This window comes from Massilia sp. 9I (genome assembly GCF_902506415.1).
Taxonomy (GTDB): domain Bacteria; phylum Pseudomonadota; class Gammaproteobacteria; order Burkholderiales; family Burkholderiaceae_D; genus Telluria.
The window spans coordinates 1,248,331-1,304,630 of the sequence record NZ_LR733275.1 but is presented as its reverse complement, the minus strand read 5'-3'; the positions used below and the strand labels follow the sequence as shown (position 1 = coordinate 1,304,630).

The following is a 56,300-nucleotide window of genomic DNA, read 5'->3' as shown; positions in this document are numbered from 1 at the left end:
CGACCGCGCCGACGCCGCCGCTGTTCTGGCAGTTGGTGACCTTGGTCGCGAAGTCCACGGTGCCGCGCTGGATCAGGCAGACCTTGCCCGAGACGGCGCTGTTGACCGCGTCGCCGATGCCGAAGTCGGCCAACGGTGCGGTGGCGACCTTGACCGGCGAGCCTTCCATCGCGCCCGGCGCGTAGGTGGTGGCGCCGACGGTCAGGACGGCGTCCTGGCCAGCGCCCATCGGGACGGTCGACAGCACGCCCACGCCCGGACCGGCCAGCTCGACCTTGGTGTTGTACTGCGAGAAGGTCGCCCACTGCTTGTTCTCGTCGACGGCGCCGACCATGATCACGCTGGTGTAGCCGGCCGGGTAGGAAACCACGGTGTTGCCGTCATTGCCGGCAGCGGCGATGCTCAGGACGCCCTTGGAATACAGGCTGTCGAAGGCTTTCTGCTCCGTCATGCTGCGCGCACCGCCACCCAGCGACATGCTGATCACGTTGGCGCCGGCGGCGCCGCACTTGTTGGCGGCCGAGGCGAGGGTCGACGAATAGGCCCAGCCGTCCTTGCCGAACACCTTCACGATGTGCAGCTTGAGCTGCTTGTTGGCGTTCACGCCGACCACGCCGGTGCCGCTGTTGTTGATGGCGGCGATGGTGCCGGCCACGTGGGTGCCGTGGTGGTTCTCGTCGGTGTACCACCAGCCGGTGCCGGCGTCGTATTCGCCGGTCACGTTGTTGGCCGACAGATCCTCATGGTTGCGGTCGTAGCCGGAGTCGATGATGCAGACCTTGCGGTTGGCGGCGGCGCTGTCGGACAGCAGATCGGCCTGCACCTGCTTGATGCCGTAGGGGACCAGCTGGCCCGACAGATAGGGGGTGCCGGTCGATGGGGACGTGAGGGCGAAGGGCTTGCGGATCACGTCCTCTTCGATGTATTCGACGTTCGGGTTGTTCTCCAGTCCCTTCAGCGCGACCGCCGGGACTTCGATGGCCATGGCGTTCATACCGAAGATGTCGTGCTTGACCGCGCCCTTGCTTGCTGCGACCACCGACTTCACCTTGGCGGCCGTGCCCGGCTTGAAGGCGACGATGACGCGGGTGGTGTCGGGTGCTGCGGCCTGTGCGTTACCAAAGGCGCCGGCGGCCACCAGGGCTGCCAGGCAAACGCGGAGGGAAGATGCGCGAGTGTTTTTGTCTACCATTACTATTCTCCGTTTAAAAACAAAGTATTACGCCTTGGCTCTGTAGGCCTCGTGCGCTTATGAATCCGCCTTGTAGGCGGTGAAATTAGTGTATTTCAAACACATCAATATATGCATGCTGAATTCAATTGTGCGTACGAAATTTTGATCAAGCGCAGTTTTCTGACGGCTTTCTGTCACGAGCTAACGGTTTCTTAACGCCGCGGCCTTTTTGGCGTGTTACTTTTTTCCCCAAACACCCTCCGCAAGTCCCCCGGCTCTCTCCCTTTCTTCCCTAATGCAGAAGCGCGCCACACGCAGGCGCACTCCTTGTTATCATTTCAAACTTTATGACGTAGCAAGCATGGCGTAACCTGTCAATACGCCGGCTCCGGTTCAGGAAGGGAACACATGAAGACCAAGGCTGCAGTTGCATGGAAGGCGGGCCATCCGCTCACGATCGAGGAAGTCGAACTCGAAGGCCCGAAGGCCGGCGAGGTTCTGGTCGAAGTCAAGGCCACGGGCATCTGCCACACCGACTACTACACCCTGTCGGGCGCCGATCCGGAAGGCCTGTTCCCGGCCATCCTCGGCCATGAGGGCGCGGGCGTGGTGGTGGACGTCGGCCCTGGTGTGACCAGCCTGCGCAAGGACGACCACGTCATCCCGCTGTACACGCCCGAATGCCGCCAGTGCAAATTCTGCCTGTCGCAGAAGACCAACCTGTGCCAGGCGATCCGCTCGACGCAAGGCCGCGGCCTGATGCCGGATGCGACCAGCCGCTTTTCGCTGGACGGCAAGCCGCTGTACCACTACATGGGCACCTCGACCTTCTCGAACTACATCGTGGTGCCGGAGATCGCGCTGGCCAAGGTGCGCTCGGATGCGCCCTTCGACAAGATCTGCTACATCGGCTGCGGCGTCACCACCGGCATCGGCGCCGTGATCTTCACGGCGAAAGTGGAGGCGGGCGCCAACGTGGTGGTGTTCGGCCTGGGCGGCATCGGCCTGAACGTGATCCAGGCGGCCAAGATGGTCGGCGCCGACAAGATCATCGGCGTGGACCTGAACCCGGAGCGCGAAGCGATGGCGCGCAAGTTCGGCATGACCCACTTCATCAACCCGACCAAGGTCGAAAACGTGGTCGACACCATCGTCCAGCTGACCGACGGCGGCGCCGACTACAGCTTCGAATGCGTGGGCAACGTCACCACCATGCGCCAGGCGCTGGAGTGCTGCCACAAGGGCTGGGGCCAGTCGATCATCATCGGCGTGGCGGCGGCCGGCCAGGAAATCTCGACCCGTCCGTTCCAGCTGGTGACGGGCCGGGTCTGGAAGGGCTCCGCTTTCGGTGGAGCGCGCGGCCGCACCGATGTGCCGAAGATCGTCGACTGGTACATGGAAAACAAGATCAACATCGACGACCTGATCACCCACCACCTGCCGCTCGAGCGCATCAACGACGGCTTCGACTTGATGAAGTCGGGCGAGTCGATCCGCTCTGTCGTCGTCTTCTGATTCTCGAAGCGGGCCGCCATGGTCCGCTCGACTGCATCCTCCACGCGGCCTCGGGCCGCGTTTTTCATTCTGTACCGCCGATTTTGCCGCCTGTCGCACCGCGCTGGCCGGCGCACGCCTGTGCGCTTACTCTGCAAGCTCCCCCGGCCCCGTCCGTCGCAAAGTAGAAAAAAAGTTCTAGACAAATCTATCTAGAACTTTTAATCTAGTTGCCAACGGTGGTGCTGAAGCCAACCGAACGGAGACCTGATGAACGCGTTGCTGGATGTTGCCGCACCGGCCCTGGCCTGGGCACTGATCGATTTCCTGTGGCAGGGACTGCTGGTCGGCTGGGCTTGCGCGCTGCTGCTGGCGCTGATGCGCAAGGCAAGTCCACAGGCGCGCTATGCGGTCGCTTGCGCAGCCCTGTTGCTGTGCGCGGCGCTGCCGCTGGCCGGCACCGTGCAGCGCGTGCTGGATGCCGATACCGGTCCAGTGACCACCATGCTGCCGGTGACGGTGGCGGGGCAGGTGAGCGGCGCGGTCGCTGCGGTGCCGGCAATCGCAATCGATGCCGGCCGCTTCGCCGGCTGGGAAATGGCCCTGGAAGAGCGCCTGCCCCTGGTGGTGCTGTTCTGGTCGCTCGGCGCCGGGCTGCTGGCGCTGCGCATGGTGCTGGGCCTGGCCTGGGTGCGCCGGCGCAGCCGTGCCGGCCAGTACCGGGTCGACCCGGCCTGGCAGGCGCGGCTGGAGCGGATGGCGCAGGGCATGGGCATCGTCCGCCGCGTCACGCTGGGCCTCGTCGACGATTTGACCAGTCCGGTGACGGCCGGCTGGTGGCGTCCGGTGGTGCTGGTGCCGGCCTCGCTGGTGTCGGGCATGCCGCCGCAGCTGCTGGAAGCGCTGCTGGCCCACGAGCTGGCCCATGTACGCCGTTGTGATTACGTAGTGAATTTGATTCAAAGCGCGATCGAGATCCTGCTGTTCTACCACCCGGCCGTATGGTGGCTGTCGAACCGGATCCGCGAAGAGCGCGAACAGATTGCAGATGATGTAGCCGCAAGCACGCTTGGCGAACCGCGGCGCCTGGCACTTGCATTGTCCGAACTGGACCTGTTCCAGTTCACCCCGCAACTTGCCCAAGCAGCACATGGAGGAAAGCTTATGTCCCGCATCAAACGCCTGGTTCGCCCTGAAGCCGAACCGCTGAACTGGAAACTCGCCCTGCCGATTCTCGGACTGGCCACCGCCGCGGCCTTCTATTCCTGGTCCGCGCCGGTCCAGGCCGCCGCCGAGCAGCCGGCGCCGCAGGCCGCGCCTGTCGCACGTCCGGACGCCGAGCCGACGGCGGGGCCTACCGCCGTCCGCCGTGTGGTGCGCAAGGAAGGCAGGGAAGATCCCTACGCCGTCGTCCGCGCCAACGACAAGAACACGACCATGAGCGGCAGCAGCGACGACTGGGCCGAGATCAAGGCAGCCAAGCAGCGCATCGGCGGCGACTTCCTGTGGTTCCGCGAAGGCGGCCAGGCGTATTACATCCAGGACGCCAACGTGCTGGCCAAGGTCGATGCGGCCTGGGCGCCGATGAACAAGCTGGGCGCGCAGATGGACGTCCTTGGCAAGGAAATGGACGTGCACGGCAAGAAGATGGATGCGCTCGGCAAGGAAATGGATACCGCGGCGAAGGGCTTCAAGCCGGACGAGACCAAGCTGCGCGCCATCGAAGGCCGCATGAAGACCCTGGGCGACGAGATGGAATCGCTCGGCAAGCAGCTGGGGGCGACCGACAGCATCAAGGAACGCGACCGTATCCAGCGCCGCATGAGCGAAGTCGGCCAGCAGATGTCGGTGGCGGGTAGCGAGATGGGCGCGGTGCACAACGAGCCGGGCATGCGTCAGGCGCAGAAATCGATGGACCAGATCGGCCGCCGCATGGGCGAGGCCGGCAAGCCGATGGATGCACTTGGCAAGAAGATGGGCGTGCTCGGTAAGGAGATGGAGCGCGAGAGCAAGGAAGCCGATAAGACGGTGCGCGCCCTGATCCGCGATGCGCGTGAGAAAGGTTTGGCGAAGCCGGTGCCGCAGGCGGGCTGAACCCGCCTGCGGGGCAGCCTTGCTGCGCACGCAAGAAAAAAGGCCTGCCGCATCGACTGCGGCAGGCCTTTTTTTACCAAACGGTCAAAAACCGCCCAGCTGCGATATTAATGTTGGGCGATCTGGCCGCGCCATGCTCCGGTTTCCGAGCCACGCTTTTCCAGCAGTTCCTTGAAGTTCTGCAGGTTGCCGCGCAGTTCCATGCGCACGGCGCCGAGTGCGTCGCCCACGGATTCGAGCGCGTTTTCCGGCTCGTAATCCATCTGGACGGTGACGCGGCAGCAGGTGTCCGAGATCTTGTGGAAGTCAGCGACGCCGCCGTTCTTCACGCCGGTGACGCTGCGCCATGCGATGCGCTTGTCCGGGATCTGTTCGGTGATTTCGGCATCCCACTGTTTCTCTTCGCCCGCCACGTTGGCGCGCCAGTGCAGGTGCTTGTCGTCCAGCTGACGGATTTCCTTCACGCTCTTCATGAACTGCGGGAAGTCCTCGAACTGCGTCCACTGGTTGTACGCGGTCTTGACCGGGACGTTGATCTCGATCGTTTCGGTCACGGACGAGCTGGCGCCAAAACCCTGGCGATTTTGTTTCAGTTTTTTGGACAGCATCATGCCGCCGACGGCAAGCGCGGCAACGGTAACTACGCGGTTCAGCATAAGAATTCTCCTTTGGGTAAGAAATCCTTCCACACGCAAAAAGTGTCTGGCCCGAAACGTGGCATGCGGAAGATAAGGCTTCGGTACGATATGGTCCTGCGGGCCACGCGATGTGTCGCGAATCTCTTTTTAAAATAAGCGAAAAGACAATCGGGCGGCGCGCGAAAGGATGGGCCGCTTATACTGTTGAGTCTGTTGTTGGCTGCCAGAAAGGAGACCAAGATGAACTTACAGGGAGGTTGTTTCTGCGGTGCAGTTCGCTACACCGTGACAGGCGAAATTTTCAACAACACCTTGTGCCATTGCACCGACTGCCGCCGGATTTCCGGCGCGCCGGCACTGGCCTGGTTCAGCGCGCGCCGCGCCGACTTTCGCTATACCAAGGGCGAGCCGCAACGCTTCGCTTCAAGCGAGCACGTACTGCGCGGTTTTTGCCCACAATGCGGCACCACGCTCACCTTCGAGGATGCGCGCTGGCCGGAAGAGCTCGACATCACCAGCGCCAGCCTGGACGATCCCGAGCAGGCGCCGCCGGGCGACCACACCTTCGTGCGCAGCCGCCTGCGCTGGATGGACTTGCACGATGGCCTGCCGGAATATCCAACTACCCGGTCGGCAGGCCGCTAGACCTGGGGCAGTCAGCGCCGCATCGCCCCCTGGTCGCTCAGCTGAGCCTGCGTGTGCACCATATTGGCTTCGAAGGACTGCATCTGCAGCCCCACCGATGTCATGTCCACGCCGGAACCGTCGATGCGCGGGAACAGCTCGTTTTCCTCTTCCTGGATGTGCGCCGAGACCGCACTGATCAGTTCGCGCATCAGGGCGTCGCTGTGGGCATCCCCCAGCGACATGCCGTCCAGCGTCGCCAGCAGGTCGTCGACCTTCTGGTGATCCTGCTCGAAATGCTTGATCAGCGCCTCGTCGATGCAGCGCACCGCCGGGTAGAACACGGACTCCTCTAACCGCGAATGCATGTGCAGGGCCTGCAGGATCTGCTTCCCGGCCTGCATCTTCACTTCCTGGCTGTCGCTGTTCAGGTATTTGTCACTGAGTGAGCGCACCATGTCGTGGTCGCGCACCAGGGCCTCGGTTGGCCGGTCGACCGGGAATGCCCCCGGTGCGCCCATGCCTGGATCTTTGCTGCTTGCCATGTCACCCTCCGATTTGTGTTGTGCATGCGGCAACGGCGTCCTGCCGCCACCTGGTCTTCCAGACTAGCGCGGATGCGGCGAAGTGCAATGCCAACTCGGTACGGAAGGTGGCAATTGTTGCATAGCTGGATGGGCATACAGTAATCCCGGCGTTATAATGGCCGCATGCAGAATCTCCTTCATAACCTCAATCCCGAACAGCTCGCCGCCGTCACCCTGCCGTCGCAGAGCGCGCTGATCCTGGCCGGCGCCGGTTCCGGCAAGACGCGCGTGCTGACGACCCGCATCGCCTGGCTGATCCAGACCGGGCAGGTGTCGCCCGCCGGCATCATGGCGGTGACCTTCACCAACAAGGCGGCGAAGGAGATGCTGACCCGCCTGTCTTCCATGCTGCCGATTAATACGCGCGGCATGTGGATCGGCACCTTTCACGGCCTGTGCAACCGCCTGCTGCGCACGCACTATAAAGATGCGGCGCTGCCGCAGGCTTTCCAGATTCTCGATTCGCAGGACCAGCTCTCGCTCATCAAGCGCATGCTGAAGGCGGCCAACGTGGACGACGAGAAGTACCCGGCCAAGGCGCTGATGTACTTCATCAACAATGCGAAAGAGCAGGGCCTGCGCGCCAACCGCCTCGAGCCGAACGATCCGATCGAGCGCCGCATGATCGAGCTCTACGAGCTGTACGAAGGCCAGTGCCAGCGCGAAGGCGTGGTCGATTTCGCCGAGCTGCTACTGCGCTCCTACGAACTGCTGGCGCGCAACCAGCCGCTGCGTCACCACTACCAGATGCGCTTCCGCCACATCCTGGTCGACGAGTTCCAGGATACCAACGACCTGCAGTACAACCTGCTCAAGCTCCTTGCCGGCCACGACGAGGACGGCGGCGGCGCCATCTTCGCGGTGGGCGACGACGACCAGAGCATCTACGCCTTCCGCGGCGCGAACGTCGGTAACATGCAGGCCTTCGAGCGCGAGTTCCGCGTCAAGAACCTGATCAAGCTGGAGCAGAACTACCGCTCCTACGGCCACATCCTGGATTCGGCCAACTACCTGATCGCCAACAATACCAAGCGCTTGGGGAAAAACCTGCGCACGGACGCGGGCCAGGGCGAACAGGTACGCGTGTACGAGGCGGCCAGCGACCTGGAAGAAGCCCAGTGGATCATCGAGGAAGCCAAGAGCCTGATGAAGGACGGCCTGTCGCGCAGCGAGATCGCCATCCTGTACCGCTCCAACGCGCAGAGCCGCGTGATCGAGCACGCGCTGTTCGCGGCCGGGCTGCCCTACACCGTGTACGGCGGCCTGCGCTACTTCCAGCGCGCCGAGGTCAAGCACGCCATCGCTTATTTGCAGCTGATGGACAATCCGCACAACGATTCGGCCTTCCTGCGCGTGGTGAACTTCCCGACCCGCGGCATCGGCGCGCGCTCGATCGAGCAGCTGCAGATGGCGGCCGACTCCTACGGCATCTCGTTATATGCGGCGGTGCCCTATATGACAGGCAAGGCCGGCACCTCGCTGGGCGGCTTCGTCAAACTGGTCGAGTCGGCCCGCTTCGAGACCCAGCAGCTGCCGCTGCCGGAATTGGTGCGCGTGGTGCTGGAGCGCAGTGGCCTGCTGCTGCATTACCAGAACGAGAAAGAAGGCGCCGACCGCATCGAGAACCTGGAGCAGATGGTCAACGCCGCCACCCAATTCGTGCAGGAAGAAGGCTTCGGCCAGGGCGCCCCGGCGCACCTGGGGCCGCAGGCGCTGCCGCAGGCAGGGGAGGCGATCGTCAATCAGGACGGCATCGAGATCCTCGATTCCGATGCGCCGCTGGCGAGCGTGATGTCGCCGCTGTCGGCCTTCCTCACCCACGCCTCGCTGGAGGCGGGCGACGCCCAGGCGCAAGCGGGGCAGGACGCGCTGCAGCTGATGACGGTGCACTCGGCCAAGGGCCTGGAATTCGACGCGGTGTTCATCACCGGCCTGGAAGAAGGCCTGTTCCCGCACGAGAGCAGCGCGCGCGAGCTCGATGGCGTCGACGAAGAGCGGCGCCTGATGTACGTGGCGATCACGCGCGCGCGCAAGCGTTTGTACATGAGCTTTACCCAGCAGCGCATGCTGCACGGCCAGACCCGCTTCAACATGAAGTCGCGCTTCTTCGACGAACTGCCGGACGAGTCGATCAAGTGGCTGTCGCCGCGCGTGCAGACCAACTGGTTCGCCGGCCGCAAGCAGACCACGGCCTGGGACGACGCCAACTTCCGCGAGGGTTCGGACAACCGCATCGCCCAGCAGATCACCCAGAAGTCCGGCAACGGCTCCGGCTGGCGCGTGGGCGAATCGGTGAGCCACGCCAAGTTCGGCGAAGGCGTGATCGTGAATATCGAAGGCGGGGCGGGCGCGGCGCGCGCGCAGATCAACTTCGGTTCGGCGGGGATGAAGGTGCTGGATTTGTCGGTGGCGAAGCTCGAGCGGGTCGGCCGCTGATTGTCGGCCGTCCTATCGGCTAACCAATTCCCTGCGTTAGCCATAAAACCGTCATCCCGGCGAAGGCCGGGATCCAATTTTTGCTCGCGCTATCGAGACGCGAACAAACTTGGATTCCCGCCTTCGCGGGAATGACGGTTTTTAGGCAAACAAAAGAATAGGGTCTTCTTACTTGCCGAGATCGACCTTACCGGTTGCCGTCGCATCCACCGGCTTCCCGAAAATCTGCCTGTACCCCGCATACATCGCGCACTGCAGCAGCAGGATGAACAGGAAGATCAGCCACATCAGCACCACGCGCGTCATGTTCGACGCGCCCAGCAGCATGGTGATCACGCTGGTGATCGCGATGAAGATCGCGAACCAGGCCAGCAACAGCACGATGAACACGCGGGCGCTGCGCACCACGGCGAAGAAGCTGTAGAACACCGCTTTACCCGCGCTCATTTTCTGCCAGTAGGTCAGCGGCGCCGCGAAGCACAGCGACATCAGGATGATCACGTCCAGGCCGAACACGGCCAGCATGCCCAGCACGTCGCCGGCCGCCACCTGCGGCTGGCCGCCTTCGCGGCCCTGGCGCGCCATCTGTTCCCAGAAGCCCGGATCCACCGCGAAGCGCATCAGAAGCGCCATCAGCAGCGACACGCCCAGGTAGATCAGGCCCACCTTGCACAGGTCCGCCAGCACCGGCTTGCGGAAGCCCGTCAGCAGCACGCCGGGCGTCACGCGTTCGCCATTCTCGATCATCAGGCAGGCCTTCATGAAAGCCATCGAGAACGAGGGGATCAGGACCACGGCAACCATCGGCCCAAGGAGGGGCACCGCGCTGATGCCGATGCTGATCAGGATGTTCGCGAACAGCAGCGTGGTCAGCGCGGCCGGTTGTTTGCGGAACAGGCCGGCGCCTTGCTTGAGCCAGTGCCAGCCGGTGATTGCGGGAATAGAGTTCATGTGGGCAGTTCAGGTGCGCCGCGCTCGATGCGCGCGCGCAGGATGCGTTCGAAATGGGTTGGGTCGTGCGGCGTCAGGAGTTCGGCCGCACGCGGAATATGGAGATCGTACAGGCGCGACAGCCAGAAACGCAGCGCGCCGGCGCGCAGCATCGGCAGCCAGGCCGCGTGTTCTTCAAGCGTGAACGGACGCACCGCGTGGTAGGCGGCCAGCAGCGCCTGCACCCGCGCTTCGTCGAGGATACCAGTGGCCAGGTCGACGCACCAGTCGTTGACGGTCACGGCGACGTCGAACAGCCAGGTGTCGACGCCGGCAAAGTAAAAATCGAAGCAACCGGTCAGGCGCTCGCCTTCGAACATCACGTTGTTGCGGAACAGGTCCGCGTGCACCGGGCCACGCGCCAGCGCGGCGTAGGTGGCGGTGCCGGCGAAGTCGCGCTGGAATGCGACCTCGTTGCGCAGCAGCGCCGCTTCGGGTTCCGAAATGAGCGGCATGACTGTCGGCGCGGTGGCCGTGATCCAGTCCAGTCCACGCAGGTTTGGCTGGTTCAGCGCAAAGTCGCGTCCCGCCAGGTGCATGCGCGCCAGCATGGTGCCGACTTCGGCGCAGTGCGCCGGCTGCGGATCCAGCTGCGAAGCGCCGCTCAGGCGGCTGACGATGATGGCTGGCTTGCTGTGCAGGGTGACCACCAGTTCGCCGTCCGCGTTCGGCACCGGCGCCGGCACGGGAATGCCGCGCTGTGCCAGGTGGCGCATCAGCTGCACGTAGAAGGGCAGCTGTTCGAATGCGAGGTTCTCGAAAATGGTCAGCACGAATTCCCCACGTTCGACCGTGAGGAAGAAGTTGCTGTTGTCGATGCCGGAGGAAATGCCTTCAAGCGCGAGAGCGCGGCCGAGGGGGAACTGCTTGATCCACTGGGAAAGGTCGTCCAGCGAGACCGCGGTGAAAACTGCCATGTGCTAGCAACAAAGGTGAGGGTCGGCTGCCGTGGCCATCGCGACGGCAGCGCCAGGATTATTTTTTCTCGACGGGTTCCAGCGGTGGCGGAGGCGGTGCGTCGGCGCGCGCGGGCACGCCTGCCCGGGCGGGTGCCGGCGACGGAGCCGCAGCTGCCTGGTCGGCCGTCTGCTTTTTCGGGTTACCAAAGTCGAATTCCAGGACCTGCCATTGTGGGGCACGGATCGCGCTGCTCTGGGCGTCGCCGGGTTGGGCGTTACCAGGTGCAACATTGGGCTTCATGATGTAGCGGCTCTTGCCGCTTTGCACTTCCACTTCGGTGACCGAACCGTCGTTGGCCCGCTTTTCGGTGATACGGGTGCGTTCTTTCGGCGGAATGGTGGTGGTTGGCACGTCGCTGCCCGGTTCGATACGCTCGAGCTGGGGCGGAGTCTGGGCCGGGCGCTGCTGGGTAGGCTGCGACTGCGCCGCAGCCAGGCCGGCCTGTGCGATCAGGCACAGCGTCAGGAGTTTCAGGCGGGAAGATGTGCGCAACATGATGGTCACCTTGTGTCGTTTAGTTCATTGTAACAAACAGACACGCTTCCCTGTGAAAAGTGTGCAGCCTTTGAACCGCCGCGCCCGCCGTCCTGGGGCGCGACTTCTGCGATAATGCTGGACACTTTGTTTGCCTTATTTGCCTTGTCTCCCTATGGAAAATACCCTGCTGCTCGTTGACGGTTCCAGCTACCTTTACCGCGCCTACCACGCGTTGCCCGACCTGCGCAGCGCGGACGGGTTCCCGACCGGCGCCATGCACGGGATGGTCAACATGCTGCGCCGCCTGCGCGCCGATTATCCGGCGGCCTATATCGCCTGCGTGTTCGACGCCAAGGGCAAGACCTTCCGCGACGACCTTTATCCGGAATACAAGGCCACGCGCGCCTCGATGCCGGAAGACCTGGGCAGGCAGATCGAACCGATCCACGAAGTGGTGCGCCACCTCGGCTGGCCGATCCTGATGGTCGACGGCGTCGAGGCCGACGACGTGATCGGCACCCTCGCGGTGCAGGCGGCCGCGCGCGGCATGAAGACCGTGATCTCGACCGGCGACAAGGACCTGGCCCAGCTGGTCAACGACAAGGTCATGCTCATCAATACCATGACCAACGACAAGCTCGACGAAGCCGGCGTGATCGCCAAGTTCGGCGTGCCGCCGAACCGCATCATCGACTACCTGACCCTGATCGGCGACACCGTCGACAACGTCCCGGGCGTGAACAAGTGCGGTCCGAAGACCGCGGTGAAGTGGCTGACCCTGCACAATTCGCTCGACGGCGTGATCGAGAACGCCCATGCCATCACCGGCGCGGTCGGCGAGAACCTGCGCGCGGCGCTGGAGTGGCTGCCGAAGGGCCGCGAACTGATCACCGTAAAGACCGACTGCGACCTGGTGAACCACGTGGTCTCCTTCGAAGAGACCCTGATCGGCCGTCCGGAAGACGCCGAAGCGCTGCGCGACTTCTTCCAGCGCTACGGCTTCAAGACCATGCTGCGCGACCTGAGCGGCGGCGGCCGTGCCGACGGCGCAGTGGCGCCCGCACGCGGCGCCGGTCCTGGCGGCGCGCCGCTGAATTCCCCGGAAGGCGCGTCGGGCACGCTGCCGGGGATGGCGATCATCAAGGGCGAGTACGAGACCGTCCTCACCGAGGAGCAGCTCGACAAGTGGCTGGCGCTGGTCGACGCGGCCGAACTGACCTCGGTCGACACCGAAACCACCTCGCTCGACCCGATGACGGCCGAGATGGTGGGCATCTCGCTGTCGGTCGAAGCAGGCAAGGGCGCCTACATCCCGCTGGCGCACCGCTACGCCGGCGCGCCCGACCAGCTGAACCGCGAACACGTGCTGGAGAAGATGCGCCCCTGGCTGGAGAGCCCGGCCAAGCCGAAGCTCGGCCAGAACCTGAAATACGACATGCACATCTTCGAGAACCACGGCGTCAAGCTTGCCGGGATCGTGCACGACACCCTGCTGCAGTCCTACGTCTTCGAGTCGCACAAGCCGCACGACATGGACACCATGGCGATGCGCCACCTCGGCTACACCACGATTCCTTTCGTGGACGTGTGCGGCAAGGGCGCCAACATGATTTGCTTCGACCAGGTGGAGCTGGCACGCGCGACCGAGTATGCGGCCGAGGATTCCGACATCACCCTGCGCCTGCACCAGAGCATGCTGCCCCACGTCGAGAGCGACGCCGGCCTCACCCGCATCTACCGCGAAATCGAGATGCCGACCATGGAAGTGCTGCAGAAGATCGAGCGCAACGGCGTCCTGATCGATAGCGCGCTGCTCGAGGTGCAGTCGTCCGAGCTGGGCGCGCGCATGCAGGAGCTGGAACAGCAGGCGTATGAGGCGGCCGGCGGCCCCTTCAACCTGGGTTCGCCCAAGCAGATCGGCGAGATCTTCTTCGGTAAGCTCGGCCTCCCGGTGATCAAGAAGACCGCCACCGGCGCGCCCTCGACCGACGAAGAGGTGCTGCAGAAGCTGGCCGAGGACTATCCGCTGCCGAAGATCCTGCTCGAATACCGCGGCATGTCGAAGCTGAAGTCGACCTACACCGACAAGCTGCCGAAGATGGTGAACCCGAAGACCGGCCGCGTGCACACCAACTACGCGCAGGCGGTGGCGATCACGGGCCGCCTGTCCTCGAACGAACCGAACCTGCAGAACATCCCGGTGAGGACGAGCGAAGGGCGCCGCATCCGCGAAGCCTTCATCGCGCCGCCGGGCAGCGTGATCGTGTCGGCCGACTACTCGCAGATCGAGCTGCGCATCATGGCGCACATCTCGGGCGACCCGGCCATGCTGAAAGCCTTCGCGGAGGGCGAGGACATCCACCGCGCGACCGCCGCCGAGATCTTCGGCATCGCCCCGGAAGAAGTGCAGAGCGAGCAGCGCCGCTATGCGAAGGTGATCAACTTCGGTCTAATCTACGGCATGAGCGCCTTCGGCCTGGCCCAGAACCTGGGCATCGAGCGTTCCGCGGCGTCCAGCTACATCGACCGCTACTTCGCCCGCTTCGCCGGTGTGAAGCAGTACATGGACGAGACGAGGTTACAAGCCAAAGCGCGCGGCTATGTCGAGACCGTGTTCGGTCGCCGCCTGTGGCTCCCGGAGATCAACTCGCCGAACGGCCCGCGCCGCGCCGGCGCCGAACGCGCGGCGATCAATGCGCCGATGCAGGGCACGGCGGCCGACCTGATCAAGCTGGCCATGATCGCGGTGCAGGGCTGGCTGGAGGCCGACAAGCTGGGCACGCGCATGATCATGCAGGTGCACGACGAACTGGTGCTCGAGGTGCCGGAAGCCGAGCTGGAACTGGTGCGCGTCAAGCTGCCCGAATTGATGGCCAGCGTGGCGACGCTGAAGGTGCCCTTGGTGGCCGAGACCGGTGTGGGGCCGAACTGGGAGCAAGCGCACTAATGTAGCGTGGGCGGCAGCGTCACCCGCAGACAGCTGCCCGCTTCGCGTGGCATGCAACGCACGTCGCCGCCGTGGTGGCGCGCGATCTGGCGCACGAGGCTCAGGCCCAGGCCGACGCCACCGGCGCTTTCGCTTGATCCGGCAATGCGGTAGAACGGCTCGAAAATCCGTTCCCGCTCATGTTCAGGAATACCGGGCCCGCCGTCACAGATGTCGAGTACGAGTTGTTCCGCTCCGTTTGCCGCAATGCGCACCTCGACCGTCGAACCCGCCCCGTAACGGACCGCGTTTTCCAGCAGGTTGCGCACCATGCGGCGCAGCAGTTTCGGATCGCCCATGACGCGATACGCATGCGCGTCCAGTTGCGCGCCGACGCGCGCGCATTCCTCCGCCACCAAGCCGGTCAGGTCAACTTCCTCCAGTGTCGGCACGGCGCTCGCCGCCGCATCGAGGCGGCTGGCGAGCAGGAGCTCCTCGATCAATCCATCCAGTTCGCCGACATTGCGCTGCAACTCGGCGCGCAGGGAAGGCGTCGCCCCTTCCGCCATCAGTTCGGCCGCCATGCGGATGCGCGCCAGCGGCGAGCGCAGTTCATGCGAGGCGTTCGCCAGCAGCGATTTTTGCGCAGTGAGCAGCGCCTCGATGCGCGCCGCCGAGCCATTGAAACTCACCGCCAGACGCGCTACTTCATCGTCGCCTTCGACTGCTACCCGCGTCGCCAGCTGTCCCGCTCCCCATGCTTCGACGCTGTCTTGCAGCCGCTCGAGGCGCCCGGTCAGGCGGCGGACCACCGGATAGGCGCAGAGCGCAACCAGCAGCGCGATCACGACCAGCAGCACGACGAATCCCAGGGCACTTCCGTGCCGCCCGAGGATCGCCAGGCCCGCACGGGCGGGATCGAAATGCAGGTGCGCGAAGCCGAACAGGCAGGCGGCCAGGACCAAACTGGCCAGAAGCGCCAGGTAGAACCGCAGGTACAGGCGGCGCCAGGGCGCGAGCGCGCGCGCGTCGGAGTCAGGCATCCTGCACCTTCGCAAACACGTAGCCGGCGCCGCGCACGGTGATGATGCGGCGCGGTTGCTTCACGTCGTCCTCGATCGCGATGCGCAGGCGCCCGATGTGGACATCGATCGAACGGTCGAAAGGATCGAGGCCATGTCCCTTGACCGCCTCGAGGAGCTGGTCGCGCGACAGCACCCGGCCGGCGCGCTCGGCCAGTGTGACCAGCAGGTCGAACTGGTAGGAGGTGAGGGCACGCGCCTGCCCGTCGAGCCGTACTGTGCGCGCCCCGGGATCGATGGCGAGGCGGCCGAAATGCAGCACCTGGTCCGCCGGATCGGACGCCATGGGTGGGCGCCGCAGCACCGCGCGCAGCCGCGCCAGCAGTTCACGCGGCTCGAAGGGCTTGGGGAGGTAATCGTCGGCGCCGATCTCCAGCCCGACGACGCGGTCCAGCGGCTCGCCCTTGGCAGTCAGCATCACGATCGGCACGGCGCACAGCGGCGCCGCAAGCCCCCGGATCCGGCGGCAGACATCGAGACCGTCGGCGTCCGGCAGCATCAGGTCGAGCAGGACCAGGTCGGTGTCCTGCTCGCGCTGCAAGATGGCGATGCCTTCCTGTGCGTTCGCGGCATGCCGGATCGCGAAACCGTGCGGCGCCAGGTAGCTTGCGACCATCCCGGCGAGGCGCGCATCGTCTTCGATCATCAGGACAGTCTGGACCATGAGTCATCTTACCTTAGAGCATCACCTGCCTCAAATGCCCGGCGAAACGCAGCCGCTGCGCGGGCGTCAGCAAGTCCGCGGCATCCGCGACCGCTTCCAGGATGCGGCGGCTGCCGGCATCGAACTCCTGCACATGGGCAGCGCGCAGCTGTTCGAGTGCGGCGCGGTCGACCACCGGCGCCATGAGCAAGGCATGCGCGCTCGCGAAGATCTGCTTGCGCTGCTCGTGCATTGGGCGCAGGTCGGCCATCGCCCGCTTGGCGATGGCAGCCACCCGGGCCTGCTGCTCCGGCGTGGCATCGCCCGCAAGCTGCGCGACCATCCTGTCGATGTGGGCATCCATGGCAGCGGCATCCATTGCCAGGGGACCTGGATGCGCGGAAGGGTGAAAGCCGGCGCCACTGCCGGCGTAGCTGGCGCCGGCGGCCGCAGCTGCCAGCGCGACAGCGACCAATGCGCGCCGTAGCGGACGCGTCCCGGCCTGTTGGTGCTTTTGCGTATTCATGAGCGTTCCTTTGTGATGGGTGGAACTCCACTCTAGGACTGGCGTTTGGCGGGAGTGTGTGTGGCAGGTAAAGAAATGTGAAGCCGGATTACCGGTAAGAGCGAGTTTTTCCATGCAGAAATTATTTGTGTCGCTTCGTGCACGGTTTACCAATTTAAGACATTCGGTCTGACCAAACATATAAATGGACCGACCAAATCCAATGCATCCGTGCTAAGCTTTCCACGCCCAATGCCGAGTTCGGCAGCTGGCGCCGGCGCGGTTCGTGCGGCCGGCACTCTCTTCTTCACACCAATCAGGACCAAGAAATGAAAACAAAAATCATTCTGGAGACACTGGTATTGGCTGCAGCGCTCACGGCAACCCAGGCGGGCGCGGCACCGATTTCCCTGCAAGGCACGACCATTGCCGGCACCTACAACGGCGCCGCCAGCGGCATCCTCGCGCTGGACAACAACTTCCAACCGGGCAGCAACACTTCGACGATCGATCCGAATGGCTGGGAAGAACTCGAGTTCTTCACCGCCGATGCCCTGTTCGGCATCGATTTCAGCAACGCCGGCCAATTCACCGTCTACTCCAACGCCTTCATCACGGTGCCGGGCGACTATCGCCTGGTCTTCGACTTCGGCGCCGGCCTGGGGCAGCGCATCGGCGGCTTCACGCTGCTCGACACCAGCGGCATCGACAATCTGCCGGTGCTGTCGATGGTGAACGACCACACGATCGCAATCGACCTTTCCCATGTCACCTGGAACAGCGAGTTCGGCAGCTTCTCGGCGCAGCTCGACGCCGCCGCAGCCAGCGTGCCCGAGCCGGGCAGCATCGGCCTGGCGCTGGCGGGCCTGACCGGCTTCGCCCTGAGCCGTCGCCGTAAAAGCACGCCACAAGGCTAAACCTTTTCCATCCTGTTCCAGGAGGTTCACATGAAACACTCAGGTTTCAAGGCATCGGCATGCGCCGTCGCCTTGCTGATGGCGTTCGGCACGTCGGCGTCTGCCGCGGCCGCGACTGCCGCGACCGACCCGGCGCGCCAGAGCGCCCCAAGCGACGGCTGGGCCGCCCAGGCCGGCGGCACCACTGGCGGTTCGGCCGCCACCCTTGATAACATCTACACCGTCACCAAACGCTCCGAGCTGCTGGCGGCGATCGCCAACGGCGCCGACAATCCGAAAATCATCAAGCTGGTCGGCACCATCGACATGACCGAGGGGAAGCCCTTCACCTCGACCGCCGACCAGGCCGCACGCGGGGCGATTCGCCTCAAGAGCAATACCACGCTGATCGGCGCCGACGCCAATGCCGGCATCATCAACGGCACCGTGCTGGTATCGAACATCTCCCAGGTCATCATCCGCAACCTCAAGATCGTCGCGCCCTGCGACGTCGAGCCGGTGTGGGACCCGACCGATGGCGCTACCGGCAACTGGAATTCGGCCTACGACGCGATCGGCGTCTCGGGCTCGAATCACGTCTGGGTCGACCGCGTGACCTTCACCGACGAGCCACTGACCGACAACTTCCTGCCGATCGAGAACGGCAAGAAGAAGCAGTGCCACGACGGTTCGCTCGACATCACCAACGCCTCGGACTACGTGACGGTCTCGTACAACGTCTTCGGCCAGCACGACAAGAACACCCTGGTTGGCGGCAGCGATTCTGCTACCGCCGACGAAGGCAAGCTGCGGGTCACCTTCAGCAACAACGTGTACCGCGACATCGTGCAGCGCGCCCCGCGCGTGCGCTTCGGCCAGGTCCACGTCTTCAACAACTACTTCGTTGGCAGCAAGACGGCCTCGCCCTATGCGCACAGTGTCAGCGTCGCGGCAGGGAAGGCGGCCAAGATCCTGTCGAACAATAACGTGTTCGAGATCGCCGGCGCCCAGCGTTGCGACCAGGTCGTCACCAACATGAGCAGCGCGAACCCCGGCTTCTTCAAGGACAGCGGATCGCAGCTCAACGGCGCGCCGCTGGGCGCCTGCTCGGTGTCGAATGACGTCACCTGGACTCCGCCGTATGCCTTCAGCGCGCGTCCGACGGCCCTGGTGAAAGCCAATGCGCTGGCGCAGGCGGGCGTGGGCAAAATCAGCACGACGATCAGCGGCACCGGCAAGGTCAGCGTGGACCAGAACCCGACCCTGACCTGCCCGGCGACCGGCCTGTACTTCTGCGACGACTTCCAGGACGGCACCAGCGCCAAGTGGAACTTGCTGCCGGTGACGGGCCCGAACGGCAGCTTCAGCGTCAAGTCCGAAGTGGTCGGCGGCGACAACAAGGTGCTGCAGTACACCGCGGCCAGTACCGGCGGCGTGCTCGCGCTGGTCAAGCCGAGCGCCTTCGGCGGCGTGCCCTCGGGCGACTACTTCGTCGAAGCGCGCATCCGTCCGATGACCAACGGTACGACCGGCAACAAGCTGCTCTACCTCGTCACGCGCTACGTCGATGCGAACAATTGGTATGGCGCTGGCCTGAACGTGCAGAGCAGCACCGCCAGCACCCAGGTGGAAATCGCCAAGATGCTGAACAACTCGCTGAGCCGGCCGCGCCAGGTGCGCACGCCGATCGAGATGGATGCGGCCTTCTACACGGTGCGCTTCGAGATGATCGGCAGCACGCTGACGGTCTACCTCGATGGCCGCAACCTCGGTTCGGTTACCGATACGGCCTTCACGCAGCGCGGCCTGATCGGCCTGTACACGGCCAACAAGACCTTCATGATCGATGACGTGCGCGTCGGCGATCCGCGGCTCAAGCCCGTGCAGCTGAATATCGACCCGGCCGGCCTCGCGTATTCGGCGGAAGTCGGCGACGCGCCTTACCAGGTGAAGGTCAGCGCCGTGGCCAGCGACAACCAGCCGGACAGCTTCACGGTGGAGTCGAGCAACCCGGCCGTGGTGTCGGTGACTACTAGCGGCACGACCGTGACCCTGACCGCGGTGGGCGCCGGCAAGGCCGACATCGTGTTCCGTAGCGGCTCCGAGCCTTCGATCACCCGCAGCATTGCGGCCACCATCGCGCCGCAGTTCATGCAGCCGACCCAGACCTATGCCCTGCAGGGTGCCAGCTCCCCGGCGCCGCTGGAGAGCGCGGCCCACATCGACGCTTCGCTAAAACTGGTGTTCGACAAGCCGCCGACCCTCGGCACCAGCGGCAGCATCCGCATCTTCCGCAAGGTCGACGATGCGCTGATGGACGTCATCCGCCTGAGCGGCGAAACCGACGCACTCGGTTACGCCGGGCAGGCGCTGGTCCGCAAGGTCAACACCGCGCCGATCAAGATCGTCGGCAACACGGTGACCATCAAGCCGCACAGTAACAAGCTGGCCTACGGCACCGAGTACTACGTGGCGATCGCGGACGGTGTGTTCAACAACACCAGCATTGGCGGCACTTCCTTCGTCGGCCTCGGCAAGGCGGCCGGCTGGACCTTCACCACGAAGAGCGCTGCACCGAGCGGCAGCAGCCTGACGGTGGACGACGACGGCGAGGCCGACTTCCGCACCGTACAGGGCGCGCTCAACTACGCGATGCAGAATGTCGCGAAGACGGAGTCGGTGACGATCAACATCCGCAATGGCCGCTACGAGGAACTGCTGTACCTGAACGGCAAGGACAAGGTCAGCATCAAGGGCGAAAGCCGCGACGGCGTCATGATCTCGTACACCAACAACGAGACCCTGAACCCGGGCACCGGCAGCAGCCAGTCCAGCACCGCTGCGGGTTCGCCATCCGGCGGGCGTGCAGTGATGCTGGTGGAGGCGTCGGACATGCTCAGCCTCGATACCCTGAGCCTGAAGAACACCACCATCCGTTCAAGCAGCATTTCGGGCCAGGCCGAGACCATCTACTTCAACAGCGACGGCCGCCTGGTGGCAAAGAACGCCAGCTTCTACAGCGAGCAGGACACGCTTAACCTGAAGGGCTGGTCCTGGTTCTACCGCACCCTGGTGGAGGGTAACGTCGACTTCATCTGGGGCAGCAGCCGCGCCGCCCTGTTCGAAGAGAGCGAGATCCGTTCGGTGGGCGACAGCGCGAATGCCAGCAGCGGCGGCTACATCCTGCAGGCGCGCGTTGGCGCGGCCTCCGACATCGGCTACGTGTTCCTGAACAGCGCACTGACCCACGGCCCCGGCCCGGGCCCGCTGCGCGGCGACGTGCCGAACGGCGCCACCTACCTGGCGCGTAGCCCCGGCGGCACCGCGAGCTGGGACAACATCGCCTTCATCAACACCAAGATGGATACCCACGTGGCGGCGGTCGGCTGGGCAGGGCAGGGCGTGAACGGCCAGCCGGCGCCGAATCCGGCGGTGGCGCGCGCCGACGCGGGATGGCGCGAGTACGGCAGTACCGACATGGCAGGCAATCCGCTGAACCAGGCGGCACGGGTCGGCGGCTACATCCTGAGCGACACCGACGTGGCGAACCGCTTCGCTTCGCGCGACAAGGTGTTTGCCGGGTATGGCAACGGGGCGGGGTGGAATCCGCAGCCGTGATGTGACGGTGCGCTAGCGTCGTCGCAATGACACCGGTGCCTCCGCGCGAGCACCGGTGTTTTTCTTTGTGGGGGTCGAAAGCATGCAAGGCACAACATGAATACCATCGGCCATGCCAATCTCACCGTGGCTGCCGGCGCCGGATTTCCCGGCACACCGCTTCCAGTTCGGCGCTCGCAACGCTCGCAGCGTGCCCGTTTCCGGTTTTACTGTGTATGTGCCGCCGTGCTCCGGTGCTGGCGCTCGTCCTGCCGCAGTAAGCGCCCTCGCGCTGCTTTCTCGATGTGTTTGCTGACTGAACCGGCATAGCGCTCCGACCGTCCATGAGTTGGCTTCATCGTAAACCTTGCCTACTCAACAATAGTGCCAGCGGACGGCGCGTTAATGTGTCGGAGTTGTCGCACTTACTTTCGACAGCAAGCGTGCGCCGCTTTGGACTTTGCTAATATAGCAAGCCTGTCCAACACAACCGGAGGGGTGCACATGAAAGACCACATCAGCGACGCCGAAAACCTGTTGTCCGCCAGCGCGTTCAGCGACGGCGTCGATCGCCGCGTCTTCCTGAAAGCTGCCATGGGCAGCGGATTCGCCGTCGCGGCCCTGCCGGTGGTGGCGCAGACCCAGATCCAGACCAGTACCGAAGGCCTGGACGCCGCCGACCACATCGTCGTCATCAACGGCCAGGACGTGCCGGTCTACCGCGCCCAGCCGAAGGACCGCACCAACCTGCCGGTGATCCTCGTGATTTCCGAGATCTTCGGCGTCCATGAACACATCAAGGACGTGGCGCGCCGCTTCGCCAAGGCTGGCTACCTGGCCGTGGCGCCGGATCTGTTCGTGCGCCAGGGCGATGCCACCAAGACCCCGATGCCCGAGCTGATGTCGAAGATCATTTCGAAGACGCCCGATGCCCAGGTCATGTCCGACCTCGACACCGTGGTCAAGTGGACCAAGCAGCGCGGCGGGAATACCGACAAGCTGGGCATCACCGGTTTCTGCTGGGGCGGCCGCATCACCTGGCTGTATGCGGCCCACAACCCGGACGTCAAGGCGGGCGTGGCATGGTACGGCCGCCTGGTAGGCGAATCGAACCCGCTGCAGCCGAAGCACCCGATCGACGTCGCCCAGAACCTGAAGGTGCCGGTGCTCGGCCTGTACGGCGCCAAGGATGGGGGCATCCCGCTCGATACCGTGGAGCGCATGCGCACCGCGCTCAATGCCGGCAACAGCAAATCGCAGATCCACGTCTACCCGAATTCGGGCCACGCCTTCCATGCCGACTACCGCCCGAGCTTCAATGCCGCGGACGCGAAGGATGGCTGGAGCAAGGCGCTGAACTGGTTTGCCACGCACGGCGTCGCCTGATCTTGCACGACGATAAACCGGGCAGGTTACAATGCCCGGTTTGCGGCCCGCACTAGGCCGTAGGAGTGCCTCACAGTTTTGAGGCATTCCGGCAAGACCAGAACAAGAGGCTTTAACATCGACCCCGTCCTTTCTTCCATTCTGCTGGCGACCGTCATCGCCGGCGTCGTCAGCATTTCTGCCGCTGCGGTCTTCTCGTTCTCGCTGCTGTCCAAGGCAGTGGAGCGGATGGTCAGCCTGTCGGTCGGCATCATGCTGGCCACCTCGCTGCTGCATGCGCTGCCGGAGGCTTTCGAATCGCAGGCCGACACCCACAGCCTGTTCGCGACCCTGCTGGGCGGCCTGCTGGCCTTCTTCACCCTGGAGAAGCTGGCGATCCTGCGCCATTCGCACCACCATGAGGGCGACGGCCACCACCACGCGCACGGGCATGACGCGCACCAGGCAGGCAAGTCGGGCTGGATGATCCTGCTGGGCGACGCGATGCACAACTTCACCGACGGCATCCTGATCGCTGCGGCCTTCCTCGCCAACCCGGAACTGGGCATCGTCACCGCGCTGGCCATCGTCGCGCACGAGATCCCGCAGGAGATCGGCGACTTCATCGTGCTGCTCAACGCCGGTTTCTCGCGCCTGCGCGCCTATGTCTTCAACCTGCTGTGCAGCCTGATGGCGGTGGTGGGCGGCCTGCTCGGCTACTTCACGCTGGACAAGGCGAGCGGACTGATTCCCTACGTGCTGGTATTTGCCTCGTCGGGTTTCATCTATATCGCAGTGAGCGACCTGATGCCGCAGATGCAGCGCCGCGCCACGGTCAAGGAATCGATCCCGCAGATCCTCCTGATCGGGCTGGGCGTCGTCATCGTGCTGCTACTCAATCGTGGGCACTAAGCGCGGGCACTGAGGCACCCGGGCTTTGTCGGGCCGCGAGCGCGGCCCGATATACTTCCTTATTTCTTGCCGCGCAGGCCTTCCAGCTCGGTGCGCAGGGCGCTGCGCTCGGCGTAGGACTTGTCCAGCTGCGCACGCAGCGACTTCACTTCGTTAGCGAAGTTGTCGCGCGCGGTGGTGGCGCCGACCAGCTCCATCTCGGCGGCCAGGCGCGCATCCGATTCGCTCGCCTGGGCCGCGACGTTGCGTTCGAGCTGGGCGCGCAGGTCCGCCAACTGGCGGTCCTTGCCGTCGATCGCCAGCTGGTCCTTGGCCTTGCTGACCAGGGCATCGGTGGCGACCTGGCGCGCGTCGCGCACTTCGGCGGTGAGGCGTTCGATCTCCGCTTCGTGCTCGGCCGAGGCAGCGAGGGCCTGGTCCCGGGCGGACGCCAGGGCGGCGCTGCTTTCGCGCAGTTCGGCGGCATCGGCTTCGGCTTCCGCCAGCGCGTCGCGCACTGGTGCGGCGGTCTGCTCGGCGACCTGCTGTACCCAGCCGCTCAGGGCGGCCGCAACCGCTTCGGGAATCTCCAGCGCGGGCGCGCCTGCGTTCGATTTATCCTGGTCCGACATTGCTGCGTTATCCTTCGTTGCTGCTGATTTCTTCATTGGATGCCCCCTTGTTCAGGCGGCGCCTGTGGCGACCGGACGCGTCTTGTCGCCGACCCATTCGCTCCACGACCCCGGATACAGCGCGGCGCCCGGCATGCCGGCGACTTCCAGCGCCAGCAGGTTGTGGCAGGCGGTTACGCCGGAGCCGCACTGCATGATGGCCTTCGTCGGGTCGTCCACCAGCGGCGCAAATTCATTACGCAGCGTGGCGGCGTCCTTGAAACGGCCGTCAGGCTGCAGGTTGTCCTTGAAGAAGCGGTTCTTCGCGCCGGGGATGTGACCGCCCACCGGGTCGATCGTTTCGTTCTCGCCGCGGAAACGGTCGCTGGCGCGCGCGTCGATCACGATGCGCTCGCCCTTGTCGACGTTGTCTAACACCTCGGCCACCGTCACGGTGGGGACGAACGGCGCACGCAGCGTGATGCCGCCGCGCGGTTTGGCGACGACATCGGTGCTGAGCGGCTGGCCGAGCGACTGCCAGGCGGCCATGCCGCCGTCCAGCACCGCCACCGCTTCGTGGCCGAGCCAGCGCAGCAGCCACCAAAGGCGCGCCGCGAACATGCCGCCGTGCGCGTCGTAGGCGACGACCTGGGAGCCGTCGTTGACGCCCCAGCCGCGCAAGGTCTCGATCAGCGCTTCCTTTTCCGGCAGCGGGTGGCGCCCGCGGAACACGCCGTCCGGGCCATGCTTGGCGCCCGACAGCTGGGTCTCGATGTCGCCGAAGACCGCGCCCGGCAGGTGGCCGATGGCAAAGCCTTCGCGGCCGGCGGCCGGGTTCATCAGGTCGTGGCGGCAGTCGACCGCCACGAAGTTCGGGTCAGCGATGTGCGCGGCCAGGTCGGCGGCGCTGATCAGGGTTGTGTACATAACGCTCCTCAGGTTTCGCTGGCGATCGGGTCGGTGTCCTTGACCACGGCGCCCTTGGACGTACTGCGCGTATTGTAGAACGTCGCGGCGATGCCGGACGCGAGGATGACGCCGATACCCATCCAGACGTGCCAGTCGAAGCTGTCGCCCCACAGCGCCAGGCCCCACAGGCTGGAAAACACGATGCCGGTGTACTGCAGGTTGGCCACCACCAACACCTTGCCGACGCGGTAGGCGCGGGTCATCGCCATCTGGGCCATCAGGGCCAGCACGCCGATGCCCAGCAGCAGGGCGCCGCTGGCCAGGGTATGGCTCTGGAATACTGCGCCCTTGGGACCGTCGCCCAGCAGCACACCTAGCAGGCCGGCCAGCGCGGTGGTCAGCGAGAAGTAGAACACCACGCGGTATTCCGGCTCGCCCATCTGGCCCAGCTTACGCACCTGCATGTAGGCCATGGCCGAGATCACCGACGAGCAGACGCCCGCCAGCCCGCCCAGCCACTGGTTGGTCTCAAAGGCTGGGCGCAGCACCTGGGTGACGCCGAAGAAGCTCATGGCGATCGCCAGCACCAGCGGCCACTCGGGCATCTTGCTGCCTTTCCACCAGCCGACGGCGAACATGAAGGCCGCGATCCAGATCGGCGCCATGTAGTTGAGGGTGACGGCGGTCGCCAGCGGCAGGCGCGTGATGGCGAAGAACCACAGCCAGAGCGAGATCACGCCCACCGTGCTGCGCCAGATGTGTTCTTTGGGGAAGACGGTCTTGAACGTGCCGCCGCGGTGGCGCACGATCATGAAGAGCGCCAGCGTGCCGATCAGGCCGCGGTACATGACGAGTTCTGAGGTGGAGTAAAACTCGGAGGCCAGCTTCACGCCCGCGCCCATGGCGGCGAACGCGAAGCTGGCAAACAGCATCCAGAGAGAGGGCATCGTTACAATTCTAGTTTACTTCGGTACCACTCATGGAAGTGCTGCATCCCGTCTTCCATCGGCGACTGGTAGGGGCCGACTTCGTTGACGCCGCGCTCGAGCAGGATCTTGCGGCCGGCATCCATGCGCAGTGCGATCTCGTCATCCTCGACCGCGGTCTCCATGTAGGCGGCGCGCTCGGCTTCGACGAATTCGCGCTCGAACAGCACGAACTCCTCGGGGTAGTAGAACTCGACCACGTTACGGGTCTTTTGCGGGCCGATCGGCCACAGGGTCGACACCACCAGCACGTTCGGGTACCACTCGACCATGATGTTCGGGTACAGGGTCAGCCAGATCGCGCCGTACTTCGGCGGCTGGCCGTTGTTGAACTTCAGGATCTGTTCCTGCCACTTCTTATAGGCCGGTGAACCCGCCTTCTGCAGCGCGCGGTTCACGCCCACGGTCTGCACGCTGTAGTCGCGCCCGAATTCCCACTTGAGGTCTTCGCACGAGACGAAGTTGCCCAGGCCCGGATGGAAGGGCTCGACGTGGTAATCCTCCAGGTAGACCTCGATGAAGGTCTTCCAGTTGTAGTCGCACTCGTGGATCTCGACGTGGTCGAACATGTAGCCGCTGAAATCGAGGTCCTTCGTCACCTCCATGTTCTTCAGCTTGTCCATGACGTCGTAGCCGTTCTGCTCGAACAGCAGGCCGTTCCAGTTCTGCAGCGGCGTCTTCGACAGGTTCAGGCAGGGCGTCTCCGGGAAGTGCGGCGCGCCGATCAGCTGGCCCTTCAGGTCGTAGGTCCAGCGGTGCAGCGGGCACACGATGGTGTTCGCATTGCCGCGGCCATTGAACATCAGCGCCTGGCGGTGGCGGCAGACGTTGGACAGCACTTCGATGCCGCCCGGGTTGCGGACCAGCATGCGGCCTTCGTTTTCGGATGCAAGTGTCGCGAAATCACCTACCTCGGGCACCATCAGTTCGTGGCCGACATAGCGCGGGCCAGTGCGGAACAGCGCCTGCTGTTCACGCTGCAGCAGTGCCGCATCAAAATAGACATTTACCGGAAGCTGCGCGCACGAGCGCGCCAACTTGGCGTGGGTAGCCAGATCGGACATCCCAACCCCCCTTTAATCAAGTACTACCAAAGAGAAGAAAGAATCCAAAGACCAGTATTTTAAGAAGAGGAATACGGTGTTTCGGACAGAACCGGAGATTATACCGTGGAAACACGGCTCAAGGGTTTGGCCCGTCGCGCGCAAGGGACGAAACCGTGTAAATAAGTTGTTGAAAAATCACGGATTTCATCGAGGAGGGCGCCATTGCTGTAAAAGGTTTCACACAGGCAAGTTGCGGATGATGCAATGTGCGCCCCTTGAGGGGAAGGATTGATCTAAAATACGCGATTGGACTGACCCATGGCGCACCTTTGCGCCCATACAAGATAGCTATGGCAAACAATACGAACGGCGCCCCACCCGAGACTTTCGAAGCTGCGATGGCCGAGCTGGCCCAGCTGGTCTCGCAGATGGAATCCGGCCAGCTTCCCCTTGAAGCGTCGGTGGCAGCCTATGCGCGCGGTTCCGAGCTGGTGAAATACTGCGCGGCCCAGCTGGAAAAGGTCGAGTCCCAGGTCAAGGTACTGGAAGGCGACATGCTCAAACCGTTCTCCGCGGAAGGCGAGGGCGATCAATGACGGAACAGGCCTTCAACGCGTGGATGCAGGACGTGCAGGCGGAGGTCGAGCGCGCGCTCGAGTCCTTCCTGCCGGCGGCCGGCACGGTGCCGCACAAGCTGCACGAAGCCATGCGCTACACCGCCCTTGGCGGCGGCAAGCGGGTGCGCCCGCTGTTGGCCTATGCCAGCGGCGCGCTGTTCGGCGGTGACGCCGGGGCGCTGGCGCGGGTGGCGAGCGCCGTCGAGATGATCCACGTCTATTCGCTGGTGCACGACGACATGCCCTGCATGGACGACGATGATCTGCGCCGCGGCAAACCGACCGTGCACGTCGCCTACGACGAAGCCACCGCGCTGCTGGTCGGCGACGCGCTGCAGGCGCAGGCTTTCGACACCCTCGCCGGGATCGACAGCTTGCCCCCGGCACGCCAGGTCACCATGCTGCGCCTGCTGGCCGAAGCGGCCGGGTCGAGCGGCATGTGCGGCGGCCAGGCGATCGACCTGGACAGCGTCGGCCTGGCGCTGACGCGCGAAGAGCTGGAACGCATGCACCAGCTGAAGACCGGCGCCATGCTGCGCGTCTCGGTGATCCTGGGCGCGCTGTGTGGCAAGGACCTGTCGCCGCTCGAACTGGAAGCCTTGGGCGCCTATTCGAAGGCGATCGGCCTGGCTTTCCAGGTGGTCGACGACGTACTCGATGCGACGGCCGATTCGGCCACGCTGGGCAAGACCGCGGGCAAGGACGCGGCCGACAACAAACCGACCTATGTGTCGATCCTTGGGCTGGAACAATCGGAGGAACTGGCCGAGCAATTGCGGCGTGAAGCGCACGAAGCGCTGGCGCCATTTGGAGAACAAGCACTGCGGCTGCGCGAACTCGCGGACCTCATCGTGCAGCGGAAGGCATAAATGAACCTGCTAGAGACCATCAACGACCCCGCGGACCTGCGCCAGCTCCCCCGCACGCAACTGACCCCGCTCGCCACCGAGTTGCGCCAGTTCCTGCTCGACTCGGTGTCGAAAACCGGCGGCCACCTGTCCTCGAACCTGGGCACGGTCGAACTGACCATCGCGCTGCATTACGTGTTCAACACTCCGCACGACCGCATCGTGTGGGATGTCGGCCACCAGACCTATTCGCACAAGATCCTCACCGGCCGCCGCGGCCGCATGCCGACCCTGCGCCAGCTGAACGGCCTGTCGGGCTTCCCGAAGCGCGACGAGAGCATCTATGACACCTTCGGCACCGCGCACTCGTCGACCTCGATTTCCGCCGCCCTCGGCATGGCGCAAGCCGCCAAGCTGAAAGGCGAAGACCGCCACGCGATCGCCGTGATCGGCGACGGCTCGATGACCGCCGGCATGGCCTTCGAGGCCCTGAACAACGCAGGCGTGGAAGACGACTGCAACCTGCTGGTGGTCCTGAACGACAACGACATGTCGATCTCGCCGCCGGTGGGCGCGCTGAACCGCTACCTGGCCCGTTTGATGAGCGGCCAGTTCTACGCCGCCGCCAAGAACGTCGGCCGCAGCGTGCTGCCCGGCCCGGTGCTCGACCTGGCGCGTAAACTCGAAGAACACGCCAAGGGCATGGTGGTCCCGGCCACCATGTTCGAAGAATTCGGCTTCAACTATATCGGCCCGATCGACGGCCACGACCTGGATTCCCTGATCCCGACCCTGGAGAACATCAAGAAACTCAAGGGCCCGCAGTTCCTGCACGTGGTGACGAAGAAGGGCCAGGGCTACAAGCTGGCCGAGGCCGAGCCGATCCTGTACCACGGCACCGGCAAGTTCAACCCGACCGAGGGCATCAAGCCGGCCACCGCGCCGAGCAAGATTACCTACACCGAAGTGTTCGGTAACTGGCTGTGCGACATGGCGGCAAGTGACAAGCGCCTGGTCGGCATCACCCCGGCAATGCGCGAAGGCTCGGGCATGGTGCGCTTCCACCAGCAGTACCCGGAGCGCTACTTCGACGTCGGCATCGCCGAGCAGCACTCGGTGACTTTCGCCGCCGGCATCGCGACCGAAGGCCTGAAGCCGGTCCTTGCCATCTACTCGACCTTCCTGCAACGCGGCTACGACCAGCTGATCCACGACGTGGCGCTGCAGAACCTGGACGTGACCTTCGCGCTGGACCGCGCGGGCCTGGTGGGCGCCGACGGCGCCACCCACGCCGGCAACTACGACCTGGCCTACCTGCGCTGCATCCCGAACATGGTCGTCATGGCCGCGTCGGACGAGAACGAATGCCGCCAGATGCTGACCACCGCCTACCACTATCCTGGTCCGGCGGCGGTGCGCTATCCGCGTGGCGCCGGTGTCGGCGCCGCGATCCAGGAAGCACTGACCTCCATCGAGATGGGCAAGGGCGAAGTCCGCCGCGAAGGCAAGGGCATCGCGATCCTGGCCTTCGGTTCGCTGGTGGCGCCAAGCATCGCCGCCGGTGAAGAGCTGAACGCCACGGTCGCCAACATGCGCTTCGTGAAGCCGCTCGACGTGGAACTGGTCAAGCGCCTGGCCAAGGAGCACGACTACCTGGTGACGGTGGAAGAGGGCTGCGTGATGGGCGGCGCCGGTTCAGCAGTAATGGAAGCGCTGGCGGCGGAAGGGATTGCCAAGCCAGTGCTGAACCTGGGGCTGCCGGACAAGTTCATCGACCAGGGGGATCCGGGGGCGCTGCTGGCTTCCGTCGGGCTGGACGCGAAAGGGATTGCGGCGTCGATTCGTCAGCGTTTTGCTGCGGGTGAGCCGAGGTTGGTGGTCAATAACACCTGAGCGGTACGCAAACAAACTTGGGCGGAACAATGCCAGTGGCATTGTTCCGGCCTTCGCCGGAAGTCGTAGGCCCCAGTGGGGCGTACGACGGTTTTACGGCCAACACACGTAAAAACGTCATCCCGGCGAAGGCCGGGATCCAAGTTCCACACCGAAGTCCTAAACAGCCAAGTCACCCCGGCTGTCCATACAACGCCTCCGCCCTCTGGAACAAAATCCAGGAGGTCGCAATGTACTTGTCCCCACTGCGCGACACATGCCCCTTGTGGGTATGCGTGAACCCGGCAGGCGCAATAATCAGACGCCCCTTGCGGGCCTCCACTTTGCGGTTCTGATACAGGAACTCCGTCTCCCCGCCATCCTCCACATCGTTCAGGTAGAACTGCCACAGCAGCACCCGGTGCAGCGTTTCGCAGCTCGCGTTTTGCGGGTAGATCTCGGAATGCCAGTGGTGGTAGCCGCCCGTCCCCTGCAGGTACTTCTGCAGGTTGATGTGGCCGACCCGGTAGATCGACTGCATCAGCGCCACGACGTTCGGCGTGCCGAATTCGTCGAAGTTCGACAGCGACAGCGTCACCGGCTCCCCGGTGTCGGGATGCGCCACCTGTGGCGACAGCGCGCCGATTAGCAGCATGCGGTATTTGTCCATGTACTGCGCGAGGTGCTTCGCCATGGTCTGGGTGAGCAGGGCGCCGACGTCGTCCCACTCGGGCTGGCCGTTGATGGTCAGGTCGAAGCTGTCCTTCTTGCTGACGTCCACCCCGTTGCCGGTGCGGCCGCGCGCCACCTTGCCGCTGGCGTCGAAGCGCGCGCGGATCGCATCGCACTGCTCGGCGCTGAGCGCGTCGTCGTAGATGCCGATGAAGTCTTCCATGCGCTTAGCCCCGCTTGCGCTCGTGCTGCCACAACACGTCGCTGCCGCCGGCGAAGCGGTTCAGTACGCGCGCCAGAACGAACATCAGGTCCGACAGGCGGTTCACATACTCGCGCGGATGCGGGCGGATTTCCTCGGCATGCCCCAGCGCGACGATGCTGCGCTCGGCGCGGCGGCAGACGGTGCGGCAGACATGGGCCAGCGACGCGGCGCGCGAGCCGGCCGGCAGGATGAATTCCTTCAGCATCGGCAGGTCGGCGTTGTACTTTGCGAGCAGGGCATCCAGGCGTGCCACGTGCTCGTCCTTGATCAGCTCATATCCCGGGATGCACAGTTCGCCGCCGAGGTCGAACAGGTCGTGCTGGATCGAGACCAGCTCTTCGCGCAGGTCGCCAGGCATCTCTTCGCACAGCAGCAGGCCGACGAAGGAATTCAGCTCGTCGACTTCGCCCAGCGAGTGGATGCGCGGGCTGTCCTTGGCGGTGCGGCTGCCATCGCCCAGGCCGGTGGTCCCGTCGTCGCCCGTGCGCGTGGAGATTTTGGATAGTCGGTTGCCCATGATGCTGCCTTATGCAATATGTTAAAAAAACGATAGGGCGAGGATACGCCAAAACACGACAATTGTGCCTACAATTCAAGAATGACCGCTACCACGTCCGCCATCATTGAAAACCTCGCCGGACGGCGCGCGCAGGTCGTTGCCGCACTGCGCACGCGCCTGCCGGAAAACGTCGTCCTGTCCGATCCGGAAGACACGCGTCCTTATGAATGCGACGGCCTGGCCGCCTACCGCCAGCTGCCCATGGTGGTCACCCTGCCCACCAGCGAAGAGCAGGTATTGCAGATCCTGAACACCTGCCGGGAGCTCGGCGTGCCGATCGTGCCGCGCGGCGCCGGCACCGGCCTGTCGGGCGGGGCGCTGCCGATCGCCGACGGCGTGGTTGTCTCGACCGCACGCCTCAACCGCATCGTGCGCGTGGACGCTTACTCCCGCACCGCCGTGGTCCAGCCGGGCGTCCGGAATCTTGCCATCTCCGAGGCGGCAAGCCAGTACGGCCTGTACTACGCGCCCGATCCGTCTTCGCAGATCGCCTGCACCATCGGCGGCAACGTGGCCGAGAATTCCGGCGGCGTGCACTGCCTGAAGTACGGCCTGACGGTGCACAACGTGCTGCGCGTGCGCGTGGCCACCATCGAAGGCGAGATCATCGAACTGGGCAGCGAGGCGCTCGATGCGCCGGGCCTCGACCTGCTGGCCGTGTTCATCGGCTCGGAAGGCATGCTGGGCATCGTCACCGAAGTGACGGTCAAGCTGGTGCCCAAGCCCGCGGTGGCCCAGGTCGTGATGGCTTCTTTTGGTGACGTCATCACCGCCGGTAACGCCGTGGCGAGCATCATCGCCGCCGGCATCATCCCGGCCGGCCTGGAGATGATGGACCGCACCTCGGTGCGTATGGTCGAGCCCTTCGTGCGCGCCGGCTACGACCTCGATGCCGCCGCCATCCTGCTGTGCGAGGCCGACGGCACCGCGCTCGAAGTGGCGGAAGAAATCGAACGCATGAAGGCCGTGTTCGAAGGCGCCGGTGCGACGGCGATTGCCGTGTCGCAGAGCGAGGCCGAGCGCATGCGCTTCTGGTCCGGCCGCAAGAATGCCTTCCCGGCGGCGGGCCGCATCTCGCCCGACTACTACTGCATGGACGGCACCATCCCACGCAAGCAGCTGGCGCGGGTCCTGAAAGGGATCGAGGACATGGAGCAGACCTTCGGCCTGCGCTGCGCCAACGTGTTCCACGCGGGCGACGGCAACATGCATCCCTTGATCCTGTTCGACGCCAACCAGCCGGGCGAATTCGATCGCGCCGAAGCCTTCGGCGCCGCCATCCTGGCGCTATGCGTCGAAGTCGGGGGCACCATCACCGGCGAGCACGGTGTGGGCATGGAGAAGATCAACTCGATGTGCGTGCAGTTCGAGCGCAAGGAGCTCGACGCCTTCCTCGAGGTCAAGCGCGCCTTTGACGCCCCTATGCTACTCAACCCGGACAAGGCGATCCCGACGCCGCACCGCTGCGCCGAATTCGGCAAGATGCACGTGCATGGCGGCGAGCTGCCGTTCCCCGACCTTCCGCGGTTTTAATCCATGCAATCGATCGAACAATTCCAGGAACGGGTGCGCGCGGCCGCAGCCGACAAGCAGCCGCTACGCATTCGCGGCGGCGGCACCAAGGACTGGTATGGCCAAGGCTTCGAGGGCGAGATTCTCGACACGCGCGGCTACACCGGCGTGGTCGATTACGAGCCGACCGAGCTGGTGATCACGGCGCGCTGCGGCACGCCGCTCGCCGAGATTGAAGCGATACTCGCCGACCGTAACCAGATGCTGGCCTTCGAGCCGCCGCACTTCGGTGAAGGAGCTACGCTGGGTGGGGTGATCGCCGCCGGCCTGGCCGGACCGCGCCGCGCCAACAGCGGCGGCGTGCGCGACTTCGTGCTGGGCGCGAAGCTGCTGGACGGGAAGGGCGACGTGCTCACCTTTGGCGGCCAGGTGATGAAGAACGTGGCCGGCTACGACGTCTCGCGCATGCTGGCCGGCTCGCTCGGCACCCTCGGCCTGCTGCTGGAAGTGTCGGTCAAGGTCTTGCCGCGTCCCTTCGCGGAAACCACGCTGCGCCTGGAGATGTCCGAAATCGATGCGATCCGCCGGCTGAACGAGTGGGGCGGCCAGCCGCTGCCGCTGTCCGCCAGCTGCTGGCACGAGGGCATCCTGCTGCTGCGCCTGTCGGGCGCCCAGGCGGCGGTCGATGCGGCCGTGCGCCTGATCGGCGGCGAGGTCGTCGAGAGTGCCGCCGGCTACTGGGAAGCGCTGCGCGAACAACGCCTGCCGTTCTTCGGTGGCGACGATGCGCTGTGGCGCCTCTCGGTCCCGTCCACCACCGGCGCCATCGTCCTGGGCGGCGCGCAACTGGTCGAGTGGGGCGGCGCCCAGCGCTGGCTGCGCACCGGGCTCGATGCCGCCACGATCCGCCGCACGGTATCAAGCGTGGGAGGCCATGCGACCCTGTTCCGCGGCGGCGATAAATCCGCCGGCGTGTTCGAGCCGCTCCAGCCCGCCCTCGCACGCATCCATGAACGCCTGAAGGCTTCCTTCGATCCGGCGCACATCTTTAACCCGGGACGACTGTTCTGACATGCAAACCAACCTGGCCGATTTCATCAAGGACACCGCCGACGGCAAGGAGGCGGAAGCCATCCTGCGCGCCTGCGTGCACTGCGGCTTCTGCACCGCCACCTGCCCGACCTACCAGCTGCTGGGCGACGAGCTCGATGGCCCACGCGGCCGCATCTACCTGATCAAGCAGGTGCTGGAAGGCGCCGAGCCGACCCGCAAGACCCAGCTGCACCTGGACCGCTGCCTTACCTGCCGCAACTGCGAGACCACCTGCCCGTCGGGCGTCAAGTATGGCCGCCTGGTCGACATCGGCCGCCGCGTGGTCGAGGAGCGCGTGCCGCGCCCCCTCAAGGACCGCATCAAACGCACCACCCTGAAGGAGTTCCTGCCGCGCACTGCGCTCTTCAAGCCGGCGTTCATGGCAGGGCAGCTGGCGCGTCCCGTACTGTCGAAGGAACTGCAGGACAAGCTGCAGCCGGCGCGCGCCGCCGGCGCCTGGCCCACGCGCACCCATGCGCGCAAGATGCTGGTGCTGGACGGCTGCGTGCAGCCGGCGATGGCGCCCAACATCAACGCCGCCACGGCGCGCGTGCTCGACGCCGTCGGCGTGCAGCTGATCAATGCGCCGAAGGCTGGCTGCTGCGGCGCGGTGCGTTACCACCTGAACGACCAGCAGGCCGGTCTCGACGACATGCGCCGCAACATCGACGCCTGGTGGCCCTACGTGGAGCGGGAAGAGATCGAAGCGATCGTCATGACGGCTTCCGGCTGCGGCGTCACGGTCAAGGAATACGGCCACCTGCTGGCGCATGACGAGGCCTATGCCGCCAAGGCTGGCCGCATTGCGATGCTCACGCGCGACCTGTCCGAGATCCTGCCGGAGTTCGAGGAACAGCTGGCCGCCAGGCTGAAAGGGAAGATCGACCAGCGGGTCGCCTACCATCCACCCTGCACCCTGCAGCACGGCCAGCAGATCCGCGGCAAGGTCGAGGGCATGCTGCGCGCCGTGGGCGTGGACGTGCAGCTGTGCGCCGACAGCCACCTGTGCTGCGGTTCGGCGGGGACCTACTCGGTACTGCATCCGGAGATCGCGCATGAACTGCGCGACCGCAAGCTGGCCAACCTGGAAGCGACGAGACCAAGCGAAATCGTCTCGGCCAACATCGGTTGCATGAGCCACCTGCAGTCGGGCACGGAAACCCCCGTGACGCACTGGATCGAACTGATCGACCGCGCACTGGCGTGAAGCGGACTCCGTGCAAGGCGTGCTAGCATCGCTCCTCGCTTAATTGAGGAACGATCTTGAGTTTCATTTTCCAGCTCATCCGTGAAGACGAGGGCATGCCGCCCGCCGTCGTCTTCGAGGATTCCACCACGCCCGGCCTGGTCCCTGTATGGGAAGCCGTCGGCGTCTATGACGCGCTCTACAACAGCGACGGCAAGCTCGCGCGCGATGTCTCGCGCGCCATCGCCTATGGGCTCGACCGCGTCACCGAGGATGCGTCACTGGCCCCGTTAATGCCGCCCGGCGTCTCGCAAACGGAAGCCATCCGCTTCCTCGACAGCGTGAATCGTGGCTGCACCACCCACGGCGCGGCCTGGATCCAGACCCGCTGATTCTTGCAATTTCCGTGCGTTGGTAGTCGAGTTACAACTTTTTGTCTTACTATGTGAAGCTCAGCCGTAAGTGGAGTAGTTTTCCTACGGACTCGCACGTAAAGACAAGGAGACGCCATGCACTTCCCACGCTTCGCCGCAACCATCGCGGCATCCTGCATGCTCGCGCTGCCCGCATGGGCGCAACAGCTCATCGCCAGCGCCGCTTCGCCCGGCAATGTGCTCAGCGTGGAAGTGCAGGTGGACGGCATGGGCAAGCTCGCCTATGGCGTCAAGCGCAAGGGCAAGGACATCATCGCCCCATCTCGCCTCGGCTTCAACCTGGCCAATGCGATGAAGCTCGACGGCGGTTTCAGCCTGCGCTGGCAGGCGGTGAGCGAGCATGACAGCACCTGGGAGCAGCCTTGGGGTGAGCGCCAGTTCGTGCGCAACCACTACCGCGAACTGCGCGTCGACCTCGAACAGAAGAACCGCGCCGGGCGCCAGATCACGGTCGTGTTCCGCATCTACGACGATGGCGTCGGCTTCCGCTACGAATTCCCGGCGCAGAAGCAGCTGCCTACTACCGAGATCACGGACGAACTGACCGAATTCACGGTGGCCCAGCCGGCCACCGCCTGGTGGATCCCGGCGAGCGAACTGCCGGGCCTCGAGGAAGAAATCCGCAAGGCGCCGCTGAAGGAAATCGGCATCGCCAACACGCCGCTGACCCTGCGCCTGGACGACGGCACCCACATCGCCTTCCACGAAGCGGCGCTGGTCGACTACGCCACCATGTGGCTGCGCAAGGTCGACGGCCAGAAGCTGCGCGCGATGCTGGCGCCGTCGCCGAGCGGCCCGGCGGTGGTGCGCAAGGGCGCCTTCACGACGCCATGGCGCACCATGCAGATCGCGGACGACGCGGCCGGCCTATACATGTCGGACCTGGTGCTCAACCTGAACGAGCCGAACAAGCTGGGCGACGTGTCCTGGGTGAAGCCTTCGAAGTTCGTCGGCGTCTGGTGGCAGATGCACCTGAACAGCGGCACCTGGAACGCGGGCCCGAAGCATGCGGCGACCACCGCCAACACGAAGAAATACATCGACTTCGCGGCGCAGAACGGCATGCGCGGCGTGCTGGTCGAAGGCTGGAACAAGGGCTGGGAAAGCGACTGGGGCCACGGCGGCGCCGACTTCAGCTTCACCCAGCCGTATCCCGATTTCGACCTGCCCGGCCTGGCCGCGTATGCGAAATCGAAGGGCGTGCGCCTGATCGGCCACCACGAGACCGGCGCCAACATCGTCGCCTACGAAAAGCAGATGGACGCCGCCTACCGCCTGTATGCGAAGCTGGGCGTGGACAGCATCAAGTCGGGTTATGTGCACGAGGCGGGAACCGCGCTGTTTACGGGCCGCGACGGCAAGCCGCGCTACGGCCACTACGATTCCCAGGAAGGCGTGCGCCACTTCGTCAAGGCCGTCACCGAAGCGGCCAAATACAAGCTGTCGATCGACACCCACGAACCGGTGAAGGACACGGGACTGCGCCGCACCTACCCGAACTGGCTCACGCGCGAAGGCGCGCGCGGCGTCGAGTACAACGCCTGGGGCAACCCGCCCAACAGCGTGGACCACGAGGCCAAGCTGGTGTTCACGCGCATGCTCAGCGGCCCGATGGACTACACGCCGGGCGTGTTGAGCCTGGTGGGTGCGGACGGCAAGACCTTCAATTCGACCCAGGCCAAGCAGCTGGCCAACTACGTCGTCATCTATTCGCCGATCCAGATGGCGGCCGATCTGCCGGAAAATTACGAGAAGTACCCGGCCGCCTTCAAGTTCATCCGCGACGTGCCGACCGACTGGGCCGACACCCGCGTGCTGAACGGCGCGGTCGGCAACTACGTGACCATCGCGCGCAAGGACCGCGCGAGCCAGGATTGGTACGTGGGCGCCGTCACCGATGCGCAAGGCCGTAGCTTGCCGCTGCCGCTCGACTTCCTCGACAAGGGCAAGCGCTACACCGCCGAGATCTACCGCGACGGCGACCAGGCCGACTACCGCACGGCGCGCCGCTTCGACCTTGTCACGGAGACGAAGACCGTCACCGCGGCGGACACCCTGCAACTGCGCCTCGCACCCGGCGGCGGCCAGGCGATCCGCCTGACGCCACAGAAGTAGAGCTTAGAGCGCCAGCAGCTTCTCGATGTCGCCGGCGATTTCCTCCGGCGCCGTCTGCGGCGCGTAGCGTTTGGCCACTTCGCCATCGCGCGCCACCAGGAACTTGGTGAAGTTCCACTTGATGGCTTCGGTCCCGAGCACGCCCGGCTTCTCGCCCTTGAGGTGCTTGAACAGCGGATGGGCGTCGTCGCCGTTGACCTCGACCTTGGCGAACATCGGGAAGCTGACGCCATAGTTCTTCTCGCAGAAGGCGCCGATCTCGGCTTCCGTGCCCGGTTCCTGCTTGCCGAACTGGTTGCAGGGGAAGCCCATCACCACCAGTCCGCGCTCACCGTACTGGCGGTGCAGCTCTTCCAATCCCTTGTACTGCGGCGTGAAGCCGCAGGCGCTGGCGGTGTTCACGATCAGGAGAAGCTTGCCGCGGTACTGCGCCAGGTCTACCGGCTGGCCGTCGAGCGCGGTCGCGCTGAAATCGAAGACGTTCATGTTCTTATCCCTTCGTCTGAAAACCGAAAGTGTAAGTCATACCCGAACACCACGTATGCATGAGTTAATCGCTCAAGACGATGCTTGTTATCTTTTGTTACAAACATTAAGAAGTTGGCATGAGACAATCGCGATCGCCCTTACAGTCGACTCTCTTCATGCATACCCATCATCGCGCCGCAGCTTCCCGTCATCCCCGCCGTTCCCTGATCGCCCACCTCGTCGCGGGCACGCTGCTAGCGCCGTTCGCAGCCAGTGCGCAGCAGGCGCCGGCAGTGCAGGAACAGCCGAAGCCTGCCGCTGCCCAGCCGGTGCCGGCGGCGCCCACGACCAGCGCACAGGCGCCTGCCCAGGCCCCGGCCGTTGAAGCCACCGTGACGGTCACCGCGACCAAAACCCAGAACCGCATCGACCGCCAGACCTATGATGTCAAGGCCGATCCGGCGACCTCGAACGACAGCGTGGCCGACACCCTGAACAAGGTGCCCTCGGTTGCCGTTGACGGCGACGGCAACGTGACGCTGCGCGGCCGACAGAACGTGCAGATCCTGGTGGACGGCAAGCCGTCGGCGATGATGCAGGGCGAGAACCGGGCCGCCGCGATCGCCGCACTGCCGGCCGCCGACCTTGATTCCGTGGAAGTCATCAATAACCCTGGCGCGCAATTCGGCAACGAAGGCGGTGGGGGCCCGATCATCAACCTCGTGATGCGGCGCGAACGCAGCCCGGGCGGCTTCGGCGTCCTGAACGCCAATGTCGGCACCGAGGGCCGCTACAACACTTCCGGCTTCGGCAGCTATACGAGCGGCCGCTACTCGGTACAGGGCGCGGTGTTCCGGCGCCAGGACAAGCGGGAGAATAGCGGCGAGACCCGGCGCGAGCGCATCGACCCGGTCACCGGCGCGATTGCGCGCTCCGGCCAGGTGACGGAAGGCGTCAACCGCATGGAAGCCACCGGCTTCAACGCCGGCATGACCTACAACTGGGGCGACAAGGACGTGGTGGGGGCCACCGCCAGCTTCTCCCAGACCGACAACGAGAGCCAGAGCTTGCAGAGCTACCGCAGCACCACGGCTGCAGGTGTCATCGACAGCGAGTACCTGCGCCGCGGCCTGACCGATGCGAAGAACCGCAATTACAGTCTCGGCGCGCGCCTGGACCACAAGGGCAATGCGCCGGGCGAGGTGTTCAAGATGGACCTGCGCCTGTCGGGCGCCGACGGCGACCGCGGGACGCGCAACACCAACACCTATACCGTGCGTTCGCCGGCTGCCGGCGCAGCCGACACCCGCCAGGCTTACCTGACCGACACCCGCATCGCCGACTTTACCGGCGACTACGAGCTGCCAGGCGAGCGTGGCGTGTTCAAGGCGGGCTACAAGGTTGCGCGCAATAGCAATGTCTTCGACAATGCCTACTTCGACATCAACGGCAGCAACGGCGTGGAAAGCGTCAATCGCAACCGTACCAACCGCTTCGAGCTGGACGACACCACCTATGCGGTGTACGGCACCTACCAGTGGCGCGTCGACGAGAAGTGGGGCGTGCTGGGCGGCCTGCGCGCGGAGTATGCGGACCTCGACATGAATCAGGTCACCACGGGCCAGCGCATCAGCAACCATTACTTCGACATGATCCCGAGCGCCTTTGTCACTTACGGCCTGTCGGACGACACCACGCTGCGCCTGAGCTACGCGCGCCGCATCCGGCGTCCGGGCGCCGGCGAACTGAATCCCTTCGTGGTCTACGGCGACGAGCTCAATATCTCCTCGGGTAACCCGAACCTGCAGCCGGCCAATACCGATTCGCTCGAGCTCGGGGTCGAGACGAAGCTGGGCAAGGTCGACACCAACGTGCGCCTGTACGCGCGCCACGACTCCGACCTGATCCAGGAACGCCGTTTCGTGCTGGCCAACGACGTGCTCCTGACCACGCGTGAAAACGCCGGCAGCGCCCGTTCCGGCGGCATCGAGTTCAACTTCAGTGGCCGCGCGACCGACAAGCTGAGTATCAATGTCAACGGCAACGTCGGCTATTCGGAACAGGACGTGCTGGGCAGCCTGAACGCCGACAAGCGCAGCGCCACCTCGATCAGCGGCCGCGCGCGCATCGCTTACCAGATGGACCGCGAGAACAGCTTCACCTTGATGCTTAACGCGCAGGGCAAGACCTTGTTCGGCGAGGGCTACCGCCAGCCGGTGCGCACGGCCGACTTCAACTACCGCCGCACGCTGACCCCGGCGCTGAGCCTGGTCGTGAACATCAACGACCTGTTCGATTCGCAGAAGACCGAGACCATTACCGAGACCGACCGCCTGCGCGAGTACAGCCTGCGGCGCGGCAGCGGTCGCATGGCCTACGTCGGCCTGTCCTACCGCTTCGGCAGCTTTGGCAACGCCGGGGGGAACCGCCGCCCGATGTTCATGGGTCCTGGCGGCCCTGGTGGTCCGGGAGCGGGCGGTCCGGTCTTCATCGGCCCGGGCCGCTAGAGCAGGGCGCCAGACAGGGATGTGCTGGCGCGGCTGGACAGGTATGCTGTCCGGCCACGCCATCGCATTTTTTATTTATGTCCCGCCAGATCCACACTTTCAGCGGTGAGGCGCCCGAGCGCGCCCACATCGAATCCCTCCTTGCGGCCGGCAGCCTGCTCGTGTTCGAGGACTGCGAGCTCTCCGGCGTCGACCTGTCGCGGCTCGACTTGCAGGACTGCGTGTTCCAGTCCTGCGTCCTATCCGAGACCTCGTTCTACGCGGCGAAGCTGGGGCGCACGCGCTGGCAGCGCTGCCGCGCCGCGCATGCCGATTTCGAGTCGGCCGACCTGGTCGATGCCTCCTTCCAGTCCTGTGACCTGAACAACAGCGGCTGGCGCCGCGCGCGCCTGGCATCAAGCGCGTTCAGGGGCTGCAAGCTGACGGGCGCGCAGTTCGAAGAGACCGGGCACCTCGCGCTCACGTTCGAGGACACGCTGCTGGTCGGCGCCGACCTGCGCCGCATGTCCTTCCGCAAGGCGAAGCTGGTGGGGCTGGATTTCGCCGGCGCGGACCTGTCGGGCTGCGACTTCCGCGAAGCGGTGTTCGAAGGAGGGAGCCTGCGCGATGCCCACATCAAGGACACCCGTTTCGAGGGCGCCGACCTGCGCGAGGCCGACCTGGGTGGCTTGAAATTGGCGAATGCGAAGCAGTTTCTTGGAGCGACCATCTCGGCGCGCCAGGCGGCCGAGATAGTGCGGGCGATGGGATTGAACGTGGCCTGACGGCGCTTACTTGAAGTCGGGCCTGAAGGGCACTTTCGGCGGCGTGCACTGGTCGACCGGGGTTGGCTTCAGCTTGTCCTTTTCACGCAGGTAGCATTCATCGAACACCGAGCAGTAACAGGCCGTCGTGTTGATGTCGCCCATGCTGCGATGGAGCGCGTCGAACACTGGATTCGGGGTGGCGGGCTCGTTTGCGGCAAACATCGACATCATGTCGCCCGGACGCACCAGGGAGCCGACCACGTTGCCGCGCCGGTTCATCGCGACGTCCGCGCTCCCGTCGATCGTGCAGCATGCGGCCAGCAGCGCGCTCAGGTCGGCCATGGGTTTCCCTTTGTAATGAAGCTGTACCCATTCGATGCGGGCCGGGCCGATCCCGCTATTGACCAGCAGATATTCCACGCGCTTGCGCGAATGTTCGCTACCAGGCTCCTTGTCGATGCTGCTCATGTTGCGCATCATTTCCAGGTAGGGAAAGCTGTTGGCGGCCACCAGCTTCTCCATTTCGTGCGCCGAGTGCAGGCCCAGCCAGAGCGAGACCAAGGATACGATGCCGGCGGCTACGCCGAGCGAAATGTCGAGCCAGCGCAGGCCAGTGCCGTGAGGATGATGGTGATGGTGACTTTCGTGTTCCAAAGCTGCTCCGAAGCGTTGTCAAAGATTGAATTTTAGCAATCAACGACACGGGAGCAGGAGGGCGACGGGAAATAATGCGGCAGGCATATCGGCGAGCTTGCGCCACATGCGGAAGCACGCGGCGCCTGTGTCTTACAGGATTAGAAGGTTTCCCACTCTTCGTCGCGCACGGTGGTCGAACGCACAGCCGCACGCGCCGCCTGCGCTTTGGCCGGCGCTGCCAGGCGGGTCGCCGGCGCGCTGCGTGCGATAGGCGCCACGGAGCTGCGCGCCACCTCAGCCCGGGCATCGAGCTTGAATACCGACACCAGTTGGGCCAGCTTGCCGGCCTGGTCCTGCAGGGATTCAGCGGCTGCCGCCGCTTCCTCGACCAGCGAGGCGTTCTGCTGGGTCACCTGGTCCATCTGGCTGATCGCCTGGTTGATCTGCTCGATGCCCGAGGTCTGCTCCACGCTGGCCGAGCTGATCTCGCCCATGATGTCGGTGACGCGGCGTACGCTTGTGACGATTTCGTCCATCGTAGCGCCCGCGTTGTCGACCAGCTTGGCGCCGGCATCCACCTTGGACACCGAATCGTCGATCAGGCCCTTGATTTCCTTGGCCGCCGAGGCCGAGCGCTGGGCCAGGGTGCGCACTTCCGACGCCACGACCGCAAAGCCGCGGCCCTGTTCGCCGGCACGGGCCGCTTCGACGGCGGCGTTCAGCGCCAGGATGTTGGTCTGGAAGGCGATACTGTCGATGACGCCGATGATGTCAACGATCTTTTTGGATGATTCATTGATGGACGCCATCGTGTCGACCACCTGCGAGACCACCTGACCGCCACGTTCCGCTACTTCCGAAGCAGTAGCCGCCATGCCATTCGCCTGGCGTGCGTTGTCGGCGTTCTGCTGGACCGTCGAAGTGAGTTCTTCCATCGACGACGCGGTTTCTTCCAGCGAACTGGCCTGTTCCTCGGTGCGCGAGGACAAATCCATATTCCCAGTCGCGATCTGGCCGGAAGCAGAAGCGATGGCATCGGTGCCCTTGCGTACTTCACCGACGATCTGTGCGAGGCTGTCGCGCATGGTCTTCATGGCATATACCAGGCTGCTCTTGTCGCCGTTCTTCACCACCACGTCCACTGCCAGGTCGCCCGCCGCGATGCGCGTGGCGATGTCGCTGGCGTAAGCGGGCTCGCCGCCAAGCTGTCGGGTCAGGCTGCGAGTGAGCAATACGCCCAGGCCGATGCCGAATGCGGCGCTGCCGACAACCAGCATCAGCATCATGGTGCGGCTGGACTGATAGGAGTCAGCGGCCTCGGCCACGGCGCGCGTGGCGTTGTCCTCTTTCACCTGACCGAGTGCAAACATGTGCTGGTCCGCGACGATGGAGGCGGGCGCGACCGTATTGAACAGATAATCGACCGACGCGCGGCTTTCCTGCAGGGCGTCCGCCTGGACCAGTTTCAAGGCTTGCGCAACGCGCGACTGGTATTCGCGCACGCCGGCGTCCAGCTCCCCAAAGAGGCGCTTGCCTTTCTCGGTCCAGAACAAGGGCCTCGCCTTGTCGAGGTTCTCCTGCAGATGCTTGCTTGCGAGTTCGACCTTGGCCAATGCCGTCTGGCGATCCTTGTCGTTCGACGCCAGCATCACATTTCGCAGCATGCGTCCGACGTCGACCAAGTTGACGTTTGCCTGCTTCACGTACGACAGGCCGAGCAGCTCCTTCGCGTAAAGGGTGTTGGTGCGTTCATTCATCTTCGACATATTGAAGATACCGACCGCAGCCACAGCCGCACCTAATAGAGTCAGTGCCAGGAAGGCCGCGATCAGGCGGGTCCCGACTTTCATTTGTTTGAACATGGGTTTCCGGTTGAAGAAAAGTAGACAGGTAAAGACACCAACACGATATCAACACGGCTCAATAGTTCCAATTAGAAATAATTGTAACCACCGGTCAACTGTGGGCTTGATTTCTGTTTTTTTACCTAAACTGCGTTAATTCACGCGATTTGACGTTGAACTGATGAAGTTCAGGTGGTCAGACCAATTTGATGCGCCCAGGCGTCGTGTGAGTTGTGTACAACACGTATTGTCACAATTTCACGGGCATTGCCGTGCCCCGCGTAGCGCGGCCAAAAGAAAAGGGCGCTTGCTGCGCCCCTGTACGCTTACCGGCTCGTATCAGACAATGCCAAGGTGATCCATCCCTGCCGAGAAATCGCGGTTCTTCGCGTGCTTGGAATTGAGCTTGATGTTCAGGCGCAGGTCGTTCACCGAATCGGCATTGCGCAGCGCATCCTCGTAGCTGATCTTGTCCGCCTCGTACAGGTCGAACAGGGCCTGGTCGAAGGTTTGCATGCCCAGCTCGCGCGACTTCTTCATGATCTCCTTGATCTCGTGGACGTCGCCCTTGAAGATCAGGTCCGAGATCAGCGGGGAATTCAGCAGGATCTCCATCGCCACCACGCGGCCCTTGGCTTCCTTCTTCGGGATCAGGCGCTGCGAGATCAGGCCCTTCATGTTGAGCGACAGGTCCATCAGCAGCTGCTGGCGCCGCTCTTCGGGGAAGAAGTTGATGATGCGATCCAGGGCCTGGTTGGCGCTGTTGGCGTGCAGGGTGGCCAGGCACAGGTGGCCGGTTTCGGCAAACGCGATCGCGTGCTCCATGGTCTCGCGGTCGCGGATCTCGCCGATCTGGATCACGTCCGGCGCCTGGCGCAGCGAATTTTTCAGCGCCGCTTCGAAGCTGTCGGTATCCACGCCCACTTCGCGCTGCGTGATCACGCAGTTGCGGTGCGGGTGCACGAATTCCACGGGGTCTTCGATGGTGATGATGTGGCCGTAGCTGTTCTCGTTGCGGTAGCCGACCATCGCCGCCAGCGTGGTCGATTTACCGGAACCGGTGGCGCCGACCATGATGACCAGGCCGCGCTTGGACATGATCACGTCCTTCAGGGTTTCCGGCAGGTCGAGGTCTTCGAATTTCGGGATGGTAGTGGTGATCACGCGCAGCACCATGCCGACGCAGCCCATCTGCATGAAGGCCGAGACGCGGAAGCGCCCCAGGTCGCCCGGGCTGATCGCGAAGTTCGATTCCTTGGTCAGCTCGAAGCCGGCGGCCTGCTTGTCGTTCATGATGGCGCGCGCCAGGTCGGCCGTGTGCGTGCCGCTCAAGGCCTGGCTCGAGACCGGCGTCATCTTGCCGTCGATCTTGATCGCCGGCGGGAAGCCGGCCGTGATGAACAGGTCCGACCCGCCCTTGCTGGTCATCAGGCGCAGCAGGTCGAACATGAATTTGGATGCCTGGTCGCGTTCCATGCTGGTCCTTAGCCGGGGAAGTTTTCCGGGATTTTTGCGGCGGAGCGGGCTGCGGCGCTGGAGATCACGTTGCGGCGCACCAGATCCGTGAGGTTCTGGTCGAGCGTCTGCATCCCGACGTTGCTGCCGGTCTGGATGCTCGAATACATCTGCGCGATCTTCGCTTCGCGGATCAGGTTGCGGATCGCCGGGGTGCCGATCATGATCTCGTGCGCCGCCACGCGGCCCGAGCCGTCGCGGGTCTTGAGCAGGGTCTGCGAGACGACCGCCTGCAGCGACTCCGACAGCATCGCGCGCACCATCTCTTTTTCCTCCGCCGGGAACACGTCGACGATACGGTCGATGGTCTTGGCGGCGGAAGAAGTGTGCAGGGTGCCGAACACCAGGTGGCCGGTCTCCGCCGCTGACAGCGCCAGGCGGATGGTCTCCAGGTCGCGCAGTTCGCCCACCAGGATGCAGTCCGGGTCTTCGCGCAGCGCCGAGCGCAGTGCGTTATTGAAGGACAGGGTGTGCGGGCCGACTTCGCGCTGGTTGATCAGGCACTTCTTGGAGTCGTGCACGAATTCGATCGGGTCCTCGATGGTGAGGATGTGGCCGTACTCGTTTTCGTTGAGGTGGTTGATCATCGCCGCCAGCGTGGTCGATTTACCCGAGCCGGTGGGGCCGGTCACCAAGACCAGGCCGCGCGGCTTCAGGGCCAGCTCGCTGAAGATCTTCGGCGCGTTCAGTTCTTCCAGCGACAGGATCTTGGACGGAATGGTACGCAGCACCGCGGCCGCGCCGCGCTCCTGGTTGAAGGCGTTGACGCGGAAGCGCGCCAGGCCAGGGATCGCGAACGAAAAGTCGCACTCCAGCACTTCCTCGTACTGCTTGCGCTGGCCGTCGTTCATGATGTCATAGATCATGCCGTGCACGTCCTTGTGCTCCAGCGGCGGCAGGTTGATGCGGCGCACGTCACCGTGCACGCGGATCATCGGCGGCAGGCCGGCCGAGAGGTGCAAGTCCGAAGCCTTGTTCTTAACGGAGAAGGCAAGCAGTTCCGAGATGTCCATTTATAATCCTGTGGTGGGGGCCTCGCAAACCTACTGCGCGTCGAATTTTCGTCCTGCGATGCTCGCCGTACCGGATGTACGGCTGCGCTTCTCAGACGAAACTTCTTCCGCTCGCTAAAGTTTGCGAGGCCCCTTTACGCCGCGTTAGGCCGAAAAATATTTCCTGTAGAAAACCATTATGTCCATAATTGCTGCGAACTTGCAAGCTGTCGAAGCGACAATCGAGCAGGCTTGCGCTGCATCCAACAGGGGCAGGGAAACGGTCCAGTTGCTCGCCGTTTCCAAGACCTTCCCAGCGGAAGCCGTGGTCGAAGCGATGGCTGTGGGCCAGCGCGCCTTCGGCGAGAACTACCTGCAGGAAGCGCTCGACAAGATGCAGGAAGTGGCGCGCCTGCAACCAGGCACAGCCATCAGCTGGCATTTCATCGGCCCGATCCAGAGCAACAAGACCCGTCCCATCGCCGCGAGCTTCGATTGGGTGCATACGGTGGAGCGCCTGAAGATCGCCCAGCGCCTGTCGGAACAGCGTCCGCCCGAACTCGGCCCGCTCGACATTTGCCTGCAGGTGAACATCAGCGGCGAAGCCAGCAAGAGCGGCGCACGCGAGCAAGAGCTGCCCGAGCTGGCGCGCCAGGTGGCGGCCCTGCCGAACCTGCGCCTGCGCGGCCTGATGGCAATTCCCGAACCCACCGACGATGAGGCGCAGCAGCGCGCCGCCTTTGCCCGCCTGCGCACGCTGTTCGACAGCTTGCGCGCGGACGGCCTGGCGCTCGACACCCTGTCGATGGGGATGTCGGGCGACCTTGCCGCGGCGATCGCGGAAGGCGCGACCATCGTACGCATCGGCAGCGCCATTTTCGGCGCCCGCCACTACGAATAAGGAAGCACATGAAGATTGCATTCATCGGCGGCGGCAACATGGCCACGGCCTTGATCGCCGGCCTGGCCGGACAACTCACCGGCGCCGGCAGCCTGCACGTGGTCGACCCGAACACCGAAGCGCTCGAGCGCCTGGCCAGCCAGTATGGCGTGAGCACGGCCGCCACCATCGACGTGCAGGTGGGCGCCGCCGACGTCATCGTGCTGGCGGTGAAGCCACAGCAGATGCGCGAAGTCGCCGCCGCGCTCAAGCCGCTGCTCGGCGCCCAGCCGCTGGTGCTCTCGATCGCGGCCGGCATCCGCATCGCGGATTTGTCGCGCTGGCTGGGCGGCTACACCCGCATCGTGCGCTCGATGCCGAACACGCCGGCCGTGATCGCGATGGGCATCACGGGCATGGTGGCGGGCGCGGAGGTGGACGAAGTCCAGCGCCAGGCCGCCGACAAGGTGATGCGCGCGGTCGGCCAGACCGTGTGGCTCAAGGACGAGGGCCTGATCGACCCGGTGACGGCGGTCTCGGGCAGCGGCCCGGCCTATGTCTTCTACTTCCTGGAAGCGATGCAGCAGGCCGCGCGCGAGATGGGGCTGGATGCGGAGCAGGGCAGGCAGCTGGCGGTGGCCACCTTCACGGGCGCGGCCCAGCTGGCGGCGCAGTCGGGCGATCCCGTCGAGGTGCTGCGCCAGCGCGTGACCTCGAAAGGCGGCACGACGCATGCGGCCATCACCAGCATGGAGGACTCTAGGGTGAAGGAAGCGATTGTCGCCGCCATGAAAGCGGCCGCCGCGCGCGGGCGCGAACTCGGGGACGAACTGGGGAAAGATTCGTAGGGTGGGCGGGTCTCCCGCCCACGCGGTGATAGGCGAAAGTTACGACGTCGCGACCAAGCCGGCAGTAGTTGACCGCGTGGGCGGCGAAGCCACCCACCCTACGGTTCAATGGACCTCGAAGCCCCGCCACCTAAGGACAGGCAGCAGCTTCTGGGCGAACTTGTAGGCCGACACTACCGCCGTCACGCTGCCCACCGCCCACTTGGGCTTGGTGATGAACAGCCCGGCCGCGACACCCGCCACGACCAGCGCCGCCTTGCGGTGACGTAGTGCATAGGCTGGAATCATCCCCAGCGTATCGGGCGAGGAGAGGGTGGCCACTTCATGCGCCACCAGCGCGCGCTGGTCGGCGCACCTGGCCACCAGCGCTTCGCGGCGCGCAGCCAGCGTCGACGAGTCAGACGGCATCGCTATGCTCTCCCTTGAGCGCGGCGGCGTCCTTGCGCAGCTCCGCCAGCGTGGCCGGCAGCATCGGCGGACGCGCGGCCAGGCCGGCGCGCAGCTTCATCGCTGCAAACAGGGTGCCCAGGATGAACAGGACGGCCATGCCGCCCACCGCCGCCAGGCGGTGCGTGTCCCAGAACAGCACCAGCACGAACAGCACGACCAGGGCCAGCGCGAACAGCGCCAGCACCGCGGCCGCTAGCGCCCAGGCGAGGTAGCCCATCACGCGATGGGCGCCTTCCTGGAGTTCGACGGTGGCGAGCTCGAGGCGCGTACGCGCCAGGTCGAGTACGTTGGCTGCGATCCTTCCGACTGCGGCCGTGATGCTCATCGTTAGCGGCGGGCGATCAGCATGCCGATCACGACGCCGACCGCGGCGCCCAGGCCCACCGACTTCCATGGGTTTTCGTGGACGTATTCGTCGGTCACGCGGGCCGCTTCCTTGGTCTTCTCGACCACGGTCTGCTGGTATTCGCCCAGGCTTTCCTTGGCCGCCGAGAGGGTTTGCTCGAACTTGGCCTTGGCAGCCTTCAGCTCGTCACCGGTCAGCTGGCCGCCATTGCGCAGCCACGCCTCGGCGTCCGAGATCACGGTCTTCAGGTCCGACATCAGTTGGTCGCGGGTGCCGGTTTGGGTAGGGATCTTTTCCATCATGGTGGGCCTCGTTTAAAAGAAGGGAAGGAATGCTTTTCCTGCAATATTACCTGAATGCATAGTCGAGTGCGACACCGCTGAACAGTGCGGCGCCCAGCCAGTTGTTGTGCCGGAAAGCCTTGAAGCAAGCCATCCGTTCGCGGTGGCGGATCAGGGTGTAGTGGTAGAGGGCGATCCCGGCTGCGACCACGATGCCGGCCACGAACCACCAGCGCAGGCCCAGGTACCAGCCACACACCAGGTCGATCGCCAGCGCCGCGCCATAGCACAGCATCACGGCGGCGACGTCGAAGCGCCCGAAGGTGATGGCCGAGGTGCGGATCTCGATCTTCAGGTCGTCGTCGCGGTCGACCATGGCGTACTCGGTGTCGTAGGCCACCGCCCAGAATACGTTGGCGGCCAGCAGCCACCAGGCCACCGCCGGCACCGTACCCTGCACGGCGGCCCAGGCCATCGGGATGCCGAAGCCGAAGGCGATACCCAGGTAAGCCTGGGGGATCGCGAAGAAGCGCTTGAAGTAGGGGTAGGTGCCGGCCACGATCAGGGCCACCACCGACAGCTGCTTGGTGAGCGCATTCAGCGGCAGGATCAGGATGAAGGAGACCAGCGACAGCACCGCCGCCACCATCACCGCTTCCCAGCCGCGGATCTTGCCGGCGGTGAGCGGGCGGTCGACGGTGCGCTTGACGTGCTTGTCGAAGTCGCGATCGGCGTAGTCGTTGATGGCGCAGCCGGCCGAGCGCATCAGCGCCGTGCCGAGCACGAAGATCAGCAATACCTCTAGGCGCGGCACGCCGCTTGACGCCATCCATAGCGCCCACAGGGTAGGCCACAGCAGCAGGAGGATCCCGATCGGCTTGTCGGCACGGACCAGGCGGAAGTAAAGCGCCAGCTTGTTCATGATGTGCGTCTTGTCAGGCAAGAACTGTTGAGCAGAAGACAGGGATTCTAAACCTTTTGACGCAAGAGGCGGCCGCGCGTGCGCGATCCGCGAAGTTGCCATTTTGTTGTCATTGAGCCGACATTTTTGTTTGTTTAAATGCATCGGCTCCACCTCTCGACCACATCCATCGGAGATGCACCCATGACTGACAACACCATTTCGTCCACCAGGCGCAATCTGCTCAAGGGCCTGGCCGGTTCCACGGCGCTGCCCTTCGTCGGCGCCTTTGCCGCCCTGCAGTCGCAGCAGGCCCTGGCCGCCAACGGCGCCACCGCCCTGGTCGACAGCCCCTACGGCCCAATCGCCCCCGCCAACGACATCACCACCGGCCTGCCGCTACTGCAGCTGCCGGCCGGCTTCACCTATAAAAGCTTCGGCTGGCGCGGCGACCTGATGACCGACGGTAAAACCTGCCCCGGCGGCCACGACGGCATGGGCGTGGTCCTGTCGCGCAAGGTCGGCCGCAGCACCGAGCTGGTGCTGGTGCGTAACCACGAGATCGGCGGCACCGGCCCGGCCAACTTCCTGGATGCGGTCGGCGTCTACGACAGCGGCACCAGCGGCGGCGGCTCGACCAACAAGTTCGGCGGTGGCACCACCAACCTGCTGTTCCGCGACGGGAACTGGGTCAGCATGACCCCCAGCCTGGGCGGCACCCAGACCAACTGCGCCGGCGGCATCACGCCCTGGGGCACCTGGCTCAGCTGCGAAGAAGTCGGCTCGGACGCCGTCGGTACTGCCGGCAAGAAGCATGGCTACGTGTTCGAAGTGCACTCGGACCCGGCCTTGACCACCGGCCAGCCCATCGTCGGCATGGGCCGCTTCGCCCACGAAGCAGCCGCCGTCGATCCGGCCACCGGCATCGTCTACCAGACCGAGGATTCCTCGGGCAAGTCGGGGTTCTACCGCTACGTCCCCGACATCAAGAACGGCGCACCGGGCACCCTGGCCATGGGCGGCGTGCTGCAGATGGCCAAGGTCAAGGGCGTCAACAACGTCAACCTGGCCAACGTGCCGGTCGATTCGGTGTACGAGCTGGAATGGGTGAACATCGCCAACCCGGACGCCAACCGCGGCGACGCCACCGGTCCGAGCGGCGTGCGCATCACGAGCGCCGCTGGTCCCTTCGTGCAGGGCTGGCTGCAGGGAGCGGCCCGCATGAACCGTGGCGAAGGCATCTGGTACGCACAGGGCAAGATGTACGTGATGGACACCTCGGGCGGCGCCGTCCAGCGTGGCAGCATCTGGGAACTCGACCTGGCGCGCCAGACCCTCAAATGCATCTATTCGAGCCCGAGCCAGCTGGTGGGCAATATGGGCGACAACCTCACCGTCAGCCCGCGCAACGCAATCCTGATCTGCGAGGACGCCTCGACCGCCGCCACCGACCCCTTCGGTTTCGGCCAGCGCCTGATGGGCATCACCGGCGCGGGTGACGCCTACATCTTCGCCAAGAACAACATCAACCTGACTAGCGCCCAGCTGCAGGGCGCGGGCAAGCTGGCCTCGCTCGCGGGTGACCAGCGCGGCAACGAGTTCGCCGGCGCCTGCTTCGACCCGACCGGCCGCTACCTGTTCGTCAACATCCAGACCCCGGGCGTGACCTTTGCGATCACCGGCCCATGGGCCAAGGGCCCGCTGTAAGCCTTTTTATCCCAATCGGAGCTATTACATGAAACTGACTAAACTGTTTACCCTGGCAGCGGCCCTATCCCTATCCTGCGCCGCCAACGCCGTGGTCCTGACCACCAGCACCGGCTCGAACCTTGTCACCAACTACAGCGGCGCCGGCCTGGTCTCCTTCGACCTCGACCTGGAAGACTTCAGCGGCAATACCCTGAACTTCGTGCTGGAAGAGGCCGACCTGCAAGGGCCGCTCAGCTTCAACGCCCTGGTGCGCAACCTGGCTGGCGCGGACCTGAGCCGCTTCACCTTCAGCCTGCAGGGCATCTCGTTTACCGGCGCGCCTGGCAGCGTGACCGCGAGCTTCGGCACGGTCGGCAGCATCGACGCCAGTCCCTTCGCGGCCGGGATCAGCTTCGCCCGTCCGGAATATGCCGAGTTCCAGTTCGGGAACGTGCTGGGCGGCGGCCAGGACTGGCTGCTGGCAACCAGTGGCCTGCGTGCGGGCGACAGCTTCAGCATTACCGCCAGCGTGCCGGAACCCTCGTCGGCCGCGCTGGTTCTGCCGATGCTGTGCATGGCCGGCCTGATGGCCGCGCGCCGCCGCAAGCAGGACTGAGTATCGGCGGGCTTGCCGGTACAATCGCTCCTTTCCGACAAGCCCGCCAACACCATGCATATCTGGGTCGATGCCGACGCCTGCCCAGGCGTCATCAAGGACATCCTGTTTCGCGTCGCCGAGCGCCTGCAGCTGGAGGTCACGCTCGTGGCCAACCAGCTGATCAAGGTGCCCGGTTCTCGCTTCATCCGCGCGCTGCAGGTGCCTAGCGGACCTGACGTGGCTGACGCCGAGATCGTCGCGCGCGTGAACAGCGGCGACATCGTGGTGACCGGCGACATTCCGCTGGCGGCGCAGGTGCTGGAGAAGGGCGGGCTGCCGCTCAATCCGCGCGGCGAGTGGTACACCAAGGACACGATCGCCCAGCAGCTGACCATGCGCGCTTTCATGGAAGAGCTGCGCGGCAGCGGCGTCGATACCGGCGGGCCGCCTGCGTTCAGCCAGGCCGACAGCCGGAATTTCGCGAATGCGCTGGACCGCCAGCTGGCTCGGTCGAATACCCGTAGGGTGGGCGGCTCCACTGGCGAAACATGAATGTCTGGCGTCGTTGACGCCGTCCACGCGTTCAACTGGAGGATGAGCAGACCGCGCGGCTATTCTTGGGCCGCCTGAACGCGTGGGCGGCGTCCATGTACAGGCTAAGCACCTTGTTGAGTGGAGCGTGATCCGGTCCACTGGATCAGATCACCCCTACGCGGCCGCTTCGAACGTCACCATCTCCACCCCCGGCAGGTGGCACTCGCCGACCGCCAGCGCCACCGCGTCGATCGCGGCGCGCCGGGTAAAGCTCTTGCGCCACACGATGACCACGCGGCGCGAAGGCGCCGGATGGGCGAAGGGGACATAGGTCAGCAGGCCATTGGGATCGTGCATGTCGGCCACCGAGGCGCGTGGCAGCACGGTCAGGCCGATGCCGCTCGCCACCATGTGGCGGATGGTTTCCAGCGACGAGCCTTCGAAGGTGCGCTGCATGCCGTTGCCCGGCGACGAATAGCGCGCCATCTCCGGACACACTTCCAGCACTTGGTCGCGGAAGCAGTGACCGGCGCCCAGCAGCAACATGGTTTCCAGTTTCAGGTCGTCGGCCGGGATTTCCTTGCGCTTGGCCCAGGGGTGGGAGCGCGGCATCGCCACCACGAAGGGCTCGTCGTACAGGGTCTGCATCGACATGCCGTGCTCGGGCAGCGGCAGGGCGACGATGGCGGCGTCGAGCTCGCCCTGGCGCAGCAGTTCGAGCAGTTTATGCGTGTAGTTCTCCTGCAGCACCAGCGGCATCTGGGGCACGGTGTCGATCAGCTTCTTGACCAGCGGCGGCAGCAGGTAGGGACCGATGGTGTAGATCACGCCCAGGCGCAGGGGACCGGCCAGCGGGTCCTTGTTCTGCTTCGCGAGCTCCTTGATGGCGGCGGTCTGCTCCAGCACGCGCTCGGCCTGGGCCACGATCTGGGCGCCCAGCGGCGTCACCGAGACCTCGGAACCGCCGCGCTCGAACAGGGTCACGCCGAGTTCATCTTCGAGCTTCTTGATGGCGACGGAGAGGGTGGGCTGTGCGACGAAGCAGGCTTCGGCGGCGTGGCCGAAGTGTTTTGCACGCGCGACGGCGACGATGTATTTCAGCTCGGTCAGTGTCATAGGCTACGGGTCCCAGGATGTCACGGCTGTCTTTACGTTAATCCTGACACAATGTTGGCATTTAGTCAGCCAAGATTTCATTTAATTGGAACGATGGGCGAATCATAGTCTATATAATTGCCCGGCAGGATTTTCACCCGCGTTTTCAAGAGGGACCCCATGTCGTCGACCTTCGGCCCGGCGGAAGCCCAGGCCTATATCCACAAGCTGCTGACCGTGATGCACCACCACGGCGGCTCCGACCTGTTCATTTCCAGCGATTTCCCGCCCAGCATGAAGCACCAGGGCGCCATGAAGCCCCTGAGCCAGCAGCGGCTGTCGGGCGAGGTCACGCGCGCCCTGGCCCTGTCCCTGATGAACGAGCGCCAGCGCGCCGAGTTCGAAGCCGAGATGGAGTGCAACTTCGCGATCTCGCTGCCCGGCGTGTGCCGCTTCCGCGTCAACGTCTTCGTACAGCAGCAGAGCGTGGGCATGGTGGTGCGCACCATCGCTTCCGAGATTCCGAACTTCGAGAAGCTCGACTTGCCCGAGGTGCTGAAGGACGTCGTGATGACCAAGCGCGGCCTGGTGCTGGTGGTCGGCGGCACCGGCTCCGGCAAGTCCACCACGCTGGCGGCCATGATCGACTACCGCAACAGCAACTCGGCCGGCCACATCATCACGGTGGAAGACCCGGTCGAGTACGTCCACAAGAACAAGAACTGCCTGGTCACCCACCGCGAAGTGGGCGTGGACACCCACTCGTGGCACAACGCCCTGAAGAACACGCTGCGCCAGGCGCCGGATGTGATCCTGATCGGCGAGATCCGCGACACCGAGACCATGGAGCACGCGATCGCCTTTGCCGAGACTGGCCACCTGTGCCTGGGCACCCTGCACGCCAACAATGCCAACCAGACCCTGGACCGCATCATCAACTTCTTCCCGGAAGAGCGCCGCAACCAGTTGCTGATGGACCTCTCGTCCAATTTGCGTGCGGTGGTCTCGCAACGCCTGGTGCGTACCGAGGACGGCAAGGGCCGCAAGGCGGCGATCGAGATCCTGCTCAATACGCCGACCATCGGCGAGATGATCCTGAAGGGGAACTTCCAGAGCATCAAGGAGATCATGCACAAGTCGCGCGAGCTCGGCATGTGCACCTTCGACCAGGCCTTGTTCGAACTGTACAACAAGGGCTTCATCAGCTACGACGAAGCGATCCGCAACGCCGACTCGGCCAACGGCCTGCGTCTGCAAATCAAGCTCTCGGGCGAGCGCAAGGGACCGAGCGGCGCCGCCGGCGGCAGCCAGGCCACCGAGCTCTCGATGGCGATCGAGGAAGAACCCGAAGACGACGCACCAACCACTTAAGAAACACCATGCCTGACTTCGAAAACAAGATCTGCACGCGCGCCGAACTGGCGCAGCGTATCGCCGCATTGCCCAAGCCGGTGGTGCTCACCAACGGCGTGTTCGACATCCTGCACCGCGGCCACGTGACCTATCTCGCGCAGGCGCGCGAGCTGGGAGCATCGCTGGTGGTGGCGGCCAACACCGACGCTTCCGTCAAGCGCCTCGGCAAGGGCGACGACCGCCCGCACAACACCCTGGCCGACCGCATGGCGGTACTGGCCGCGCTGGAATCGGTCAGCCTGGTCGTCGACTTCGACGAGGACACTGCGCTCGAGGTGGTCCTGGAAAGCCGTCCCGACATCTACGCCAAGGGCGGCGACTACGACATGAGCGCGATCCCGGAAGGGCAGGCGGTGCTGGCCTACGGCGGCCGCGCGGTGGCCATCGACTTCGAGCATGACCGCTCGACCACCAAGCTGGTGGCGAAGATCCGCGGCTAAGGGGAACAAGGCAT

Annotated in this window: 52 protein-coding genes (2 of these 52 only partly in view); 27 read left to right on the top strand and 25 right to left on the bottom strand. The window is 64.7% G+C overall.

The window, feature by feature from the left end:
* Positions 1–1,192: the 5' portion of a S8 family serine peptidase gene (locus GV068_RS05915; RefSeq protein ID WP_159696453.1), read on the bottom strand. The gene continues 371 nt to the left of window position 1, outside the view; 1,192 of the gene's 1,563 nt are visible here — the first part of the coding sequence; it begins with the start codon at positions 1,190–1,192; its stop codon lies beyond the left edge, outside the window.
* 390 nt (positions 1,193–1,582) lie between these two features.
* Here GV068_RS05915 and GV068_RS05910 point away from each other — a divergent pair, with 390 nt between their 5' ends.
* Both GV068_RS05910 and GV068_RS05905 read left to right on the top strand, forming a co-directional pair.
* Positions 1,583–2,689, top strand: a complete 1,107-nt coding sequence (locus GV068_RS05910; protein WP_159696452.1) for an S-(hydroxymethyl)glutathione dehydrogenase/class III alcohol dehydrogenase — start codon at positions 1,583–1,585, stop codon at positions 2,687–2,689.
* 249 nt (positions 2,690–2,938) lie between these two features.
* Positions 2,939–4,762 carry a M56 family metallopeptidase gene (locus GV068_RS05905; protein ID WP_159696451.1) on the top strand — a complete coding sequence of 608 codons (1,824 nt, stop codon included), beginning with the start codon at positions 2,939–2,941 and terminating at the stop codon, positions 4,760–4,762.
* A gap of 107 nt (positions 4,763–4,869) precedes the next feature.
* On the opposite strand, the gene GV068_RS05900 is transcribed toward GV068_RS05905, so the two are convergent.
* The gene (locus tag GV068_RS05900; protein WP_159696450.1) at positions 4,870–5,418 is read right to left on the bottom strand and encodes an SRPBCC family protein; all 549 of its coding nucleotides are present in this window, start codon (positions 5,416–5,418) and stop codon (positions 4,870–4,872) included.
* Positions 5,419–5,685: 267 nt separating this feature from the next.
* Between GV068_RS05900 and GV068_RS05895 the strand changes: the two genes are divergently transcribed.
* Positions 5,686–6,045, top strand: a complete 360-nt coding sequence (locus GV068_RS05895) for a GFA family protein (protein ID WP_229463794.1) — start codon at positions 5,686–5,688, stop codon at positions 6,043–6,045.
* An 11-nt stretch (positions 6,046–6,056) separates the two neighbouring features.
* On the opposite strand, the gene GV068_RS05890 is transcribed toward GV068_RS05895, so the two are convergent.
* Positions 6,057–6,569 carry a hemerythrin domain-containing protein gene (locus GV068_RS05890; RefSeq protein WP_159696448.1) on the bottom strand — a complete coding sequence of 171 codons (513 nt, stop codon included), beginning with the start codon at positions 6,567–6,569 and terminating at the stop codon, positions 6,057–6,059.
* Positions 6,570–6,734: 165 nt separating this feature from the next.
* Here GV068_RS05890 and GV068_RS05885 point away from each other — a divergent pair, with 165 nt between their 5' ends.
* Positions 6,735–9,047 (top strand): UvrD-helicase domain-containing protein, encoded by a 2,313-nt coding sequence (locus GV068_RS05885; protein ID WP_159696447.1) that lies wholly within the window; start codon positions 6,735–6,737, stop codon positions 9,045–9,047.
* Positions 9,048–9,215: 168 nt separating this feature from the next.
* Here the strand turns inward: GV068_RS05885 and GV068_RS05880 are convergent, their stop codons facing one another.
* Genes GV068_RS05880 through GV068_RS05870 form a run of 3 tightly spaced genes read right to left on the bottom strand, consistent with a single transcriptional unit; the run spans position 9,216 to position 11,492 of the window.
* Complete coding sequence (locus tag GV068_RS05880; RefSeq protein ID WP_159696446.1) at positions 9,216–9,998, bottom strand: BPSS1780 family membrane protein; 783 nt, start codon at positions 9,996–9,998, stop codon at positions 9,216–9,218.
* Positions 9,995–10,954: a homoserine kinase gene (locus tag GV068_RS05875; RefSeq protein WP_159696445.1), complete on the bottom strand. Its 960-nt coding sequence runs from the start codon at positions 10,952–10,954 to the stop codon at positions 9,995–9,997. The genes GV068_RS05880 and GV068_RS05875 overlap by 4 nt, the downstream gene beginning before the upstream one ends.
* 58 nt (positions 10,955–11,012) lie before the next feature.
* The gene (locus GV068_RS05870) at positions 11,013–11,492 is read right to left on the bottom strand and encodes a hypothetical protein (RefSeq protein WP_159696444.1); all 480 of its coding nucleotides are present in this window, start codon (positions 11,490–11,492) and stop codon (positions 11,013–11,015) included.
* A 154-nt stretch (positions 11,493–11,646) separates the two neighbouring features.
* On the opposite strand from GV068_RS05870, the gene polA reads away from it, so the two are divergent.
* The gene (gene polA, locus GV068_RS05865; protein ID WP_159696443.1) at positions 11,647–14,421 is read left to right on the top strand and encodes a DNA polymerase I; all 2,775 of its coding nucleotides are present in this window, start codon (positions 11,647–11,649) and stop codon (positions 14,419–14,421) included.
* On the opposite strand, the gene GV068_RS05860 is transcribed toward polA, so the two are convergent.
* From GV068_RS05860 to GV068_RS05850, 3 genes are read right to left on the bottom strand one after another with little or no spacing between them, the layout of a single operon-like run.
* Entirely contained in the window at positions 14,418–15,443 is a 1,026-nt protein-coding gene (locus tag GV068_RS05860; RefSeq protein ID WP_159696442.1) for a HAMP domain-containing sensor histidine kinase, read from the bottom strand. The genes polA and GV068_RS05860 overlap by 4 nt on opposite strands.
* Entirely contained in the window at positions 15,436–16,146 is a 711-nt protein-coding gene (locus tag GV068_RS05855) for a response regulator (RefSeq protein ID WP_201303248.1), read from the bottom strand. Before GV068_RS05855 ends, GV068_RS05860 begins: the two co-directional genes overlap by 8 nt.
* Positions 16,147–16,159: 13 nt before the next feature.
* A complete protein-coding gene (locus GV068_RS05850; protein WP_159696441.1) occupies positions 16,160–16,651 on the bottom strand; it encodes a periplasmic heavy metal sensor in 492 nt (163 codons plus the stop codon).
* 308 nt (positions 16,652–16,959) lie between these two features.
* On the opposite strand from GV068_RS05850, the gene GV068_RS05845 reads away from it, so the two are divergent.
* From GV068_RS05845 to GV068_RS05830, 4 genes are all read left to right on the top strand, one after another.
* Entirely contained in the window at positions 16,960–17,547 is a 588-nt protein-coding gene (locus GV068_RS05845; RefSeq protein WP_159696440.1) for a PEP-CTERM sorting domain-containing protein, read from the top strand.
* 30 nt (positions 17,548–17,577) lie between these two features.
* A complete protein-coding gene (locus GV068_RS05840) occupies positions 17,578–21,144 on the top strand; it encodes a pectinesterase family protein (protein WP_159696439.1) in 3,567 nt (1,188 codons plus the stop codon).
* A gap of 483 nt (positions 21,145–21,627) precedes the next feature.
* A complete protein-coding gene (locus tag GV068_RS05835; protein ID WP_159696438.1) occupies positions 21,628–22,509 on the top strand; it encodes a dienelactone hydrolase family protein in 882 nt (293 codons plus the stop codon).
* A gap of 141 nt (positions 22,510–22,650) precedes the next feature.
* Complete coding sequence (locus GV068_RS05830) at positions 22,651–23,400, top strand: ZIP family metal transporter (protein WP_159704640.1); 750 nt, start codon at positions 22,651–22,653, stop codon at positions 23,398–23,400.
* Between the two features lie 59 nt (positions 23,401–23,459).
* On the opposite strand, the gene GV068_RS05825 is transcribed toward GV068_RS05830, so the two are convergent.
* Genes GV068_RS05825 through GV068_RS05810 form a run of 4 tightly spaced genes read right to left on the bottom strand, consistent with a single transcriptional unit; the run spans position 23,460 to position 26,949 of the window.
* Positions 23,460–24,011, bottom strand: coding sequence for a hypothetical protein (locus tag GV068_RS05825; RefSeq protein WP_159696437.1), 552 nt, complete (start codon positions 24,009–24,011; stop codon positions 23,460–23,462).
* A 51-nt stretch (positions 24,012–24,062) separates the two neighbouring features.
* Entirely contained in the window at positions 24,063–24,917 is an 855-nt protein-coding gene (locus tag GV068_RS05820; protein WP_159696436.1) for a sulfurtransferase, read from the bottom strand.
* 8 nt (positions 24,918–24,925) lie between these two features.
* The gene (locus tag GV068_RS05815; RefSeq protein WP_159696435.1) at positions 24,926–25,846 is read right to left on the bottom strand and encodes a DMT family transporter; all 921 of its coding nucleotides are present in this window, start codon (positions 25,844–25,846) and stop codon (positions 24,926–24,928) included.
* A 2-nt stretch (positions 25,847–25,848) separates the two neighbouring features.
* The gene (locus GV068_RS05810) at positions 25,849–26,949 is read right to left on the bottom strand and encodes an aromatic ring-hydroxylating dioxygenase subunit alpha (RefSeq protein ID WP_159696434.1); all 1,101 of its coding nucleotides are present in this window, start codon (positions 26,947–26,949) and stop codon (positions 25,849–25,851) included.
* Positions 26,950–27,281: 332 nt separating this feature from the next.
* On the opposite strand from GV068_RS05810, the gene GV068_RS05805 reads away from it, so the two are divergent.
* From GV068_RS05805 to dxs, 3 genes are read left to right on the top strand one after another with little or no spacing between them, the layout of a single operon-like run.
* Complete coding sequence (locus tag GV068_RS05805; RefSeq protein WP_159696433.1) at positions 27,282–27,527, top strand: exodeoxyribonuclease VII small subunit; 246 nt, start codon at positions 27,282–27,284, stop codon at positions 27,525–27,527.
* Entirely contained in the window at positions 27,524–28,417 is an 894-nt protein-coding gene (locus GV068_RS05800) for a polyprenyl synthetase family protein (RefSeq protein WP_159696432.1), read from the top strand. Before GV068_RS05805 ends, GV068_RS05800 begins: the two co-directional genes overlap by 4 nt.
* On the top strand, positions 28,418–30,289 hold the full coding sequence (dxs, locus tag GV068_RS05795; RefSeq protein ID WP_159696431.1) for a 1-deoxy-D-xylulose-5-phosphate synthase: 1,872 nt from the start codon (positions 28,418–28,420) through the stop codon (positions 30,287–30,289).
* 172 nt (positions 30,290–30,461) lie between these two features.
* Here dxs and GV068_RS05790 read toward each other — a convergent pair whose 3' ends face one another.
* Both GV068_RS05790 and GV068_RS05785 read right to left on the bottom strand, forming a co-directional pair.
* Complete coding sequence (locus tag GV068_RS05790) at positions 30,462–31,163, bottom strand: 2OG-Fe(II) oxygenase (protein ID WP_159696430.1); 702 nt, start codon at positions 31,161–31,163, stop codon at positions 30,462–30,464.
* 4 nt (positions 31,164–31,167) lie between these two features.
* A complete protein-coding gene (locus GV068_RS05785; protein ID WP_159696429.1) occupies positions 31,168–31,722 on the bottom strand; it encodes a cob(I)yrinic acid a,c-diamide adenosyltransferase in 555 nt (184 codons plus the stop codon).
* 81 nt (positions 31,723–31,803) lie between these two features.
* Here GV068_RS05785 and GV068_RS05780 point away from each other — a divergent pair, with 81 nt between their 5' ends.
* From GV068_RS05780 to GV068_RS05760, 5 genes are all read left to right on the top strand, one after another.
* Positions 31,804–33,297: an FAD-linked oxidase C-terminal domain-containing protein gene (locus GV068_RS05780; protein WP_159696428.1), complete on the top strand. Its 1,494-nt coding sequence runs from the start codon at positions 31,804–31,806 to the stop codon at positions 33,295–33,297.
* A gap of 3 nt (positions 33,298–33,300) precedes the next feature.
* Positions 33,301–34,347, top strand: coding sequence for a glycolate oxidase subunit GlcE (glcE, locus tag GV068_RS05775; RefSeq protein ID WP_159696427.1), 1,047 nt, complete (start codon positions 33,301–33,303; stop codon positions 34,345–34,347).
* Position 34,348: 1 nt separating this feature from the next.
* Positions 34,349–35,575, top strand: coding sequence for a glycolate oxidase subunit GlcF (gene glcF / locus GV068_RS05770; protein ID WP_159696426.1), 1,227 nt, complete (start codon positions 34,349–34,351; stop codon positions 35,573–35,575).
* A gap of 56 nt (positions 35,576–35,631) precedes the next feature.
* Entirely contained in the window at positions 35,632–35,946 is a 315-nt protein-coding gene (locus tag GV068_RS05765) for a hypothetical protein (RefSeq protein WP_159696425.1), read from the top strand.
* Between the two features lie 117 nt (positions 35,947–36,063).
* A complete protein-coding gene (locus GV068_RS05760) occupies positions 36,064–38,103 on the top strand; it encodes a glycoside hydrolase family 97 protein (RefSeq protein WP_159696424.1) in 2,040 nt (679 codons plus the stop codon).
* Positions 38,104–38,106: 3 nt separating this feature from the next.
* On the opposite strand, the gene GV068_RS05755 is transcribed toward GV068_RS05760, so the two are convergent.
* Positions 38,107–38,589, bottom strand: a complete 483-nt coding sequence (locus GV068_RS05755; protein WP_159696423.1) for a glutathione peroxidase — start codon at positions 38,587–38,589, stop codon at positions 38,107–38,109.
* 158 nt (positions 38,590–38,747) lie between these two features.
* On the opposite strand from GV068_RS05755, the gene GV068_RS05750 reads away from it, so the two are divergent.
* Positions 38,748–41,078 (top strand): outer membrane beta-barrel family protein, encoded by a 2,331-nt coding sequence (locus tag GV068_RS05750; protein WP_159696422.1) that lies wholly within the window; start codon positions 38,748–38,750, stop codon positions 41,076–41,078.
* Positions 41,079–41,155: 77 nt separating this feature from the next.
* Positions 41,156–41,842 carry a pentapeptide repeat-containing protein gene (locus tag GV068_RS05745; RefSeq protein WP_159696421.1) on the top strand — a complete coding sequence of 229 codons (687 nt, stop codon included), beginning with the start codon at positions 41,156–41,158 and terminating at the stop codon, positions 41,840–41,842.
* Positions 41,843–41,848: 6 nt separating this feature from the next.
* Here GV068_RS05745 and GV068_RS05740 read toward each other — a convergent pair whose 3' ends face one another.
* The 4 genes from GV068_RS05740 to GV068_RS05725 form a co-directional block, all read right to left on the bottom strand.
* Positions 41,849–42,478, bottom strand: a complete 630-nt coding sequence (locus GV068_RS05740; protein WP_159696420.1) for a hypothetical protein — start codon at positions 42,476–42,478, stop codon at positions 41,849–41,851.
* Positions 42,479–42,618: 140 nt separating this feature from the next.
* The gene (locus GV068_RS25405) at positions 42,619–44,322 is read right to left on the bottom strand and encodes a methyl-accepting chemotaxis protein (protein ID WP_159696419.1); all 1,704 of its coding nucleotides are present in this window, start codon (positions 44,320–44,322) and stop codon (positions 42,619–42,621) included.
* 321 nt (positions 44,323–44,643) lie between these two features.
* Positions 44,644–45,780, bottom strand: a complete 1,137-nt coding sequence (locus GV068_RS05730; protein WP_159696418.1) for a PilT/PilU family type 4a pilus ATPase — start codon at positions 45,778–45,780, stop codon at positions 44,644–44,646.
* An 8-nt stretch (positions 45,781–45,788) separates the two neighbouring features.
* Positions 45,789–46,832 carry a type IV pilus twitching motility protein PilT gene (locus tag GV068_RS05725; RefSeq protein WP_159696417.1) on the bottom strand — a complete coding sequence of 348 codons (1,044 nt, stop codon included), beginning with the start codon at positions 46,830–46,832 and terminating at the stop codon, positions 45,789–45,791.
* A 178-nt stretch (positions 46,833–47,010) separates the two neighbouring features.
* Between GV068_RS05725 and GV068_RS05720 the strand changes: the two genes are divergently transcribed.
* Both GV068_RS05720 and proC read left to right on the top strand, forming a co-directional pair.
* Positions 47,011–47,712, top strand: a complete 702-nt coding sequence (locus tag GV068_RS05720; RefSeq protein ID WP_159696416.1) for a YggS family pyridoxal phosphate-dependent enzyme — start codon at positions 47,011–47,013, stop codon at positions 47,710–47,712.
* An 8-nt stretch (positions 47,713–47,720) separates the two neighbouring features.
* Positions 47,721–48,539, top strand: a complete 819-nt coding sequence (gene proC, locus GV068_RS05715) for a pyrroline-5-carboxylate reductase (protein WP_159696415.1) — start codon at positions 47,721–47,723, stop codon at positions 48,537–48,539.
* 105 nt (positions 48,540–48,644) lie between these two features.
* On the opposite strand, the gene GV068_RS05710 is transcribed toward proC, so the two are convergent.
* Genes GV068_RS05710 through ubiA form a run of 4 tightly spaced genes read right to left on the bottom strand, consistent with a single transcriptional unit; the run spans position 48,645 to position 50,538 of the window.
* Complete coding sequence (locus GV068_RS05710) at positions 48,645–48,947, bottom strand: hypothetical protein (RefSeq protein WP_159696414.1); 303 nt, start codon at positions 48,945–48,947, stop codon at positions 48,645–48,647.
* Positions 48,937–49,314 carry a phage holin family protein gene (locus GV068_RS05705; protein ID WP_159696413.1) on the bottom strand — a complete coding sequence of 126 codons (378 nt, stop codon included), beginning with the start codon at positions 49,312–49,314 and terminating at the stop codon, positions 48,937–48,939. Before GV068_RS05705 ends, GV068_RS05710 begins: the two co-directional genes overlap by 11 nt.
* A gap of 2 nt (positions 49,315–49,316) precedes the next feature.
* Positions 49,317–49,637, bottom strand: coding sequence for a YqjD family protein (locus GV068_RS05700; protein ID WP_159696412.1), 321 nt, complete (start codon positions 49,635–49,637; stop codon positions 49,317–49,319).
* Between the two features lie 46 nt (positions 49,638–49,683).
* Positions 49,684–50,538: a 4-hydroxybenzoate octaprenyltransferase gene (gene ubiA / locus GV068_RS05695; RefSeq protein ID WP_159696411.1), complete on the bottom strand. Its 855-nt coding sequence runs from the start codon at positions 50,536–50,538 to the stop codon at positions 49,684–49,686.
* A gap of 183 nt (positions 50,539–50,721) precedes the next feature.
* Between ubiA and GV068_RS05690 the strand changes: the two genes are divergently transcribed.
* The 3 genes from GV068_RS05690 to GV068_RS05680 are packed head-to-tail and all read left to right on the top strand — an operon-like array spanning position 50,722 to position 53,356.
* Positions 50,722–52,224, top strand: coding sequence for a PhoX family phosphatase (locus GV068_RS05690; RefSeq protein WP_159696410.1), 1,503 nt, complete (start codon positions 50,722–50,724; stop codon positions 52,222–52,224).
* A 28-nt stretch (positions 52,225–52,252) separates the two neighbouring features.
* Positions 52,253–52,822: a PEP-CTERM sorting domain-containing protein gene (locus tag GV068_RS05685; RefSeq protein ID WP_159696409.1), complete on the top strand. Its 570-nt coding sequence runs from the start codon at positions 52,253–52,255 to the stop codon at positions 52,820–52,822.
* Positions 52,823–52,876: 54 nt separating this feature from the next.
* Positions 52,877–53,356 (top strand): YaiI/YqxD family protein, encoded by a 480-nt coding sequence (locus GV068_RS05680; protein ID WP_159696408.1) that lies wholly within the window; start codon positions 52,877–52,879, stop codon positions 53,354–53,356.
* 156 nt (positions 53,357–53,512) lie between these two features.
* Here the strand turns inward: GV068_RS05680 and GV068_RS05675 are convergent, their stop codons facing one another.
* Positions 53,513–54,454: a hydrogen peroxide-inducible genes activator gene (locus GV068_RS05675; RefSeq protein WP_159696407.1), complete on the bottom strand. Its 942-nt coding sequence runs from the start codon at positions 54,452–54,454 to the stop codon at positions 53,513–53,515.
* 159 nt (positions 54,455–54,613) lie between these two features.
* Between GV068_RS05675 and GV068_RS05670 the strand changes: the two genes are divergently transcribed.
* The 3 genes in view from GV068_RS05670 to GV068_RS05660 are tightly spaced (at most 12 nt apart) and all read left to right on the top strand, a layout consistent with a single transcriptional unit that may run on beyond the window.
* Positions 54,614–55,804, top strand: a complete 1,191-nt coding sequence (locus GV068_RS05670; protein ID WP_159696406.1) for a PilT/PilU family type 4a pilus ATPase — start codon at positions 54,614–54,616, stop codon at positions 55,802–55,804.
* Between the two features lie 8 nt (positions 55,805–55,812).
* Positions 55,813–56,286, top strand: a complete 474-nt coding sequence (locus tag GV068_RS05665; RefSeq protein ID WP_159696405.1) for an adenylyltransferase/cytidyltransferase family protein — start codon at positions 55,813–55,815, stop codon at positions 56,284–56,286.
* 12 nt (positions 56,287–56,298) lie between these two features.
* On the top strand, positions 56,299–56,300 hold a 2-nt sliver of the coding sequence (locus GV068_RS05660) for a metallophosphoesterase (RefSeq protein ID WP_159696404.1). It continues 832 nt past the right edge of the window; a 2-nt sliver of its 834-nt coding sequence is all that appears in the window; the start codon is cut by the window's right edge — 2 of its three bases fall inside, at positions 56,299–56,300; its stop codon lies beyond the right edge, outside the window.

Excerpts from the sequence above, each read along its gene's own strand:
- GV068_RS05675 (WP_159696407.1), bottom strand. The coding sequence starts at position 54,454 with ATGACACTGACCGAGCTGAAATACATCGTCGCCGTCGCGCGTGCAAAA.
- GV068_RS05725 (WP_159696417.1), bottom strand. The coding sequence starts at position 46,832 with ATGGACATCTCGGAACTGCTTGCCTTCTCCGTTAAGAACAAGGCTTCG.
- GV068_RS05685 (WP_159696409.1), top strand. The coding sequence starts at position 52,253 with ATGAAACTGACTAAACTGTTTACCCTGGCAGCGGCCCTATCCCTATCC.
- GV068_RS05690 (WP_159696410.1), top strand. The coding sequence starts at position 50,722 with ATGACTGACAACACCATTTCGTCCACCAGGCGCAATCTGCTCAAGGGC.
- proC (WP_159696415.1), top strand. The coding sequence starts at position 47,721 with ATGAAGATTGCATTCATCGGCGGCGGCAACATGGCCACGGCCTTGATC.
- ubiA (WP_159696411.1), bottom strand. The coding sequence starts at position 50,538 with ATGAACAAGCTGGCGCTTTACTTCCGCCTGGTCCGTGCCGACAAGCCG.
- GV068_RS05860 (WP_159696442.1), bottom strand. The coding sequence starts at position 15,443 with ATGCCTGACTCCGACGCGCGCGCGCTCGCGCCCTGGCGCCGCCTGTAC.
- glcE (WP_159696427.1), top strand. The coding sequence starts at position 33,301 with ATGCAATCGATCGAACAATTCCAGGAACGGGTGCGCGCGGCCGCAGCC.
- GV068_RS05810 (WP_159696434.1), bottom strand. The coding sequence starts at position 26,949 with ATGTCCGATCTGGCTACCCACGCCAAGTTGGCGCGCTCGTGCGCGCAG.
- GV068_RS05900 (WP_159696450.1), bottom strand. The coding sequence starts at position 5,418 with ATGCTGAACCGCGTAGTTACCGTTGCCGCGCTTGCCGTCGGCGGCATG.
- GV068_RS05825 (WP_159696437.1), bottom strand. The coding sequence starts at position 24,011 with ATGTCGGACCAGGATAAATCGAACGCAGGCGCGCCCGCGCTGGAGATT.
- GV068_RS05750 (WP_159696422.1), top strand. The coding sequence starts at position 38,748 with ATGCATACCCATCATCGCGCCGCAGCTTCCCGTCATCCCCGCCGTTCC.
- GV068_RS05880 (WP_159696446.1), bottom strand. The coding sequence starts at position 9,998 with ATGAACTCTATTCCCGCAATCACCGGCTGGCACTGGCTCAAGCAAGGC.
- GV068_RS05800 (WP_159696432.1), top strand. The coding sequence starts at position 27,524 with ATGACGGAACAGGCCTTCAACGCGTGGATGCAGGACGTGCAGGCGGAG.
- GV068_RS05785 (WP_159696429.1), bottom strand. The coding sequence starts at position 31,722 with ATGGGCAACCGACTATCCAAAATCTCCACGCGCACGGGCGACGACGGG.
- GV068_RS05760 (WP_159696424.1), top strand. The coding sequence starts at position 36,064 with ATGCACTTCCCACGCTTCGCCGCAACCATCGCGGCATCCTGCATGCTC.
- GV068_RS05845 (WP_159696440.1), top strand. The coding sequence starts at position 16,960 with ATGAAAACAAAAATCATTCTGGAGACACTGGTATTGGCTGCAGCGCTC.
- GV068_RS05780 (WP_159696428.1), top strand. The coding sequence starts at position 31,804 with ATGACCGCTACCACGTCCGCCATCATTGAAAACCTCGCCGGACGGCGC.
- GV068_RS05840 (WP_159696439.1), top strand. The coding sequence starts at position 17,578 with ATGAAACACTCAGGTTTCAAGGCATCGGCATGCGCCGTCGCCTTGCTG.
- GV068_RS05720 (WP_159696416.1), top strand. The coding sequence starts at position 47,011 with ATGTCCATAATTGCTGCGAACTTGCAAGCTGTCGAAGCGACAATCGAG.
- GV068_RS05835 (WP_159696438.1), top strand. The coding sequence starts at position 21,628 with ATGAAAGACCACATCAGCGACGCCGAAAACCTGTTGTCCGCCAGCGCG.
- GV068_RS05670 (WP_159696406.1), top strand. The coding sequence starts at position 54,614 with ATGTCGTCGACCTTCGGCCCGGCGGAAGCCCAGGCCTATATCCACAAG.
- GV068_RS05905 (WP_159696451.1), top strand. The coding sequence starts at position 2,939 with ATGAACGCGTTGCTGGATGTTGCCGCACCGGCCCTGGCCTGGGCACTG.
- GV068_RS05710 (WP_159696414.1), bottom strand. The coding sequence starts at position 48,947 with ATGCCGTCTGACTCGTCGACGCTGGCTGCGCGCCGCGAAGCGCTGGTG.
- polA (WP_159696443.1), top strand. The coding sequence starts at position 11,647 with ATGGAAAATACCCTGCTGCTCGTTGACGGTTCCAGCTACCTTTACCGC.
- GV068_RS05755 (WP_159696423.1), bottom strand. The coding sequence starts at position 38,589 with ATGAACGTCTTCGATTTCAGCGCGACCGCGCTCGACGGCCAGCCGGTA.
- GV068_RS05890 (WP_159696448.1), bottom strand. The coding sequence starts at position 6,569 with ATGGCAAGCAGCAAAGATCCAGGCATGGGCGCACCGGGGGCATTCCCG.
- GV068_RS05875 (WP_159696445.1), bottom strand. The coding sequence starts at position 10,954 with ATGGCAGTTTTCACCGCGGTCTCGCTGGACGACCTTTCCCAGTGGATC.
- GV068_RS05680 (WP_159696408.1), top strand. The coding sequence starts at position 52,877 with ATGCATATCTGGGTCGATGCCGACGCCTGCCCAGGCGTCATCAAGGAC.
- GV068_RS05870 (WP_159696444.1), bottom strand. The coding sequence starts at position 11,492 with ATGTTGCGCACATCTTCCCGCCTGAAACTCCTGACGCTGTGCCTGATC.
- dxs (WP_159696431.1), top strand. The coding sequence starts at position 28,418 with ATGAACCTGCTAGAGACCATCAACGACCCCGCGGACCTGCGCCAGCTC.
- GV068_RS05855 (WP_201303248.1), bottom strand. The coding sequence starts at position 16,146 with ATGGTCCAGACTGTCCTGATGATCGAAGACGATGCGCGCCTCGCCGGG.
- GV068_RS05850 (WP_159696441.1), bottom strand. The coding sequence starts at position 16,651 with ATGAATACGCAAAAGCACCAACAGGCCGGGACGCGTCCGCTACGGCGC.
- GV068_RS05705 (WP_159696413.1), bottom strand. The coding sequence starts at position 49,314 with ATGAGCATCACGGCCGCAGTCGGAAGGATCGCAGCCAACGTACTCGAC.
- GV068_RS05665 (WP_159696405.1), top strand. The coding sequence starts at position 55,813 with ATGCCTGACTTCGAAAACAAGATCTGCACGCGCGCCGAACTGGCGCAG.
- GV068_RS05805 (WP_159696433.1), top strand. The coding sequence starts at position 27,282 with ATGGCAAACAATACGAACGGCGCCCCACCCGAGACTTTCGAAGCTGCG.
- GV068_RS05745 (WP_159696421.1), top strand. The coding sequence starts at position 41,156 with ATGTCCCGCCAGATCCACACTTTCAGCGGTGAGGCGCCCGAGCGCGCC.
- GV068_RS05815 (WP_159696435.1), bottom strand. The coding sequence starts at position 25,846 with ATGCCCTCTCTCTGGATGCTGTTTGCCAGCTTCGCGTTCGCCGCCATG.
- GV068_RS05790 (WP_159696430.1), bottom strand. The coding sequence starts at position 31,163 with ATGGAAGACTTCATCGGCATCTACGACGACGCGCTCAGCGCCGAGCAG.
- glcF (WP_159696426.1), top strand. The coding sequence starts at position 34,349 with ATGCAAACCAACCTGGCCGATTTCATCAAGGACACCGCCGACGGCAAG.
- GV068_RS05910 (WP_159696452.1), top strand. The coding sequence starts at position 1,583 with ATGAAGACCAAGGCTGCAGTTGCATGGAAGGCGGGCCATCCGCTCACG.
- GV068_RS05700 (WP_159696412.1), bottom strand. The coding sequence starts at position 49,637 with ATGATGGAAAAGATCCCTACCCAAACCGGCACCCGCGACCAACTGATG.
- GV068_RS05820 (WP_159696436.1), bottom strand. The coding sequence starts at position 24,917 with ATGTACACAACCCTGATCAGCGCCGCCGACCTGGCCGCGCACATCGCT.
- GV068_RS25405 (WP_159696419.1), bottom strand. The coding sequence starts at position 44,322 with ATGTTCAAACAAATGAAAGTCGGGACCCGCCTGATCGCGGCCTTCCTG.
- GV068_RS05730 (WP_159696418.1), bottom strand. The coding sequence starts at position 45,780 with ATGGAACGCGACCAGGCATCCAAATTCATGTTCGACCTGCTGCGCCTG.
- GV068_RS05885 (WP_159696447.1), top strand. The coding sequence starts at position 6,735 with ATGCAGAATCTCCTTCATAACCTCAATCCCGAACAGCTCGCCGCCGTC.